The organism is Ureibacillus endophyticus (assembly GCF_003628435.1).
GTDB lineage: Bacteria > Bacillota > Bacilli > Bacillales_A > Planococcaceae > Ureibacillus > Ureibacillus endophyticus.
Genome location: NZ_RBZN01000023.1, coordinates 1 through 51,553, shown reverse-complemented (window position 1 = coordinate 51,553; position 51,553 = coordinate 1). Strand labels below are relative to the sequence as shown.

At 35.4% G+C, this 51,553-nt stretch carries 54 protein-coding genes and 1 other annotated feature; of the genes, 13 read left to right on the top strand and 41 right to left on the bottom strand.

The genetic code is table 11. The annotated features are described in order from the left end of the window. Positions 1-172: 172 nt before the first annotated feature. From D8M03_RS10375 to D8M03_RS10250, 26 genes are all read right to left on the bottom strand, one after another. Positions 173-1,144 (bottom strand): gluconeogenesis factor YvcK family protein, encoded by a 972-nt coding sequence (locus tag D8M03_RS10375; RefSeq protein ID WP_121214705.1) that lies wholly within the window; start codon positions 1,142-1,144, stop codon positions 173-175. Positions 1,145-1,148: 4 nt separating this feature from the next. After that, complete coding sequence (gene rapZ, locus D8M03_RS10370; protein WP_121214704.1) at positions 1,149-2,033, bottom strand: RNase adapter RapZ; 885 nt, start codon at positions 2,031-2,033, stop codon at positions 1,149-1,151. Positions 2,034-2,047: 14 nt separating this feature from the next. Beyond that, entirely contained in the window at positions 2,048-2,518 is a 471-nt protein-coding gene (locus D8M03_RS10365) for an 8-oxo-dGTP diphosphatase (RefSeq protein WP_121214703.1), read from the bottom strand. A 782-nt stretch (positions 2,519-3,300) separates the two neighbouring features. Then, on the bottom strand, positions 3,301-4,245 hold the full coding sequence (gene trxB / locus D8M03_RS10360; protein WP_121214702.1) for a thioredoxin-disulfide reductase: 945 nt from the start codon (positions 4,243-4,245) through the stop codon (positions 3,301-3,303). 100 nt (positions 4,246-4,345) lie between these two features. Beyond that, positions 4,346-5,875: a tetratricopeptide repeat protein gene (locus tag D8M03_RS10355; RefSeq protein ID WP_121214701.1), complete on the bottom strand. Its 1,530-nt coding sequence runs from the start codon at positions 5,873-5,875 to the stop codon at positions 4,346-4,348. Positions 5,876-5,999: 124 nt separating this feature from the next. Then, positions 6,000-6,635: a bifunctional phosphoribosyl-AMP cyclohydrolase/phosphoribosyl-ATP diphosphatase HisIE gene (gene hisIE, locus D8M03_RS10350; protein ID WP_211330903.1), complete on the bottom strand. Its 636-nt coding sequence runs from the start codon at positions 6,633-6,635 to the stop codon at positions 6,000-6,002. Beyond that, positions 6,632-7,390, bottom strand: a complete 759-nt coding sequence (gene hisF, locus D8M03_RS10345; RefSeq protein ID WP_121214699.1) for an imidazole glycerol phosphate synthase subunit HisF — start codon at positions 7,388-7,390, stop codon at positions 6,632-6,634. Before hisF ends, hisIE begins: the two co-directional genes overlap by 4 nt. After that, the gene (hisH, locus tag D8M03_RS10340; protein WP_121214698.1) at positions 7,384-8,028 is read right to left on the bottom strand and encodes an imidazole glycerol phosphate synthase subunit HisH; all 645 of its coding nucleotides are present in this window, start codon (positions 8,026-8,028) and stop codon (positions 7,384-7,386) included. Before hisH ends, hisF begins: the two co-directional genes overlap by 7 nt. Next, the gene (hisB, locus tag D8M03_RS10335; RefSeq protein ID WP_121214697.1) at positions 8,025-8,630 is read right to left on the bottom strand and encodes an imidazoleglycerol-phosphate dehydratase HisB; all 606 of its coding nucleotides are present in this window, start codon (positions 8,628-8,630) and stop codon (positions 8,025-8,027) included. The genes hisH and hisB overlap by 4 nt, the downstream gene beginning before the upstream one ends. Position 8,631: 1 nt before the next feature. Continuing rightward, complete coding sequence (gene hisD, locus D8M03_RS10330) at positions 8,632-9,912, bottom strand: histidinol dehydrogenase (RefSeq protein ID WP_121214696.1); 1,281 nt, start codon at positions 9,910-9,912, stop codon at positions 8,632-8,634. Positions 9,913-9,927: 15 nt separating this feature from the next. Continuing rightward, entirely contained in the window at positions 9,928-10,551 is a 624-nt protein-coding gene (hisG, locus tag D8M03_RS10325) for an ATP phosphoribosyltransferase (RefSeq protein WP_121214695.1), read from the bottom strand. After that, a complete protein-coding gene (locus tag D8M03_RS10320) occupies positions 10,551-11,714 on the bottom strand; it encodes an ATP phosphoribosyltransferase regulatory subunit (RefSeq protein ID WP_121214694.1) in 1,164 nt (387 codons plus the stop codon). Before D8M03_RS10320 ends, hisG begins: the two co-directional genes overlap by 1 nt. A gap of 301 nt (positions 11,715-12,015) precedes the next feature. Then, positions 12,016-12,531 carry an acyltransferase gene (locus D8M03_RS10315; protein ID WP_121214693.1) on the bottom strand — a complete coding sequence of 172 codons (516 nt, stop codon included), beginning with the start codon at positions 12,529-12,531 and terminating at the stop codon, positions 12,016-12,018. Between the two features lie 4 nt (positions 12,532-12,535). Further along, positions 12,536-13,171, bottom strand: coding sequence for a pyrophosphatase PpaX (gene ppaX, locus D8M03_RS10310; protein ID WP_121214692.1), 636 nt, complete (start codon positions 13,169-13,171; stop codon positions 12,536-12,538). Positions 13,172-13,185: 14 nt separating this feature from the next. Continuing rightward, a complete protein-coding gene (gene lgt, locus D8M03_RS10305; protein WP_121214691.1) occupies positions 13,186-14,040 on the bottom strand; it encodes a prolipoprotein diacylglyceryl transferase in 855 nt (284 codons plus the stop codon). A gap of 23 nt (positions 14,041-14,063) precedes the next feature. Next, entirely contained in the window at positions 14,064-14,996 is a 933-nt protein-coding gene (hprK, locus tag D8M03_RS10300; protein WP_121214690.1) for an HPr(Ser) kinase/phosphatase, read from the bottom strand. Between the two features lie 140 nt (positions 14,997-15,136). Then, positions 15,137-15,520, bottom strand: a complete 384-nt coding sequence (cccB, locus tag D8M03_RS10295; protein WP_121214689.1) for a cytochrome c551 — start codon at positions 15,518-15,520, stop codon at positions 15,137-15,139. A 54-nt stretch (positions 15,521-15,574) separates the two neighbouring features. Then, the gene (locus D8M03_RS10290; protein ID WP_121214688.1) at positions 15,575-16,441 is read right to left on the bottom strand and encodes a YitT family protein; all 867 of its coding nucleotides are present in this window, start codon (positions 16,439-16,441) and stop codon (positions 15,575-15,577) included. A 97-nt stretch (positions 16,442-16,538) separates the two neighbouring features. After that, on the bottom strand, positions 16,539-17,768 hold the full coding sequence (locus D8M03_RS10285) for an EAL and HDOD domain-containing protein (RefSeq protein ID WP_121214707.1): 1,230 nt from the start codon (positions 17,766-17,768) through the stop codon (positions 16,539-16,541). Between the two features lie 194 nt (positions 17,769-17,962). Beyond that, positions 17,963-18,424: an S-ribosylhomocysteine lyase gene (locus tag D8M03_RS10280; RefSeq protein ID WP_121214687.1), complete on the bottom strand. Its 462-nt coding sequence runs from the start codon at positions 18,422-18,424 to the stop codon at positions 17,963-17,965. A 227-nt stretch (positions 18,425-18,651) separates the two neighbouring features. Then, a complete protein-coding gene (locus tag D8M03_RS10275; protein ID WP_121214686.1) occupies positions 18,652-20,202 on the bottom strand; it encodes a fatty acid--CoA ligase family protein in 1,551 nt (516 codons plus the stop codon). Between the two features lie 188 nt (positions 20,203-20,390). After that, positions 20,391-22,322 carry an ABC transporter permease gene (locus tag D8M03_RS10270; RefSeq protein ID WP_121214685.1) on the bottom strand — a complete coding sequence of 644 codons (1,932 nt, stop codon included), beginning with the start codon at positions 22,320-22,322 and terminating at the stop codon, positions 20,391-20,393. Beyond that, positions 22,294-23,070: an ABC transporter ATP-binding protein gene (locus tag D8M03_RS10265; protein ID WP_121214684.1), complete on the bottom strand. Its 777-nt coding sequence runs from the start codon at positions 23,068-23,070 to the stop codon at positions 22,294-22,296. Before D8M03_RS10265 ends, D8M03_RS10270 begins: the two co-directional genes overlap by 29 nt. 14 nt (positions 23,071-23,084) lie before the next feature. Continuing rightward, the gene (locus D8M03_RS10260) at positions 23,085-24,062 is read right to left on the bottom strand and encodes a sensor histidine kinase (protein WP_121214683.1); all 978 of its coding nucleotides are present in this window, start codon (positions 24,060-24,062) and stop codon (positions 23,085-23,087) included. Continuing rightward, a complete protein-coding gene (locus D8M03_RS10255; protein WP_121214682.1) occupies positions 24,063-24,767 on the bottom strand; it encodes a response regulator transcription factor in 705 nt (234 codons plus the stop codon). A gap of 293 nt (positions 24,768-25,060) precedes the next feature. Next, the gene (locus D8M03_RS10250; protein ID WP_121214681.1) at positions 25,061-26,053 is read right to left on the bottom strand and encodes a lipoate--protein ligase; all 993 of its coding nucleotides are present in this window, start codon (positions 26,051-26,053) and stop codon (positions 25,061-25,063) included. Between the two features lie 139 nt (positions 26,054-26,192). Between D8M03_RS10250 and yhfH the strand changes: the two genes are divergently transcribed. Then, positions 26,193-26,318: a protein YhfH gene (gene yhfH / locus D8M03_RS10245; protein ID WP_097074188.1), complete on the top strand. Its 126-nt coding sequence runs from the start codon at positions 26,193-26,195 to the stop codon at positions 26,316-26,318. A gap of 104 nt (positions 26,319-26,422) precedes the next feature. On the opposite strand, the gene D8M03_RS10240 is transcribed toward yhfH, so the two are convergent. The 7 genes from D8M03_RS10240 to hemE form a co-directional block, all read right to left on the bottom strand. Further along, positions 26,423-26,953: a FixH family protein gene (locus D8M03_RS10240; RefSeq protein ID WP_121214680.1), complete on the bottom strand. Its 531-nt coding sequence runs from the start codon at positions 26,951-26,953 to the stop codon at positions 26,423-26,425. A gap of 3 nt (positions 26,954-26,956) precedes the next feature. Continuing rightward, entirely contained in the window at positions 26,957-28,342 is a 1,386-nt protein-coding gene (locus D8M03_RS10235; protein ID WP_121214679.1) for a sensor histidine kinase, read from the bottom strand. Then, positions 28,339-29,031: a response regulator transcription factor gene (locus D8M03_RS10230; protein WP_121214678.1), complete on the bottom strand. Its 693-nt coding sequence runs from the start codon at positions 29,029-29,031 to the stop codon at positions 28,339-28,341. The genes D8M03_RS10235 and D8M03_RS10230 overlap by 4 nt, the downstream gene beginning before the upstream one ends. Beyond that, positions 29,028-29,987, bottom strand: coding sequence for a YncE family protein (locus tag D8M03_RS10225; RefSeq protein WP_121214677.1), 960 nt, complete (start codon positions 29,985-29,987; stop codon positions 29,028-29,030). Before D8M03_RS10225 ends, D8M03_RS10230 begins: the two co-directional genes overlap by 4 nt. Positions 29,988-30,191: 204 nt before the next feature. Continuing rightward, the gene (gene hemY / locus D8M03_RS10220; RefSeq protein ID WP_211330900.1) at positions 30,192-31,607 is read right to left on the bottom strand and encodes a protoporphyrinogen oxidase; all 1,416 of its coding nucleotides are present in this window, start codon (positions 31,605-31,607) and stop codon (positions 30,192-30,194) included. 13 nt (positions 31,608-31,620) lie between these two features. Continuing rightward, entirely contained in the window at positions 31,621-32,553 is a 933-nt protein-coding gene (gene hemH, locus D8M03_RS10215) for a ferrochelatase (RefSeq protein ID WP_121214675.1), read from the bottom strand. Positions 32,554-32,594: 41 nt separating this feature from the next. Next, on the bottom strand, positions 32,595-33,641 hold the full coding sequence (gene hemE, locus D8M03_RS10210; RefSeq protein ID WP_121214674.1) for a uroporphyrinogen decarboxylase: 1,047 nt from the start codon (positions 33,639-33,641) through the stop codon (positions 32,595-32,597). A 288-nt stretch (positions 33,642-33,929) separates the two neighbouring features. Here hemE and D8M03_RS10205 point away from each other — a divergent pair, with 288 nt between their 5' ends. Continuing rightward, positions 33,930-34,442 carry an antibiotic biosynthesis monooxygenase family protein gene (locus D8M03_RS10205; RefSeq protein WP_121214673.1) on the top strand — a complete coding sequence of 171 codons (513 nt, stop codon included), beginning with the start codon at positions 33,930-33,932 and terminating at the stop codon, positions 34,440-34,442. A 958-nt stretch (positions 34,443-35,400) separates the two neighbouring features. Here the strand turns inward: D8M03_RS10205 and D8M03_RS10200 are convergent. Continuing rightward, positions 35,401-36,609 carry an ABC transporter permease gene (locus tag D8M03_RS10200; protein WP_121214672.1) on the bottom strand — a complete coding sequence of 403 codons (1,209 nt, stop codon included), beginning with the start codon at positions 36,607-36,609 and terminating at the stop codon, positions 35,401-35,403. Next, on the bottom strand, positions 36,602-37,342 hold the full coding sequence (locus D8M03_RS10195; protein ID WP_121214671.1) for an ABC transporter ATP-binding protein: 741 nt from the start codon (positions 37,340-37,342) through the stop codon (positions 36,602-36,604). Before D8M03_RS10195 ends, D8M03_RS10200 begins: the two co-directional genes overlap by 8 nt. A 108-nt stretch (positions 37,343-37,450) precedes the next feature. On the opposite strand from D8M03_RS10195, the gene D8M03_RS10190 reads away from it, so the two are divergent. The 6 genes from D8M03_RS10190 to D8M03_RS10165 all read left to right on the top strand — a co-directional run bounded on the left by D8M03_RS10190 (position 37,451) and on the right by D8M03_RS10165 (position 40,890). Then, positions 37,451-37,876, top strand: a complete 426-nt coding sequence (locus D8M03_RS10190; protein ID WP_121214670.1) for an HIT family protein — start codon at positions 37,451-37,453, stop codon at positions 37,874-37,876. Positions 37,877-38,093: 217 nt separating this feature from the next. After that, positions 38,094-38,627, top strand: coding sequence for a tryptophan transporter (locus D8M03_RS10185; RefSeq protein WP_121214669.1), 534 nt, complete (start codon positions 38,094-38,096; stop codon positions 38,625-38,627). A 164-nt stretch (positions 38,628-38,791) separates the two neighbouring features. Further along, positions 38,792-39,172, top strand: a complete 381-nt coding sequence (locus tag D8M03_RS10180; protein ID WP_121214668.1) for a YtxH domain-containing protein — start codon at positions 38,792-38,794, stop codon at positions 39,170-39,172. Between the two features lie 184 nt (positions 39,173-39,356). Beyond that, the gene (locus D8M03_RS10175; RefSeq protein ID WP_121214667.1) at positions 39,357-39,917 is read left to right on the top strand and encodes an HTH-type transcriptional regulator Hpr; all 561 of its coding nucleotides are present in this window, start codon (positions 39,357-39,359) and stop codon (positions 39,915-39,917) included. A gap of 172 nt (positions 39,918-40,089) precedes the next feature. Then, the gene (locus D8M03_RS10170; protein ID WP_121214666.1) at positions 40,090-40,632 is read left to right on the top strand and encodes a DUF3267 domain-containing protein; all 543 of its coding nucleotides are present in this window, start codon (positions 40,090-40,092) and stop codon (positions 40,630-40,632) included. 72 nt (positions 40,633-40,704) lie between these two features. Then, on the top strand, positions 40,705-40,890 hold the full coding sequence (locus D8M03_RS10165; RefSeq protein WP_121214665.1) for a hypothetical protein: 186 nt from the start codon (positions 40,705-40,707) through the stop codon (positions 40,888-40,890). A gap of 108 nt (positions 40,891-40,998) precedes the next feature. On the opposite strand, the gene D8M03_RS10160 is transcribed toward D8M03_RS10165, so the two are convergent. Next, entirely contained in the window at positions 40,999-41,097 is a 99-nt protein-coding gene (locus tag D8M03_RS10160; RefSeq protein WP_036200292.1) for a YjcZ family sporulation protein, read from the bottom strand. Between the two features lie 140 nt (positions 41,098-41,237). Between D8M03_RS10160 and D8M03_RS10155 the strand changes: the two genes are divergently transcribed. Then, on the top strand, positions 41,238-42,128 hold the full coding sequence (locus D8M03_RS10155) for a peptidylprolyl isomerase (RefSeq protein WP_121214664.1): 891 nt from the start codon (positions 41,238-41,240) through the stop codon (positions 42,126-42,128). 58 nt (positions 42,129-42,186) lie between these two features. On the opposite strand, the gene D8M03_RS10150 is transcribed toward D8M03_RS10155, so the two are convergent. The 3 genes from D8M03_RS10150 to yhaM all read right to left on the bottom strand — a co-directional run bounded on the left by D8M03_RS10150 (position 42,187) and on the right by yhaM (position 44,482). Next, the gene (locus D8M03_RS10150; protein ID WP_121214663.1) at positions 42,187-42,519 is read right to left on the bottom strand and encodes a zinc ribbon domain-containing protein YjdM; all 333 of its coding nucleotides are present in this window, start codon (positions 42,517-42,519) and stop codon (positions 42,187-42,189) included. A 130-nt stretch (positions 42,520-42,649) separates the two neighbouring features. Beyond that, positions 42,650-43,426: a formate/nitrite transporter family protein gene (locus D8M03_RS10145; protein WP_121214662.1), complete on the bottom strand. Its 777-nt coding sequence runs from the start codon at positions 43,424-43,426 to the stop codon at positions 42,650-42,652. Positions 43,427-43,543: 117 nt separating this feature from the next. Continuing rightward, positions 43,544-44,482, bottom strand: a complete 939-nt coding sequence (gene yhaM / locus D8M03_RS10140) for a 3'-5' exoribonuclease YhaM (protein WP_121214661.1) — start codon at positions 44,480-44,482, stop codon at positions 43,544-43,546. 167 nt (positions 44,483-44,649) lie between these two features. Here yhaM and D8M03_RS10135 point away from each other — a divergent pair, with 167 nt between their 5' ends. After that, positions 44,650-44,835 carry a YhzD family protein gene (locus D8M03_RS10135; protein WP_121214660.1) on the top strand — a complete coding sequence of 62 codons (186 nt, stop codon included), beginning with the start codon at positions 44,650-44,652 and terminating at the stop codon, positions 44,833-44,835. 626 nt (positions 44,836-45,461) lie between these two features. Here D8M03_RS10135 and D8M03_RS10130 read toward each other — a convergent pair. Then, positions 45,462-46,244 carry an enoyl-CoA hydratase gene (locus tag D8M03_RS10130; protein ID WP_121214659.1) on the bottom strand — a complete coding sequence of 261 codons (783 nt, stop codon included), beginning with the start codon at positions 46,242-46,244 and terminating at the stop codon, positions 45,462-45,464. Between the two features lie 423 nt (positions 46,245-46,667). After that, positions 46,668-46,905, top strand: a binding site (T-box leader). A gap of 148 nt (positions 46,906-47,053) precedes the next feature. Here D8M03_RS10130 and serA point away from each other — a divergent pair. Both serA and D8M03_RS10120 read left to right on the top strand, forming a co-directional pair. Then, complete coding sequence (serA, locus tag D8M03_RS10125; protein ID WP_121214658.1) at positions 47,054-48,673, top strand: phosphoglycerate dehydrogenase; 1,620 nt, start codon at positions 47,054-47,056, stop codon at positions 48,671-48,673. A 180-nt stretch (positions 48,674-48,853) separates the two neighbouring features. Further along, positions 48,854-49,543 carry a TraR/DksA C4-type zinc finger protein gene (locus D8M03_RS10120; protein ID WP_341944034.1) on the top strand — a complete coding sequence of 230 codons (690 nt, stop codon included), beginning with the start codon at positions 48,854-48,856 and terminating at the stop codon, positions 49,541-49,543. A gap of 290 nt (positions 49,544-49,833) precedes the next feature. On the opposite strand, the gene D8M03_RS10115 is transcribed toward D8M03_RS10120, so the two are convergent. Then, a complete protein-coding gene (locus D8M03_RS10115; RefSeq protein WP_121214657.1) occupies positions 49,834-50,622 on the bottom strand; it encodes an HAD family hydrolase in 789 nt (262 codons plus the stop codon). Positions 50,623-50,813: 191 nt separating this feature from the next. Between D8M03_RS10115 and D8M03_RS10110 the strand changes: the two genes are divergently transcribed. Continuing rightward, complete coding sequence (locus D8M03_RS10110) at positions 50,814-51,428, top strand: PH domain-containing protein (protein WP_121214656.1); 615 nt, start codon at positions 50,814-50,816, stop codon at positions 51,426-51,428. Positions 51,429-51,553 lie beyond the last annotated feature (125 nt).

Here is a 51,553-nt window from a genome sequence, read left to right as displayed (position 1 = left end):
CAAAAATATGGGCGCAACCTTTTCGGAATGTTTGTCAAGAGCGATTGTCCCCTCGTTCGGAGAGTACTTATCGCCCAATACCTTGTGTTTTTCAATTTTTCATAGAAGTTTTGACACTACCCAATATGTATGCCGAATAATATCATATCAAAAATTAGTTCAAAGATGTTTGTTAACTTTTAACATTATTGTTCGATGCATAATCGTATAACCATTGTGCAATTTTTCCTGCTTCATGTCTTACTGCACCTGTTTGGATTATTGCAATTTCCTTCTGAATGACTTCAAGCCCCATATTTTTTAATTTATCTATATCAAATTTAACCGGTTCTGCATTCTCTTCTTTATAGTTTTCTTTTATCGGAAGTGGTAGTTCTATATTATTCACTAAAATCGCATCTAAACATGGCATTCCAACATGATCATAGATTGCTTGCACATGATCCGTTGCACGGTAATGAATGGTTTCACCCTTTTGCGTCATTAAGTTACAAATATAGATTCTTCTTCCTTTAGCTTTTACCAATGCCTGACCAATTTCCTGTACTAATAAGTTTGGAATAATACTAGTATATAAACTACCAGGACCTACTAGAATAAAATCTGCATTTGCTATAGCACGAATTGCTTCAGGAAGCGGCTTTACATTGTTTGGTGTTAAATATACTCGCTTTATTGGTAAATGGGAATTCGGGATTTTCGATTCCCCTTCAATAATCGTTCCATCGATTAATTCTGCATGCAATGTCACTTTTTTATTGGCAGCTGGGATTACTTTTCCGTGAACTTTAAGTACTTTACTCATCTCTGCAATCGCATGACTAAAATCTCCAGTAATGTCTGTTAAAGCAGTAAGCATTAAATTGCCTAAGGAATGTCCACCTAAATCAACTGATTGGGAAAAACGATACTGAAACATTTGTTCAACAAGTGGTTCTGTATCGGATAGTGCTGCAATCACATTTCGTATGTCCCCAGGTGGAGGAATATCGTAGTCATCCCGAAGACGTCCAGATGAACCGCCATCATCCGCAACGGTTACAATTGCTGTGATATTAAACGGATATGTTTTTAATCCGCGTAACATCGTTGATAGTCCTGTACCTCCCCCAATGACCACGACATTCGGTTTTCTTTTTTTCATTACTTCAATCCTTTCTACGATTGATGTCACGATGAGTAATAGCAGTTTGATAGTTACTACTTAATAGTTCACCAAAATATTCTGCTAATGTGACAGATCTATGCTGTCCTCCCGTGCAGCCAAAAGCAATTACCAATTGTGATTTCCCTTCATTAATATATTGAGGAATCATAAATTTAAATAAGTCTGTTAGTTTAACAATGAGTTCTTGTGTTTCTTCAGATGCTAACACATATGAAGAGACCTCCATTTGCAAACCTGTTTTAGGACGCAATTCCTCCACATAGTAAGGGTTTGTTAAAAAACGCACATCAAAAACTAAGTCAGCATCAATCGGAATTCCGTTTTTATACCCGAAAGACATAACATTAATTGAAAATTTCGGACTACCGGAATTCGAGAACTCTTTTCCAATTCGTTCTCGTAATTCCCGCGGTTTCATGTTCGAAGTGTTGTACACAAATTTTGCTCGGCCTTTTAATTCCGCAAGCAGTTCTCGTTCTTTTTTAATCCCTTCCAGTGGTAATCCTGTTGGGGCTAGAGGATGTGATCTTCGAGTTTCTTTATATCTTCTTACTAATGTTTCATTGTCAGAATCTAAAAATAGAACACGAGTATGAACATAGGTTTCTTTCTCAAGTAAATCGAGTGCATCGATTAATGAATCAAAAAATTCACCACCACGCATATCCATCACTGCTGCGATACGAGTAATGTGTCTTTCCGATTCTTTCATTAAGGCTAAAAATGTTGTTAATAACGCAGGGGGTAAATTATCGATACAGTAATACCCTAAATCTTCAAAGCTTTGAACAGCAACTGTTTTCCCCGCCCCTGACATTCCTGTTATAATGACTACCTCATGTGTATAGTTTTTACTATTACCCATGATGATCATCTCCTCTATTTTAGTTCGTTTGAATTTTGTATTTTCTGTGCTAATAGTTCAAAATCCTTTGTATAAACAAATGTGCCGTATTGTGTGCCTTCATTTAGTGCTGCAAAAAGCAAGTTTACACGGTCACCTTCAGCCATTGGTAGTTTATGAATACTTTCGATAGGATGCCACTCGAGTACACCTTCTCTTGTTTGCTTAAAAGGTTCTCCTTCTATTCCTTGGGCTACAAAGGTAAACAGCATCCACTCATCCACTTGCTCTTCGCCATCCTTAATGACCATTGTATAGATACCCTTTAAATGAACATTTTTTGGCGTTACATTTGTTTCCTCAAAAAACTCTCGTGTCGCAGCTTCATAAATCGATTCACCGCTCTCCATCTTTCCACCCGGAGCAACATACCAACCTCTTCTTGGTTTCTTTAATAGTAATACTTTTCCGTCTTGAATTGCTAATAAATTTGCGATCCTTTGCATAATAACACCTCAAATCATTGGTTACTCCTATTATTACATTATACCTGTTCAAATAACTCCGTTACAAAATAATACGTTTTTAAATTATTAGACATGCCTAGAAAAGCGGGGATGGAGTTTAGCAACGTTTTGCGTTTTGCTTTTCTTATTGACAAAAGGACGCTTTTTGCCCTTGAAGGCGATTCTTCCAGTTGCTTTCGGAGCTAAACTAACGCGCTTCGCTTTTCTTTTGTCCAGCTGCGGCGGCTAGGCTCTCGCGTCGCTTCAACTCCTCCTACGAAGGCAAAGAGCGCCTTCTTGTCGAAGTCTCCAGCGCGTGTCGAGCCTGGACGAGCCGCCTCCGCTTTTCTTATTGTCTAGCTGCGAACGCTAGCTCTTTCGGACACTTCAACTTCCTCCGACGCGTGTAAACACGCTAGTCGGAAGTCTCCGCAGTACACGGATGTACAAGTGCCGACAATGCCACGTGATGTGGCGTTTTTGTCGGCCAGTGCCGTCAAGAGCTGGACGAGCGTTCTCCGCTTTTCTATTGTCTAGCTACGCGCGTTAGCCGTTCGGAAACTTCGACTTCTTCCTGCGTGTGCGAGCACACTTGTCAGAAGTCTCCAGTTTCTGTCACGGCTAAACGAACGCGCTTCGCTTTTCTAAACAAAAAAAGGGTTGCTTCCAAAGAATGGAGGCAACCAAAATTCTATGTTAATAAAAGGGGGTTATGGTTTCATTTCCCTTATTATACTTGCATATTGTTGCAACGAAGTTACAGAATAATTAAAAGCATATTACTATTGACTAATTTTCTCTTTTAACTCTTCTACATATACTTGTGCTGATTGAGCAGCGATACTTCCATCGCCTGTTGCAGTCACGATTTGACGAAGCATTTTATCACGTACGTCCCCTGCTGCAAAGATACCCTTCACAGAAGTTTGCATCTTCTCATCAGTCACAACATAACCTTGTTCATTTAATATGCCTAAGTTTTTAAATGGTGCAGTTAATGGGTCCATTCCGATATATACGAAAACTCCGTCTGTTTGGAATTCTTGCTCACTGCCATCAACAGTGGATACAAGCGTTACACTTCCTACCTTGCCATCTTTTTCGTTAATTTCTTTTATCGTATGATTCCAAATAAAATCAACTTTTTCATTTGCAAAGGCACGGTCTTGTAAAATTTTCTGTGCACGTAGTTTATCACGACGGTGAACAATTGTTACTTTGTTTGCGAAACGTGTTAAATAAACACCTTCCTCAACAGCAGAGTCTCCGCCACCAATTACGACAAGATTTTTGTTTTTAAAGAATGCACCATCACATACTGCACAATAACTTACACCGCGTCCACCAAGTTCTTTTTCACCCGGTACACCGATTTTTTTGTATTCCGCACCAGTTGAGATAATGATAGAACGTGTTTTATATTCTTTTGAACCAGCTTTAATCACTTTATAGTCTTCGCCGTCAATGATTTCTGCAACATCACCATAAGCGTATTCTGCTCCGAATTTTTTCGCATGTTCAAACATTTTAGTTGATAATTCAGGGCCTAAGATTGTTTCAAAGCCTGGATAGTTTTCAACTTCTTCTGTATTTGCCATTTGTCCACCAGGGATACCGCGCTCGATCATTAATGTAGAAAGATTTGCGCGTGATGTATAAACCGCTGCTGTCATCCCTGCAGGACCTGCTCCGATAATAATTACGTCATAAATTTTTTCTTCTGCCATGAAAAAAGCCTCCCAATTTGAAGATATCCTACGTATTTAACTACATTTACCACTTTAATCCTATGCCAATTAGTTTGTAACTTCAAATAGTTTGCCTAGCCTACTTAGAATCAAAAGGTAAAAATTGAACGAGTTCTTCAATATATTTCGATAAAGTTGAAACGGAAATACTATATTTTTCTGCATAATGTTTTTTAGTAATTTTTTCGCTATTTATCGTAGAGTAAAACATATACTCGACAGATGCAGCCAAAGCTTTAATATTTTTAAATTCATAGCCTTCTTTTAATGCTCTTTCACATAGCACAAACCACATTTGGAATAAATACTGTGATTCGATGGTAATCGATCCACTTTTGTTGTACAGTTCTTCAGCAACTTCCATTGAACGAACAAAGTATTTTTCCAGCTCATTTTTTTTGTTAAATGAATGTTGTAGTGCATAGGCAAGACATAGTTTTTCGATGCCGCTGTATTTTGAAAGATCGATTAATTTAGGATGTGCAATGATTTCCTGTTTATGAGCTGATTTACTTAATAAAAAGAAGCCAAACATTCGATGAGCACTGTATTTACTATTAATTTTTTCAATGATGAATTCACGATTTTGCTCTAAAGAATCGATATTTACTTCTTCTGAAAGATTGCCCCATGGTTCTAACCCTTCCTTAGTAGGATCCATTTCCACGAGAATTCTCCATGCTGCTTTCCCTTCTTCTTCACGACCGCTGAAATAAGCAGATTGTGCTAACCAGAAATAGAAACCTGCATCTCCAGTAAAGCCACGTTTTTTCATACTTTGTAGCCATTTGTATGCCAACTCATATTGACCAACAAGCGCAAGTGTAGCCCCTAATTTATAACGATTTTCCCAATCGTATGGATTGATTTTCTTTAAAATCTCTAGCAATGCTTGTAGTTCTTCTTCATTTTTTTCATAATACGCAACGACTGTTAAATTACAAAGAGCATGCAAATTGCCGTGATTTTCTCTCAAAACGTTATGTAATAGTGCTCTAGATTGCTCTGTTTCGCCAACATAAAAATAAGCCAAAGCTAAATTATTATAGGCTGGCCATAAATCGGGATACGTTTCTATTATTTGTTCTAACACTTCAATCGCTTCAGGAAAATTTCCATCTTCCATTAATCGTCGTGCTTTTTCTTGTGCAATCAATTTTTGCGATTCATCATCGTCTAAAAATTCTACTTCATTTTCTTCAAATTGAACGAATTCTAAAATATCTTCTGCTTCCTGCACATACATTCCATCTGGTTCCATTTGTAAGTACATTTCTGCATATTTTTGAGCGTCTCGCATTAATCCGATGCAACCTGAGATTTCAGCTAAAAAGAAAACATGTTCCGCTTCACTAGGTTCAAGGCTATAAGCAGTATATATAAGTTCATATGCTTTTTCGAAATTTTGCGCTTCCATCTCTAATATGCCGAATTGCATTAACACATGGGCGTCATCTGGACTGAGCTCTGCAGCACGCTTCATATATTTATAAGCTTTATCCATTTGATCTTTATCAATGGCCTTTAATGCTTTATTAAAGTAATATTCGCCATTTGGAATAAATGTAACAACATTATTCGTTTTTTCTTTTTGACGCTTTTTCTCCAAGTTAAATCCTCCGAACATGAAAATAGGAACGTATCTTAGTACGTTCCTTTGACAATTGATTTTATTATAACACAATTATGTTAATAGTCATTATAATCATGTTCGGAATCATCTATTTTCAAACCTATTTTTTCGTACTTGCTCTTTTTTCTTCGTGACGAGTTTTAAGTACGCCAAGAACGTCATAAACATTGATTTTTTGTTCTTGTAATAATACTAATAAGTGGTAGATTAAATCTGCAGCTTCCCATTTCACTTCTTCTGCATCACGATTTTTCGCACCAATGACAACCTCAGTTGCTTCTTCTCCAACTTTTTTACAAATCTTATCGATTCCTTTGTCAAATAAGTATGTAGTGTAAGCTCCTTCTGGCATATCAATTTCACGTTGACGAATAACGTTAACTAGTTCATCAATAATATCAAGTGATCCAACGCGTTCGTTTTCTACAACCGTTTCTGTGAAGCAAGAAGTTGTACCATTGTGACATGCTGGTCCTGCAGGTAAAACTTCTACAACTAATGCATCTTTGTCACAGTCTGTTTTAATTGAAACAACCTTTTGCGTATTGCCACTTGTTTCTCCTTTGTGCCATAGCTCGTTACGAGAACGAGAGTAGAACCAAGTTTCACCTGTTTCAATTGTTTTTTGTAAAGACTCTTCATTCATATAAGCTACAGTTAATACTTCTTTGCTTTGTGCATCTTGTACAACTGCAGTGATTAATCCTTTATCGTCAAACTTTAATCCTTCTATCATCTTACACATACTCCTTTTTCTCTAAGGTGCGCTTTCACTTCTGCAACACTTGTCTCTTTATAATGGAAGATTGAAGCTGCTAATGCTGCATCCGCATCCACGTCTTTTAAAACTTCTACAAAGTGTTCTGCATTCCCTGCACCACCACTTGCGATGACTGGTACAGTTACAGCGTCACGTACTGCTTTTGTTAAAGCTAAATCAAAACCAGACTTTTCACCATCTTGGTTCATACTTGTTAATAAAATTTCACCCGCACCTAAACGAACTGCCTCTTTCGCCCATTCAACTGCTTGCCAATTCGTTTTGTTACGTCCACCATGTGTATAGACCATCCAAGTTCCATCTTCTTCACTGTAACGCGCATCGATAGCAACAACAATACATTGTGCACCAAAGAAGTCAGAACCTTCTTTAATGAGCTCTGGTCTTTCTAAAGCAGAAGTATTAACAGAAACTTTGTCTGCTCCAGCTCTTAGGATTCGTTTCATATCATCTAATGTACGAATACCTCCACCTACTGTAAAAGGAATGGCAAGGGTTGCAGCCGTTTGTCTTACAACATCGACCATCGTTTCACGACCTTCATGGGAAGCGGAAATATCTAAAAATACTAATTCATCTGCACCTTGTTCATCGTAGAATTTTGCTAGTTCAACAGGGTCCCCCGCATCTCGTAGTTCTACAAATTGAATACCTTTTACAACTCGGCCTTCCTTTACATCAAGGCAAGGAATAATACGTTTTGTTAACATGCCAGCACCTCCACACCATTTAGCCATTGTTCAAGTAAAAACACGCCAAATTCTCCTGACTTTTCAGGGTGGAACTGCATGCCACAAACAGAACCTGCTTGTACAACACCTGGAACTTCAACACCGAAGTAATCCGCACTCGCTACTAATTGTTCTCGATCGATATTTGCACCGTAGAAGGAATGTACAAAATAAACATATTTACTTTCAGGTAACGTTTTGTTTTCTAACCAAGTTGGTAATGATTGAAACTCTAACGTATTCCACCCCATATGTGGTACACGATATTTTCCAAACTCGCTTTCACCAGAAAATCTTGTAATTTTCCCTTTAAAGTAGCCAAAGCCTTTTGTAGGCGCCACTTCTTCACTTTCTTCAAACAGTAATTGCATCCCTAAACAAATGCCAAGGAGTGGTTTTTTCGCATCTACTTGCTGGCGAATAAACTGATCTAAACCTGTTTCAGATAAACGTTTCATTGCATCTGGGAAAGCTCCAACGCCTGGTAAAATTAAAGCATCTGTAGCAGCTAATGTACTAGGATCCGCTGAAACAACCACTTCACAATTCAAACGTTTTAATGCTTGTTCAACACTGAATAAATTACCCATTCCATAATCAATTACACCAATTATCATGTTAAAAGTCCTTTCGTTGACGGTACACCTTTCACACGAGGGTCAATTTGCACCGCATCATCTATTGCACGAGCTAACGCTTTAAAAATCGCTTCTATAATATGATGTGTATTATGACCATAAGGGACAATCACGTGAACATTCATACGCGCTTCAAGGGCAAATTTCCATAAAAATTCATGTACTAACTCTGTATCGAATGTGCCAACTTTTTGCGTTAATGCTGGCTCTACGCGATATTCAAGATGTGGACGGTTTGAACAATCAATTACCACTTGAGCTAATGCGTCATCCATTGGCACAAAAGCATTACCATAACGTTTAATGCCTTTTTTATCACCTAACGCTTCACGAATCGCTTGTCCTAATACAATCCCAATATCTTCTGTTGTATGGTGAGCATCGATGTGTGTATCGCCATCTGCAATAATTTTACCGTTAAATAAACCGTGCTTTAAAAACAAATCAAGCATATGGTCCATAAAAGGTACACCTGTATTTACTTCTGCTTGTCCATCACCATCTAAATCGATTTCGACAGCAATTTTTGTTTCGTTTGTTTTACGTTCAATAGTTGCAAATCTACGTTTAAATTCTGTCATTTTACTTATCTCCTTTAGTCCAGCCACGGGATTCTACCGCACGGGCATGTCCTTCTAATCCTTCCATTCGTGCAAGTCGTGCGATTTTCGGTGCACTTTCTTGCCATGTTTGTTCACTATAATAAACGACATTGGAACGTTTAATAAAGTCATCTACATTTAACCCACTTGCAAAACGCGCTGTGCTATTTGTCGGTAAAACGTGATTCGTTCCTGCAAAATAGTCTCCAACTGGTTCAGAGCTATAACGACCCACAAAGATCGCTCCAGCATGGCGGATTTTTTCTGCATCGCTTTCTGCATTTTCAGTAACGACTTCTAAATGTTCAGGTGCTAACGAATTTACTGCTTCAATCGCTTGTTCCATTGACTCTGCAATATAAATATGACCAAAGTTTTCAATCGATTTTCGTGCAATTGCTTCACGTGGTAGTTCGCGTAATTGCTTTTCCACTTCTTCAGCAACTTCATTCGCTAGTTTTTCACTTGTTGTAATTAATACCGCACATGCTAATGCATCGTGCTCTGCTTGTGATAATAGGTCAGCTGCCACTTCATCTGCATATGCTGAATCATCTGCAAGAACGGCAATTTCACTTGGACCTGCAATCATATCAATGGCTACTTCCCCAAATACTTCACGTTTTGCTAATGCAACGTAAATATTTCCTGGGCCTGTAATTTTATCAACCGGTGCAATTGTCTCTGTTCCGTAAGCAAGTGCAGCAATTGCTTGTGCACCACCCACTTTATAAATTTCATTTACACCTAAAATGGATGCAGCCACTAATACTGCAGCTGGTAATTTGCCGTCTTTTCCTGCTGGTGAAGTAATAACGATACGCTCTACTCCTGCCACTTGAGCTGGGATTACATTCATTAATACAGAGGATGGATATGCAGCAGAGCCACCTGGTACATATAATCCAACTGCATCTAATGGAATAATACGTTGCGCTAACCAAGATCCATTCGCTAAAGGTAATTTATAGCCATCTCTTTTTTGTGCTTCATGGTAATATCGGATGTTTGCTGCTGCTTCTTCTAAATCTTGTTTTAATTGTTCGTCGAAGTTTGCTACAGCTTCCTCAATTTCTTCTTGAGAAACGCGGAAGTCGTCAAGTTTAATGCCGTCCCACATTTCACTATATTTTCGAAGAGCTTCATCGCCATTTTCACGTACATCTTGAAGAACGTTGCGAACTGTTTTTAATTGTTCTTCATTTCCACCTTCAAGTTGTCTTTTTAAAGAAATGTTGTTTGTTAATTTTGTTATTTTCACAAGTCGTCCTTCTCTCTAATTAACAAATTTTTTTAAACGAGTTACTAATTCTTGAATCCGCGCACTTTTCATACGGTAGCTTACAGGATTAGCAATTAATCGAGATGAAACATCTGTAATATGTTCATATTCAACAAGGCCATTTTCTTTTAGAGTGCGTCCAGTTGAAACAATATCGACAATGCGATCTGCTAAACCAATCATTGGTGCTAATTCAATCGAACCGTTTAATTCAATGATTTCCACTTGTTCTCCAATTTCTTTATAATAGTTCATCGCAATATTTGGATATTTTGTCGCGATACGTGGAGCAATCTCGTTCATTTTTGTATTTGGTAATCCAGCCGATGCGATATAACATTGGCTAATTTTTAAATCTAGTAATTCATGAACATTTCTTTTTTGTTCTAATAGAGTGTCTTTCCCAGCAATTCCGATGTCTGCTACACCATGTTCTACGTATACTGGTACGTCTGTTGGTTTTGCCAAAATGAATCGAATTTTCTCTTCAGGGATTTCAATCATTAATTTACGAGACATTTCTACTTCTTCTGGTAAATTAAACCCTACATCGATTAACATTTGATATGCTTCTTCAAAAATTCGCCCTTTTGGCATTGCAATAGTTAATTCATCCATTATGCTAAATCCTCCTGGCTAACATAAACAACCTGATCGAATTGTTTCGTAAATGCTTCTTCATTAATTAATCCTTTTTTCGATTGCAACGTAACGCGTTTTCCTTCTTCACGTAAACGATTTGCAACTTGTAGAGCCTTCATATACTCTAAGTCATTGAAAATTACCGCAACTGTTACATCTTCAGCTTCTTGTGAAGGAAGAACCTCTAATAAACGATCAACACGAATACCGAATCCAGTTGCCCCTACTTCACTTCCAAAATGGTGAAGTAAACCGTCATAACGTCCACCGTTTCCTAATTCAAAACCGCTTCCGTCAGCAAACACTTCAAACAACATTCCAGTGTAATAGTTCATATGGCTTGAAAGGGTAAAATCAAGTGCTACATATTCAGATAAATCTGCTGCATTAATTAACTCCACTAATTGTTGCATATATTCTAACGCATCATTTTTACGTACATATTTTTCAATTTCTTCAATCGATGCAAAAGTTGTTGCTTCATTAATAAATTGTAGCAATGCATCTGATTTTGTTTTCGGTAAATGGAATGTCTCTACCGCTTCTTCAAATCCTACGTAATTTCGATCCACTAGTAGTTTTCGTAATGTACTAGCTTGTTCATCGCTTTCTGTATAATCTTTTAAAATGCAGTTTAGTACACCTGCATGTCCAATCGTAATTTTAAATGATTCAATTCCGAATGCTTGAATTAAACGAATTGCAGTGATAATGACTTCTGCATCAGCAAAGACCGTACTATCACCAATAATTTCAATGCCCATTTGTCCAAACTCAGCTGGTCGGCCACCCTCAGTTTGTTGTGCACGGAACACGTTAGCAAAGTATGCAAGACGTAAAGGAATTTTTTCCTTTAATAATTTAGATGTTGCAACACGCGCAATTGGTGTTGTCATATCTGGTCGAAGTACAAGGGTGTTTCCTTGACTATCTACTAATTTAAAAAGAGATGCATCACTAATTGCAGATGCTTTACCAACTGTATCAAAATATTCTAAGCTTGGCGTTTCAATAAAGTCATATCCACGCGCACGCAAAAATTCACGTCCAGTTTGTCGAACCGTTTCGATTTTTTCATATATTACTGGGAATGTATCACGCATCCCAAGTGGTTTTTCAAACATTTTTAACGAAGACATCAAAATCCACATCCTACCATTTTTACTTTAACGTACTAGAGTACTAGAGAATTAGTATATGAAAGTAATTTTAACCAATCCTCATCTATTCGTCAATGATTATGTACTTATTTACAATTGACGGTCTTACTTTATTCAAACTCAATTATACCTTTTATTGAAAGAAAAGATTCAAAATTCAAACAATCTACAAAAAATATTCCTAATAGACTGATATTTTTAATAGAACAATGAACACAATGAAGTCTCTTTAAAATAAAAAAAGACTTAAGAACAATTGCTTTGTCCTTAAGTCGATTCGTTATTTTTTATTTCTTTTTCGTTCTGCCATTTGTTCCGCAGTATAGATAATTTTCATCGGATTGCCTCCTACCATACTACCTGCAGGAACATCACGATGAACGAGGGTTGCAGCAGAAACGATTGCCCCGTCCCCAATTTCTACACCTGGAAGAATGGTTGAATTTGCGCCAATCATTACTTCACTGCCAATTTTCACATCGCCCAAACGATATTCATCTATTAAATATTCGTGGGCAAGGATTGTGGTGTTATAGCCAATAATTGAATTGTTCCCTATCGAAATTCTTTCAGGAAACATAGAATCCGGCATCACCATTAACGCTAAAGAAGTTTTTTCACCAATTTTCATATGTAAAAACGTTCGATAAATCCAATTTTTTAAAGCCATAGATGGAGTAACTCGCCCTATTTGAATAAAAATGAAACATTTAACTACTTTCCAAAAAGAAACAGTTTTATATACTTTCCATAATGAGTTTGCACCTTGTACTGGATATCGCTCCGTTTTCCTCATATATTTATAACTCCTTCACAACCGTTAATAAATCGGACATATTATTCAGCATATAATCAGGGTTAAACTGTCTTAAGAATTCTTCACCTTTTAACGCCCATGCAACACCGGCTGTTTTCACACCCGCATTTTTTCCTGCTTCGATATCATGATAATTGTCACCAATCATAATGACATGTTCTTTATCTACCCCTAATTTTTCAATGGCTAATAAAACTGGTTCAGGGTGTGGTTTAACATGCGGTACATGGTCAATACCAATCCAAAATTCAAAGAAGTGTTTAGCACCCATAAGGTCTAATCCTTTTTCAATCGTATCGCTTCTTTTCGTTGAGACAATCGCCATCTTTATTCCAAGCTCTTTTAACTTTTCTAACGTTGGAAGTACACCATCAAATTCTTTTACAAGTTCATCATGGTGAGCTGCGTTCCATTGTCGATATTTCTCAATCATTTCAGTTACTTCGTTTGGTGTTATTTGTTCAAAAGTTTCTTTTAATGACGGTCCAATAAATTTCATGCAATCTTTTGGCGAATATTGCCCAGGAAATCTTTCCTCTAAAACATGCATAAAAGTTTGAATAATTAACTCATTTGTATCTAGTAATGTCCCATCGAAATCAAAGAGTAATGCCTTCATTGATGATCACTTCCCTATTTTTGTTTCTTTACCTTGTTCTTTTTTGTTTGCTCCTGATCAAGGTATCGAACAATCGGTCTTACTTTCCATCTTCTGTAAATAATTGCTGCTAAACCAATGATGATTGATAGTATTGATACGACTTGTGCCGAACGTAATTCACCAATTAAATATAAGCTATCTGTACGCATTCCTTCGATGAAAAAGCGTCCAATTGAATACCAAATCATGTACGTAAAGAATATTTCCCCTCGATGTAAGTTCACTTTTCGTAGGGAAATTAAAATAATTAATCCAATTACGTTCCATAATGATTCGTATAAAAAAGTTGGATGAACATATGTACCTAATTCTTCAATATACATTTGTTCAATAATCCAGTTTGGTAACATTAAGTTTTCTAAAAACTCTCGCGTAACAGAGCCACCAAAAGCTTCCTGATTCATAAAGTTGCCCCAGCGACCAATAATTTGACCAATTAAAATACTTGGTGCAGCAATATCAGCTACTTTTAGGAAACTAACTCCTCGACTACGAGCAAAGAAGTAAGCTGTAATTACAGCCCCGATTAAAGCTCCATGAATGGCAATTCCACCATTCCAAATTTGAATGATTTTCCCCGGGTTCGCTGAATAATAATCCCATTTCATAATCACATAATAAGCGCGAGCAGATAGTATCGAAATAGGAATTGCCCAAATTAACATGTCGGCTAAAAAGTTTTCAGGTAGACCGCGTTTCACTGCCTCCCTTTGACCAACGAAATAGGCTAACACAATACCTGTCGCAATCAAAATTCCGTACCAACGTACTTGGATTGGTCCTAAAGAAAATGCAACGGGATCAATTGCAAGTAAAATATTCTCCATAATAACTCCTTCCAAAACCTATATTAGTAATCCTCTAACTCGTGAATGGAAATTACCTCATCCAATCTTCGTGAAAATTCTTGAGCTGCATTCACACCCATTTTTTTGAGTCGATAGTTCATTGCCGCAACCTCAATAATTACTGATACATTTCGACCTGGTTGCACCGGAATCGTTAATTTCGTGATTTCCGTATCAATAATTTTCATTTTCTCTTCATCGAGTCCAAGTCGATCATATGTTTTATCTGGATTCCAGTTTTCAAGTTCAATAATAAGGGTTACACGTTTATAAGGTCTTATTGCACTTGCTCCGAAAAGAGTCATAATATCAATAATGCCTATTCCTCGAATTTCTAGTAAATGCTCTAATAAAGGTGGTGGACTTCCAATTAATAAATTTTCCGCTTCTTGGCGAATTTCAACACAATCATCAGCGACTAATCGATGTCCTTTTTTGACTAATTCAAGAGCAGTCTCACTTTTACCTACTCCACTTTTTCCGATGATTAAAACACCAATACCATATACGTCCACTAGTACACCATGAACAGCAGTAACGGGTGCAAGCTTACTTTCAAGGAAATTTGTCAATCTACTTGAAAATCTTGTTGTTTGCATTGTCGTTGTTAACACGGGTACATTATTTTCGTTTGAAGCAACAATTAATTCTTCTGGAACATCTAAATTTCGAGATACGACAATGGCAGGAGTATCTTGAGAACAAAGCTTAAACATACGCTCTTTTTTTAATTCCGTTGGGAGCATTTCAAAAAACGAAAGTTCAGTTTTGCCAATTAATTGAACGCGATTGGCTGGATAATGGGTAAAGTAGCCCGCCATTTCTAATCCCGGTCTTGATATATCACTTGTTGTAATATAACGGCCAACACCATCATGTCCACTAACTAACGTTAAATTAAATTTTTCGATTACGTCTTTTGTTGTGACTTGCATATATTTATACTCCCCTACCTTATTTTACATTTAGTAACTATTTTAACATGTTACCGTTCGAATGTATTAAAATGAGGTACTGTTTGTTTAAAAAATAAAACGAAGCCAGTAGTGTTTCTGGCTTCGTTACATTTACATTATTATTTTTGTTGTGCTAACCAAGCAGCTGCTGCTTCAGCATCTTCACCTTGAATTAAATTAGCTGGCATACCACCACGACCGTTTAAGATAACGTTTAAAATTTCTTCTTCAGATAAACGGCTTCCAACATCAGCTAATGAAGGAGTACTACCCATACCTTCTAAGTTTCCACCATGGCAAGTTGTACAATTGCTTTTTACAATATCTTCGCCTTTAGCAGAAGCTGTATCTGTTCCAGTGTCATTTCCTGTATCGGTAGTTTGTTCAGTTTCAGTATCATTTGTACCTGTGTTTGTGTCGTTTGTTGCTTCATCGTCACCGCCACCACACGCAGCTAAAAAGATTGCAGAGCCGAATACTAGTGCTAATAATGATTTTTTCAATGAGAACCCCTCCAGATTTCATTTGTGTGGATTACATTACCTATTATAACAAAATTATACTCGCTTGAAACCTTCACCAATGACTTCATAAGCGTCTGAAACGATAACAAACGCTGATGTATCAACGGATTTGATGATTTGTTTCAGCTTTGTGAATTCGGTTTGATAGACAACAACCATTAACATTGTACGTTCTTTTCCAGTATAACCTCCAAAGACCGGGAGCTTTGTAACTCCACGATCGATTTCCTTATAAATGGCATCTCGTAATTCAGTTTCTTTACTAGAGATGATATATACCATTTTGGATTGACTGAAACCTAATTGAACGATATCAATGGTTTTCGTTGTTACAAATAAACCAACTAAGGCATATAATCCTTTTTCTAAGTCAAATACTAAGGCAGCACTTATTGCAATGATTCCGTCTATTAAGAGTACACTTGTTCCTAATGTAAGACCGGTATATTTTGTAATGATTTGAGCTAGCAAATCGGTTCCGCCAGTAGAAGCGTTCCCTTTAAATACTAACCCAATACCTAATCCAACAATTATTCCTCCAAATAGTGCAGCCAATAACGGAGTATCTGTCCATGGATCTATATTTTCTGTTAACAGAACAAAAAACGGTAAAGCTAATGTACCGATAAAAGATTTAAGACCAAATTTTTTTCCTAATATTAGAACACCTGCAATAAATAACGGTATATTAAATGCGTATTGAACAATCCCTGCATTCCATCCAAAAAGACCATTTAGAATAGTACTTATTCCACTAACGCCTCCGGAAGCTACTTGGTTAGGAAAAAGGAATGCATTAAATCCAAACGCAATGACCGCTGCTCCAAGAAGTACATAAAAGTATTCCTGTATTGTATTCTTTGTAAAATCTAATACTTTATTCTCGTTTTTTTTACTCATATTTTTCCCCACATACCTATTTTTGTATAATATCTGTCGAAGATTATAACAAAGCCCTATAAAAAAAGAAAAGACAAAAGGTTTTAACCCTTTGCCTTTACATTGATTTTTCTGTCCAAATAGCTGCTTCATTATAGATTGCTTCGGTTTTTTCATTGTCTACACCGAGTTGAGGTTTTAATCGTTCGATATTATCCCAATCCATTTTACTTAAAGCGATGCTAAGCTCCAAATAAGGTGTCATTTCTGTTTCAACACCACTAATGGTATCTGCTACTTCATCTGAAAATGGTAGCTTTTCTAAAATAACATCCATTGGTCTTTTCAATAGACTATCAATAAGTGAAAACAAGCCTACTAAAAAATATTCGGAATAATTTTCTTGTCTATTATTTTTCGCCAGTAGCTCACAAATTTTCGCTCTTAATAAAGAAGTCCTCACAAGCTCATTAAATACATCCGTATGATTTTTCAATTCCCCTTCACGCATTGCTAGTAGGTAGATTAATTTTCGTAATTCTGTTAAACCTAATAATAAAATTGCCTGCTTAATTGATCGAACTTTGGATTTTTGTCGCTTGTTTGTTTCATTAATTATTTGTAAAAGTTTATAAGATAAAGAAATATCTCTCTCAATATTTTCTGCAATTAAGTTTATATCAGGTTCTTCATCCTTCAATAAAGAAATCACTTGGAAATATTGTAGTGTATTTAATGGAATATCTGTTGATTTAATAATTTGTGGTTGTTCAAAAAAGTAGCCCTGGAATAATGAATACCCTGAATGTTTGGCAACATCAAATTGATTTCTTGTTTCAACTTTTTCTGCTAATAATTGAATATGTGGATAAGATTGTTTAATTCGATTTTCAATTTCCATTCGTTCTAATAATGGAGTTGATAAAAAGTCAACTTTAATATAGTCAGTATGTTCAAATATTTCATCGTAATGTACTACATCTTTATTAAGAACAAAATCATCTAAAGCTATTTTAAAGCCTATTTCTTTTAATTCGATTACCCGATCTACCAGTTCTTTTGTAATTGGAACATTTTCTAAAATCTCAATAACAATTTTTGAAGGATTGATAAATTCTATTACATTACTCATTAATAGATTTTCTGTAAAGTTAATAAATCCAGGCTTCCCCTTTGTCACTTCTTTAATGCCCATGGATAAAAAGTAATTAACTAATACATCCACTGTTGCTGCATCAGGTGCTGTATTTGGAAAGGCGTTTATATTCTGGTTACGATATAAAAGCTCATATGCCACAACTTCTTCATCTATATTAAATATCGGTTGTCTTCCAATAAAAACATCCACTCGACATTCCCCGTTCATAGTTTATCTATAGTAATTATACTATGATTATATATCTCCTTCCAAAAAAACCAATAGTTTACTAGAAATTCCTTAATATTTTGTGAAGGCGTTTTCAACAATTTATTATTCTCTTTGATTTTCATAAATTATTTCAATGAAAAAGAGACTGCCCATTCGACAGTCTCTGTGTACGATTACGCGAAAATTGTTGACCATTCATTGCGTTTTTCTAACATTTCTTTTGCTAACTCTTTTGCACCTTCTAAGCTATGGTTAGCAGCCCAACCGCATTGTACTTCATTACATGCAGGAACTTCTGTTGCTTCAAGCACATCTTGTAACGTTTTTTCTAAAATTGTTAGCACTTCTTCATAGTTGTCATGGTTTATCATTGTTAGATAAAAACCTGTTTGACACCCCATAGGACTCATATCAACAACATGGTCAGTATGGTTACGGATATTTTCTGCCATTAGATGTTCAATTGAATGTAGAGCATCCATTTTCATATGTTCTTTGTTCGGCTGTTTAAAACGAACATCGTATTTATGAACGACATCTCCATTTTTACCTTCTTTAATTCCTGCAAGTCTTACATATGGTGCTGCAACTTTTGTATGGTCTAAGTTGAAACTTTCAACATTCATTTTTGTCATTGTTATACCCTCACTCTCTAGGTGTTCACTATTTCATCCTTACCTATTTTACAGCTTACTTTCGTTTCTGTCACTTTGGAAAGGGGATGTCTGAAAAGTCATTTGAGACATCCCCTTTGTGACGAGGATGGTGACAACCACCGCAGGAACAATATTTCGTAAGTAATAATTATCAAGTAAGAAAGGGGTGTCCAAAAAATTTTTACTTTTTGGACACCCCTAAAACATTAATTAGTAATCGGCATTTCTTTTAAAGATCTGCGAAGTATTTTTCCTGTAGAGTTTTTCGGTAACTCGTCCAAGATTTCAATGACTTTTGGAACTTTATATTTTACGATATGTTGTGCACAATACTCTCGCAGGTCATCTGCTGAAATTGTATTATCCTTTAACACAACAAACGCACAAACCGCTTCTCCAAGGTTCGGATCTGGGAATCCAACAACCGCTGCTTCAATCACTTTTGGATGAGAGAATAATACTTCCTCTACTTCCCTTGGATAAACGTTAAATCCACCAACAATGATCATATCTTTTTTACGATCTACTATATAGAAATAGCCATCTTCATCTTGTTTCGCTAAATCCCCAGTATAAAGCCAGCCATCTCGAATAGCATTTTCTGTTTCTTCTGGCATTTTGTAATAGCCCTTCATCACGTTAGGCCCACGTACAATGAGTTCCCCTACTTCTCCGATAGGTACTTCATTTCCGTTTACATCCACTACTTTGTTTTCTACATTAACAATGGATGTGCCAATAGAGCCCGCTTTTCGTTCACGGTCTAATGGGTTAAAACAAGTAACCGGTGAAGCTTCCGATAAACCATACCCTTCTGAAACTCTAACATTAAATTTCTTCTCAAAATCATAAAGGACTTGTACAGGTAAAGGAGCCCCACCTGAAATGGCTAATCTTAAGCTCGAGAAGTTACTGATATCTCCTTCGTGTTGATAAAGGAAATTATACATTGTTGGAACCCCTGCAAAAACAGTAGCTTTTTGACTACCAGCAAGTTCATATATTTCTTGTGGGCTAAATCTTGGTGCAAGTAAAACGGTTGCTCCTTTTAATAAAGGCGCATTTACTACAACGGTTAATGCAAAAACATGGAATACAGGTAATGTCGCAATTACACGGTCGTCTGTATTTATTGTTAAATACTCACTAACATCCCGCGCATTTGAATATAAATTTCGATGAGTTAACATAGCGCCTTTTGGGTAACCAGTTGTCCCAGAAGTATATAAAATAATTGCTACATCCTCATCATTTAAAGGCATTGGATCCACTATTGTTGTTGTTGACGAAAGAAGTTTTGAAAATAGTTGTACTTTATCTTTTGCTGCATCGCTCAATGATGCTAATTTCTCTTTAATATCTGGCATTGTTTCACAAATAATATACTTATCTACCTGTGGGAAAGCCTTTACCCCTAATTCCACTAATGGTAGTAACATATCTAAAGCAATTACTAGTTTTACATCACCATTTTGGATGATGTATGAAATCTCATCCGGTGTATACATTGGATTCACAGGTATCGCCGTTGCGCCAATTCTCATTGTTGCATAAAGCGAAATAAGAAAGTGCGGTGAATTACCAAGTAAAAACGCTACATGATCCCCTTTTTCTACCCCTAGATCTTGTAATGCAGATGCAAATAGACTGACTTGCTGTTCGAACTCACCATATGAAGTATCACGACCTAAAAAGTGATATGCAACTTTTCCTGGTTGTTCAATCGCTGTTTGACGAACTCTTTCAACTAAATTCAAAACACCCATCCCCTTTGCATGTTTTCAACATAACTAGCCCCAATAAGCTACTATGTAGTATGAAATGAATAAGTATTCATTTTCTAATCATTATAAATTAGATATATTAATAAAACAATGAATTTTTGTATTTTATTACACATTTTCCTAAGAAAATGAAATATTATTCTATTTCACATGCATTTTTCTTAATCTCGGACGTGGGCAATATATCGCCATCTTATCAAATAAAAATAGATAACTTGTATCAGTACTAGGAATAAAAGAGCAAAGATTAATTCTTTTACTATGGATATATTTGCCACATTCTTTAATACTTTTTGAATAGCGATAAATGCAAACAAACTGTGACTTAGCGCCACACCCCACGGTAAGAAAAACTGTGGGAATAGATGTTTTGTTACAAGACTTTTCAATTCATTGTCAGAGATACCCATTCGTTTTAACGCATCAAATTTACGTTTTTCATTTTCTAAGTTCGTATGTAGTTTAAAATAAATAAAACTACCTGCTGCAAGTAAAAAGACAGCCGCAACTAAAAGACCTACTAAAGTGAATAATGAGTATGTCGATAATATATAAGAATAATTTAGACCAGCATTTTCAAAATAATATGGTAATAAATACTCGTCTTTTAAATATTCAGCCGAAACGTTTTGTTGGATAGACAAACCAATATCCGTCGTTTCAATCCATTGAGGAATATCAAACGTAAATAGGTGATACCCCGGTTCTACATTTGGATAACCTTTATATGGATTTACCAACTTAGCAAAATCTTCATCACTTATAATGATTGAATTCAAACTAACAATTGAGCCAGGGAAAATAAGTTTCGGGTAAACTTGATCAATTTTTATTGGAATATTATTTTCCACTAATACTGTTTCAATCGTTCTCTTACTTAACTTCTTAATAGACTCCTCTGTATAAGGAATAAACATCCCTTCTCCTTCAGATAAACGTACCATCGGATAGCCATAAGAAAACAGCAAACTATTAATGTCCGACTCCCTAAACACTTCCACTTCATATTGCGTATAAGAGGATGTTTGTTTTTTTACCGTAAATCTAGTGAGATGATACGATAAACCTCTCTCTTCCAATTGTGAAACAAGTGTGGAAACATGAGTTCCTTCATAGGGATTATCTATATGCCCTTTATAAATTAACCCCAAAGGATTCAATTTATCGTATTGAGATGTATAAGAAGAAAGAGTAGATAGTAAACCGACTGATAAAAACGCAAGAGTCGAAACCATTGTTACAACAAAGAACATCTTCCCGTTATTTTTTAAAATAAAGGTTTGCTCTGCTAAAGGTAGCATTCTAGAATTTTTCCAATAGACGATTTTTTTCTTCTTTAAACTTTCAACAATATATTGCGTTGAATCCGAGAAGAAATAAAACGTTCCAAAGGTAATTAATATCGGTATCAGTATTGAGAAGGAGTAAAGACTTGTTCTCGTCATCACTATCGATAGCCAATAGCCTAACAAGATAAGGACAATTCCAAGTAGAGTCCTTGTTTTCGTATAAGTTACAGTATAGTTACCACCTTTTGGCCCTTGCATCAAATCAATAATTTTTCTCTGCGGAGAGAAGTGGACACTAACCATTGAAATGACGATAAATGCGCTTAAATAAACAGCGAAAGTTAAAACAAATGGTTCCCATGAAAGGTAGAGAGGCAATTCATCTAGCATTAAAATTTCTCGAACAATCATAAAGAAAAATTTTGAAAATGAGTAACCAAATATGATTCCTAACACAATGGACATGACACCGATAATGATTGTTTCTAAAAAGACAAGCTTACTAAGCTGTCTTCGTTCCATTCCTAAATGTAACAATATACCGAACTCTTTTGACCTTGCTTCCAAAAAAGCTTTCATGGAGTAAAAGATGAAAAACCATGTAAATAAAACTAATATGATTTCTGCAACAACCATCCAAAGTATTGGTACATTGCCTAAAAAGCCACGGTCAATTTTTGGGTGAAACATGAGCATTGAATAAATAAAGAAAACAAAAACAGAAAAAAAGCTAGCCATAAAGAACGCCGCATAGATGCGAAGATTGCGAATGACGTTACGGTAAGCGAATTGATGAAAGGTCACCTACTTGTCCCCCTCCTAAAAGACTAAGTACATTTAGAATGCGTTGGAAGAATGTTTGGCGTCTGTCATCCCGATAAATTTCGTTAAAAAACTCACCGTCTTTAATAAATAACACACGGTCACAAAAACTGGCTGCTATCGGATCATGGGTTACCATTACAATTGTTGTTTTTCTTTCTTTATTAATTTTGCTTAACAATTCAAGTACTTCACGGGAATTATTTGAATCTAAATTTCCTGTTGGCTCATCGGCTAATATAATTGTTGGTCGATGTATTAGTGCACGAGCAATAGCTACTCTTTGTGCTTGTCCCCCTGAAATTTCATTCGGTCTTTTATATAAAAATGATTTCAAATCTAAACTTTCTACTAATGTATTTAATCGCTCTTCCATTACTTCAACGGGTTGATTGTCCAACGTTAATGGTAAAACGATATTTTCCTCAACTGTTAACATCGGGAGTAAGTTGAAATCTTGAAAAATAAAACCTAATTCTCTTCTTCTAAAAAAGGCAAGTTCTGTTTTATTTAAATTCTGTGGTTTTATGTAGTTAAATATGATTTCACCAGATGTTGGTTTATCAATTGTAGAAATTAAATTTAATAGCGTTGTTTTACCACTACCAGAAGGACCCATTACCGCAAGGAACTCACCCTTTGCAACCTCAAAACTAAGTTGATTGATTGCACGATTCGTTACTTTTCCTTCATATACTTTGGTTACATCTTTTACTTGTAGTATTGGCATATGTACTCCCTCTTCTAAAATGTAAGTGTAATCGTTGTCCCTACCCCAACTTCTGATTCAATCGTTAATTCATGTCCAAGCTTTTCACAAATTTCCTTCGCTAGGTACAACCCCATACCTGTTGATTCCCCAGTTTTCCGTCCATTTTCACCAGTAAAAAATGCTTTTGTTACTCTTGTTAAATCGGATTTTGGGATTCCAATTCCTTCATCTTGAACAATTAATTGGATATGGGAATCTGTGTGTTTTGCTTCAACATAGATTTTTTTATTCGGTTCAAACGTATACTTTACTGCGTTTGTAATAAATTGGCCTAATACAAATTTCAACCATTTTGAATCACTAGCGACAACAATACTTTGGTCAATATCAATTTGTGGAAACACACGATTTGTAATAAATAAACGTTTATTTTCATTTATTGTTGCGGTCACAATATCCTTTAATGATACCTGTTCCACTTGCATATCTTCTTCAAATTTTTCAAGACGCGCATTCATTAATACAATTTCTAGACCTCTTTTAATTCGATCCACTTCTTCTTGTACACTTGTCGGATCAAGTGGTCCTTCTTCTTGTAATAATAATTCCAGTACGGCAACAGGTGTCTTCATTTGATGGATCCATTGATTTAAAAACTTATCTTGGCGATTTTGCGTTGCATACAAAGCTTGTACTTCTTGTTGATATACTCGGTACAACTCATGTAAATAACGTTCTGTTTCAATATATTCAACGGTCTTGGCATTTTTTTGCAAAGCATCTTCCATTGATGTTGGCAATTGCGTAATCTTATTCAAATAACTTTGTCTTAAAAAATAGCGCACTCCTAAAAACGAAATGATCAGTATAAGACTAATCGATATAGTATAAATAGCTGTATCAATGTTTCTAAATCCATCTAAATAAAATAAGAGGAGAATAAATAGCACGAGGATAATTTCAAAAATTATAAATGATAGATGTTCCTTTATAAATATTTTCAATCCCATCTACATTTCCTCCGCGCTTAAAACAAATCGATATCCTGCACCGCGCACTGTCTCAATAACTGACTGCACGCCATAATCTACTAATTTTTTTCGTACCCTCGTCATATTTACATTCAATGTATTTTCATCAACGAATGCTTGATCGTCCCAAAGCTCTTCCAACAGTTTTTCACGTGTTACAACTTTAGGTGCTTGTCCCATTAATAAATCCAAAATAATACACTCTTTCTTTTGGAGAGGAATTACCTCATCTTTTATGACCAATTCCATTCGTTCCAAATAAAGAGTAAGTTGCCCAAGCTTCACTGTTCGTTCTTCCTGCCTCGCTGAATATTCACCATAAGTACGTCTTAGATGGCTTTTAATTTTGGCTAGAACAATCTCATAGTTAAACGGCTTAGTAATAAAATCATCACCACCGTTTTCCAGCGCAAAAATCTGGTCCATTTCCCCGGAACGAGCAGAAATAAAAATAATCGGACATTTAGTATGCTGTCTTAACTGACGACACCAATAGTATCCGTCATAGGATGGTAAATTTATATCAAGCAACACAATATGAGGATTAAACGCTAAACACTCTTCAACAATCTCCTCAAAGTTTTGTACAATTTCCACATCATACTGGTACTTCCTCAACGTATCCGCTAAAAGTGAAGCTATCTTCACATCATCCTCAACAATAAAAATTCGATGCTTCTCCACAATACATCCCTCCTCCAACTTCCTAATCTTTAAGGGTTATGTTTTATTTAATTTAATATAATTTAATTGTACCAAAAAAGGCATCGTCTCACATGATTGAGGCGATGCCTTTTTCTGCGCAGTTAGCGTAAGCGGCAGGTGTAAAAAAACTTTATTAGTCCGATAGCGATTTCGAAAAACACAAAATAGCTATCACATTTGAGAGGGTTGTTTTTTCTCCACGAAAGCAAAGCAACAATTACAAAAATCTTTATGTACTTAAGTAGCTGCGCCGTGCTCTAAACCAATAAATATTAATATATCAACTGTAAGAAATCCTCTTTCGTAATTCCACCAAAGTAATGTGGAATGTCTACTTCCTCAATGGCTTTTGCAATTTCGCTTCGATCATATCTTACACCGATTAGAAGTTTTTCAATTTCTTCTACATCTCCAACACCAAAGAAATCTCCGAAAATCTTTGCTTCTTCAATAATGCCTTTATTTACTTCTAAGCGAATATCAATTCCACCAGATGGGAAGCGGTGTGTTTTTTGAATATTGAAGCGTGGTGATTTTCCGTAGTTCCATTCCCAAGTTTGGTAACGTTCCTTAGAAAGTGTATAGATTTTCTCCCAATCTTCTTCGGTTAATTCATAATATTGAATATTTTCCTCGCCACCGAAAATCGATTTTAAAATTTCCATACGAAACTCTTCTACAGTCATTGGTTCCTTTAAGAAATCTGAGATATTTCCAACACGAGAACGTACAGACTTAATTCCCTTTGATTCTATTTTATCCTTTTTCACTTTTAATGCAGAGGCAACCGCATCAATGTCTGTCTTGAACAATAATGTTCCGTGACTGAACATACGTCCTCTTGTTGCATATTGTGCATTTCCAGAAACTTTGCGTCCTTCTGCTAAAATATCATTTCTTCCTGACAATTCCGCATCCACACCAAGTTTTTTCAATGCATCTACTACAGGCTGTGTGAATTTTTTATAGTTATGAAAACTGTCCCCATCATCCTTTGTTAAAAAGCTGAAGTTTAAATTGTTCAAGTCATGATATACTGCTCCGCCACCAGATAAACGGCGCACGACAATGATTCCCTTATCTTCAACATAATCTGTGTTAATTTCTTCAATTGTATTTTGATTCTTTCCAATAATGATGGATGGCTGGTTGATATAGAACAGAAGGTAATCATCTTTTTCAATATCCATGTGTTTTAATACGTATTCTTCAATCGCTAAGTTAATGCGTGGGTCTGTAATTCCTTTATTATCAATAAAATACATGTTTTTCACTCCCTTAATTTTTCATTTTTTATTTTACATTATTTTTTGAAATTGGTGTTGACTAACGCAAACTGTTATAGTACAATTCTAAATAAGAAAACAGTGATATAACAGATTGTCCAAAAAGGAGGAGAATATTATGTTAGAAAACGTTGTTGAATTTTTCAAAAACTTACCAGATAAAGTTTGCGTACAGTGTGGTGAAAAAATCGAAGAACAAAGCGAATGCTACAGCAGCACTTGCGACAAATGTAATACTCTTTAATAAATCGCTTATATTAATGTAAATCCCTATTTGTTTTTGAACCTAAAAGTAAATCGCTTAAATAATTAACCCCCACAAGAATCGCTCACTTGTGGGGGTATTTTTTAATGATTGTGTTGTTCTTCTGTACTACTATGTTCTGTTTCACCATGTTCCTCTGTTGTATCATGGTCCATTTCCATTTCCATTGAGTCACTGCTATTATCTTCTTTTACTTTACTCATATCAGGGTTTCCAACAATCAGTTGCTGTTTTGGCATCACGTGTAAACCTCTTGCTGTTGTATGTGCAAACATATAGTACACACCATCATGGTCAAAGGTAATTTCTGCTTTATAAACACCATCACCATCTAGTTTACCATCTATCATTTGACCATTATCTCGATATCCTGATTCCCATACTTCAAACTTAACAGATTCTGCATCATCCACATTTTCATTATTTTGTGTAACATGTGCAGCAAGTTCTACTGGTTCATTTACCGCTACTTCTTCAGGTGTTAAAATATGCACTTTTACCTCGAGCGCTTCTACGTCTACCGGTTCATCATTTGTATCGACTTCTTTGTCGTTTGATGAGCATCCCATTAATAATACAGGTACTGCAACCATACTAAATAACCATTTTTTCATGTTCTATTCCTCCATCAGTGGGATTGAAATTGATACAGTTGTACCTTTCCCTAATTCACTTTTTATTTTGATACTTCCTTGATGTTGCTTAACGAGCTGATCAACAATTGATAAACCTAAACCACTTCCCCCATCAGAACGACTTCTCGCTTTATTTACTCGATAAAAACGTTCTGTTATATGAGGTAAATCTTTTTCAGGAATTCCAATGCCTCTATCAATAATTTCAATGATGGCATTGCCCTTCACTATTTTAGTCAAAATGGAAATCGTTGAATCATTATTAGAATAACGAATTGCATTTTCAATTGTATTAATAAAAATCTGTTTCAACTTTTCTTCATGACCTTCAACAATGATTTCTTCATCAAAGGAAGTAGTGATTTCAATATTTTTTTCTACTGATTTTTGCTCTAACAAGCTAATCGCATCACGTATTGTTTCAGCTAACACAATCGGGTACAATTCAAATTTTTGTTCGTTAGACGTTCTTGCTAATTCCAGTAATTCATTCGTTAGCCTTTCCATTCGATTAGCTTCCCGAGCTATTAGTGAAATGGCTTCTTCTTTCTCTTTTCCATCAATGAAATTTTGGAGAATCGCTTCACTATATCCTTTCATATAGCTAATGGGCGTTCGCAATTCATGGGATACCGTTGCTAAAAAGTTTTTTTGTGCTTCATCTTCCCGTTCAATGCTTGCCGCCATTTCATTAAATGCTTCAGAAAGTTTCCCAATTTCATCCTTTGAAGTAACAGTAACACGGGTTTCGTAATGACCATCAGACATTTTTTCTACAGCCTGTTGCAAATCATTCAAAGGTCGCATGATATGACGAATTCCTTCATAAACAAAAAATCCTAACAGTGCTGAAAAAATGATGGCACATCCAATAATCATAAACACATCTTTATTTGCGAGTTCACTAATCTTAGCTAATGGATAATACAGATAAATGATACCTTCTAATCGATTTTGATCGGTTAAAGGCATAATTACCGAAATGATTTGACGTTCAAATCGTTCTTCATATCCTATTTTGGTAACAGCATTACCAAGTAACAATTCTTTACGTTCATTCGGACCAATTAAGGCATCATAGTCGATTTCAAACGGAACACATGCACTTAATTCTCTCGGATTACGAACTGCAAACACATCAAAATTGGAATATGTATTAAACTCTTCAACCTCTTCAATGAATTGATCTGTTACTTTACCACCTTTATATTTTGTAAGCAGCTTTTCACCAACTTCAATCATCGTTGTTTCAGTATCTTCAACATATAGTTGTTCGTATAAATATTCCGTTAATACATACATGAATGTAATGGTAACGAGCAGAAATAAAACGATTAAACCCCAAATTTTAGTAGAGAGCTTTTTCATTTGTTTTTCTCAAAGCGATATCCAATACCCCAAACCGTTTGGACATATTCGCTTGCTTCCTTCGAATGTTTCGCTAACTTTAGCCTTAATGTTTTAATATGTGTATCTACAGTTCTTGTCCCACCTGCATAATCGATATCCCAAATACGCTCTAACAATTGTTCCCGGGAGTAAACGGTTTTGGGATTTAACATAAATAAATGGAGCAATTCGTATTCTTTTAAAGTTAATGGCACGTTCTCGCTGCCAACATATACTTTTCTAGCAATTTCGTCTAATTTAATGAGTCCATATTGGATGTATTTATAATTAGTAGGTTCAATATGATTTCCTGTTCTTCGTAAAACTGCATGGATGCGCGCAACTAACTCACTGGCTGTAAAAGGTTTAACCATATAGTCATCACCGCCAATTGTTAATCCTTTTACTTTATCTTCATTGGCATCTCGAGCTGTTAAAAAGATAATTGGGATAGAAGAAATTTCCCTAATTCTTTTGCATACTGTAAAACCATCTTCTCCTGGCATCATTACATCTAACAAAATGAGATCAATATCATATTGATTAATATATTGATAAGCCTCTTCACCATTAGAAACCGCGAATGTGTTAATGTTTGAATTTGATAACATGACTTCTATTAAATTGCGCATTTCTAATTCATCATCTACGATTAACACTGTAGTCACTTCACGACCTCCCTCACTAATAACTGAAATGGCCCTTGATTTGTCTCAATCGCCTTTTGAATTTTTTGATCTTCAATAAAATAAAGTTTGTGATCATCGTATCCCGCAACAACTTGGTAATTTTTATAAGTCGTCACAACAAAGGGATTTGCGCCTACTTCAATATTCCAAAGCCTGTCACCTTGGAGATTAAATGCAAATAATTCATTCGATCCGTGATTTACAACAAAAATTGTATCATCATTTCGAGAAAAACCAACTGGCATTAAGGAAACGTTAATTTCACTTTGTAGTTCACCTGATTGTAAATTGTAAACATCTATTGCTTGATTTGATTTACTTCCTTCTCCATGTCCACCAACCCAAGCTACTCCCTCTTCTGGGATAATAATAATGCCATTAGAAGACTTTTCAATTTCCCACTCCGCTTCTACTACAAAGGTATCCATATCAATAACAGATAGGATAGTATCTTTGTAATTGACAACATATAATTTTCCATCATAAGAAGTCATGGACATCGGATAATTTCTTAATTTTAGCTCTTTCAACATTTTCCCTTGATCGTCGTAGCTATATATGGAATTTGTTTTGCTATTTGTTAAATAGATTTTTTCCTGTTCTTCATCATAATAAGCGTTCGTGGTGCCAATACCAGTCTTTATGGTTTGAATTTTTCTTCCGGAAGACAATTCGTAAAGATCTGCCTCATCTAATTGATGACCATATAGTAAGATTCGGTCCTTTTTTATGAGGGATGCACCAGTATATGCTTTATCAAATTCCCATTTAGCGATTTCCTCTGTTCCATCATAGAAGAGGATTGATGGTTCTAAAATATTGACTGACGCTACGAAAGATTGATGTGGATTAATCTTCGTAAATGCTTGCTCATTACAACCTGCTAAAAAGAAAAGAAATAAAAGCATGAACGAGAGCCTTGCATCTTTCATCATGTCCATCACCTCTAGAAATATATTACTTTACATTTGTGAAGTTTGAATGAAATAAATTCGACAAGGGGGTGTCTGAAAAGTCATTTTGAGACACCTCCTTGCGACCACCGCAGGAGCACTAATTCAAAAGAGTTATTTATCAAGAAAGAAAAGAGGTATCCTAAAAGTAAAAACTTTTTGGATACCTCCCTTGAAGCAGCTATATTATGTTAACTGAAGTTGAAACATTTCCTTTAGCATTTCAAGTGCAGCTTCTTTCCCTTGAGAAACACAATCGGGAACACTAATTCCTTCATATGAGCTACCTACTAACTTTACATTTGGAAATTCCATATGCAATTGCTCTTTTATCATTTCTATTCGCTTTTCATGCCCAACCGTATATTGTGGCATCGATTGTTTCCAACGTGTAACAACAGTAAATAATGGTTGTTCCGTTATACCTATTGCCGTTTTCAAATCCTGCAATACGGTTTTTTCAATATCACTATCAGACAACTCTACAATGGCCTCATCACCTACGCGACCGATATAAACACGTAACAAATCATAGCCTTCCGGTGCGACATTATTCCATTTGTGGTTAGTCCATGTGCAAGTAGTAATGGATAAATTGCTATTTCTCGAGACAAAGAAGTTCATTGAATCTTTATATTTCTTTAATTCATCCTGTTTAAATGCCATGTTAACTGTTGCAATTGTGGCATAGTCCATATTTGGTAAATCTTCTAGTAAACCATAAGTATTAAATATACTTTTCGTAACGTTAAAAGGTGTTGTCATTATAACAGCATCACATTTTAACGGTGGAATGTTATTGAAATAAATTTGAACCGTACCATCTTTTGATTTATCAATCGACTCCACTTTCACACCCTTTAAAATGGATGTTGGTGATAAGCTAGACTCGATAGATTCTATTAGCGTTTCTAGACCATTTTTAAAGGTTTGATAGGATTCATTTTGTGAATTTGGCTGATGTGATGATTTCTTCATGCCAAGTATTAGGCTTCGATGCTCTTTCTCCAATTGATAAAATTGAGGGAACATCGATTGAATACTTAAGTGGTCAATATCACCAGCAAAAGTACCTGCCAATAATGGTTCGACTAGGTTTTCTACAACTTCTTTACCAAACCTACGTCTAAAGAAATCCCCAATTGGTTCATCTTCATCATCCCGTGTTTTAGGCAATAATAAATCTCCTACTGCCCGCAATTTACCACTAAGAGAGAATAATCCAGAAGTGATAAATGAGGAGACTTTAAGTGATCCTTGGTATGTTAATAAGCTGGGAATAGGATTTAGTTCACTTCCTACTACAACATAAGTTCGCCCTTGATTGTTCGTAACCATCTCGTGCTCGATGCCTAGTTCTGCCGCTAATTCTCGCACGCTGTTGTTGTAATCTAAAAAAGATTCAGGGCCACGTTCGATAATAAATCCATCTTTTCTTAACGTATGGATTTTACCCCCTAAACGTAAAGATGATTCTATTAATACAACATCTATAGGCAAATTATTCTGTTGTGCTTCCTTTTGTAAATAGAATGCTGCAGTTAATCCAGTGATTCCACCACCAATAATTGCAACCTTTCGTCTACCTAAAGTCACCCTCATCACACTTCCTATATTATTTCGCTAATTTATTATAAATTGCATCAATCATTGCATCAATGAACAAAGGATGCGTATTAGGCATTGGAGGACGTCTATAAGTCGCACCAAGCTCTTCACATACTATCTTACATTCATAATCATTGTCATAAAGTACTTCTAAATGCTCTGTTACAAATCCAACAGGTGCATATACAAAAGAGCGGAAACCTTTCTTTTCGTAAAGTTCACGCGTTAAATCTTGTACATCTGGCCCAAGCCAAGGTTCAGGTGTTTGTCCAGCAGATTGCCAACCCACCTCGACATTTTCAATACCCGTTGCTTCTTGAATTAAACGCGCAGTTTCAATTAATTGATCTTCGTACGGATCTCCTGCTTGTTTAATCTTCTCTGGTAATGAGTGATTCGAAACGATTAAACATGCCTTTTCACGTTCTTCTTCGCTCATTTTATCGAATTCGGCATTAATTGCTAGCTTCCAGTACTCAATAAATTTCGGTTCATTATACCATGACTCAACCGAAGTAATTTTCATATTGCTTCCTAGTTTTTCTGCAGCCTCTTTTACGCGACCATTGTATGATTTAATGGAAAATGTTGAGAAGTGAGGAGCAAGTACAATCGTAACCGCTTCTTCAATTCCATCTTTCACCATTGCTTCAACTGCATCTTCAATAAATGGTTCAATATGTTTTAAACCAACGTAAAGTTTGTATTCCACTTCACTTTGAACTTCATTTAAACGCTTTTCAAGGGTTTCAGCTTGCTTTTGTGTCATTTTTGCTAAAGGGGAAATACCACCAATTGCTTTATATCGGCTTTTCAAATCTTCTAAATGTTCCTCAGAAGGTTTACGCCCATGACGAATATGTGTGTAATATCTTTCAATATCTTCTTCTTTGTATGGCGTTCCATATGCCATTACAAGTAGCCCACGTACAGGTTTCATTTTTTCACCTCAAAAGTTTTTCTACTGGATGATTCTACTTACTATAGTTTAGTTACTTGTTCACGACTATACTCATGAATTAAAGTTGTTAATCGTTTTAATACATCTGGGTTTACTTCTGGGAAAACACCATGGCCCAAGTTAAAGATGTGACCTGGAACTTCTAATCCTTGATCGATAATATCTTTTGTACGTTGCTCAATAACAGACCAATCTGCAAGTAACAACGATGGATCTAGATTTCCTTGCACAGCTTTATTTACACCTAATTCGCGCGCTTTGCGAATCGGCATACGCCAATCAAGTCCAACAACATCAATCGGAAGGTCATTCCATTCGTTTACTAAATGACTTGCACCAACACCAAATTGAATAAGGGGAACATTTTCTTTACGAAGTTCTGCAAAAATTCTTGTCATTACCGGTTTAATGAAGATGCGGTAATCTTCTACGTTTAGAGCACCTACCCAAGAATCAAATACTTGAATTGCTTTCGCACCAGCTTCAATTTGTGCAGTAACGTCTGCAATAATCATATCCGCTAATTTGTCCATTAATGCAAACCAAGCTTTTGGCTCTGATACCATAAATGATTTGGTTTTGTTGTAATTGCGTGATGGTCCACCTTCAATCATATAGCTAGCTAATGTGAAAGGTGCGCCCGCAAAACCGATTAGCGGAACATTTAATTGTTCTTCAGTTAAAATTTTGATTGTCTCTAAGACGAATGGTGTATGTTCTTTTGCGTTAAATTCACCTAATTTTTCTACATCTTCAACAGTTCGAATTGGGTTAGAAATAACAGGACCTACACCCGCTTTAATTTTTACATCAACGCCGATTCCAGGTAGAGGAGTGACAATATCTTTATATAAAATTGCAGCATCTACATCGTAGTTTTCGACAGGTAATCTTGTTACATATGCACATAATTCAGGTTGATGTGTAATTTCTTCTAATGAATATGTTTCTTTAATTTTACGATATTCCGGTTGAGATCGACCTGCTTGACGCATATACCATACAGGAGTATATTCTGTACGCTCCCCCCTCGCCGCGCGTAATAATGTATCATTAAAAGCTTTCATTATTATACCTTCCCCTCAATTTAGTAACTTGGTAAAATTGATAAAATATTACACCCAAGTTTGTTTAATTCAGTAAAAGAGTTTTATACTGAAATAAGTAAAATGATAATTTTCTCATTGATATCCGTTTTCCAATATATACTGTTACTATGACATTGTATAGTTTTCTACACCAAATGTCATAAAATTGTTCGTTAACTACCTTTTTTTATGATTATTTTTTGTATTTAAATAGCATTTTAATCTGTTTTAAATTAAAATCATTCTCATTTTGAAAGGGGATTTAAAATGTTCCTCTATTTGACATCTGGAACCCCAGATTTTATGGAAAAAGTTCGTAAAAAACATAAAAAAGAAGACATGGTTGTGTTACATGGTTCTGGCAATTCCCTTCTCCTACATGAAACAGAAGGAAAAACAAAATTTGCAACACCACGTAAGTTCGAAGTGATTGATGGAATTAATTCAATAGAACAAAGAGGGTATTTTGTATTAAACAACATACCTGTTACAGACGAAGGTAGACCAATTTTTGAAAAACGCTTTTTGAACCGCTCCTCTGCTTTTACGGATGAACCAGGTTTTATTGCCTATCGTTTACTACGTCCAATAAAATCAGATATTTATATCGTGTTAACACAATGGACAGGGCCAAACTCCTTTGAAGCATGGAAAAATTCAAAAAAATTTATTGAAGCTTACAGCAAACAGGAAGCAATACCTGGGGTGGATAAACAAAATATATTTAATGCCGCGAGTTACATTACGACTTACTCAGGCAAATTGTTAGAGGAGAATTAAGTTGGTTTAGCTTCGGAGCGGGTCGGGTTATTTGCTTTTCGTCTCGAGTTATTTGCTTTTGATTAGGAGTTATTTGCTCTTTGACTAGATTTATTTGCTTTTCATCCAAACTTATTTGCTCTTACCGCGCACATAAACAAAAAAAGTGTTTTAAAAGCTCTATGTGGCTTTTAAAACACTTTTTTGATTGCGAGCGTTATCCGCTTTTCTATTGTCTAGATACGGCGGCTAGGCTCTCGTGTCACTTCGACTGCTCCGACGAAGGCAAAAAGCGCCTTCTTGTCGCAGTCTCCAGTGCGTTTCGAGCCTGAACGAGCCGCCTTCGCTTTTCTAATATCTAGCTGCGAAACGTTCTCCGCTTTTAATTTGTCTAGCTATGCGCGTTAGCCGTTCGGAAACTTCGACTTCCTCCAGCGTGTGCGAGCACACTTGTCAGAAGTCTCCAGTTTCTATCACGGCTGAACGAACGCGCTCCGCTTTTCTATTTGTCTAGCTATGCGCGTTAGCCGTTCGGAAACTTCGACTTCCTCCAGCGTGTGCGAGCACACTTGTCAGAAGTCTCCAGTTTCTATCACGGCTGAACGAACGCGCTCCGCTTTTCTATTGTCTAGCTGCGAACGCTAGCTCCTCAACAACTTCAGAATCGTCTGCAAGGACAAAAAGCGTCCTTTTGTCGATTCTTCCAGTTGTTGTCGGAGCTGGGCGAGCGTTCTCCGCTTTTAATTTGTCTAGCTATGCGCGTTAGCCGTTCGGAAACTTCAACTTCCTCCAGCGTGTGCGAGCACACTTGTCAGAAGTCTCCAGTTTCTATCACGGCTGAACGAACGCGCTCCGCTTTTCTATTGTCTAGCTGCGAACGCTAGCTCCTCAACAACTTCAGAATCGTCTGCAAGGACAAAAAGCGTCCTTTTGTCGATTCTTCCAGTTGTTGTCGGAGCTGGGCGAGCGTTCTCCGCTTTTAATAAGAATAATCATGTTTTGAAGGATCTTTCGAGACTCTGAATGTAATTTCATTTAGGACTATTACAATAATCGCTGGTACGAAGAATAGTGGTTGTCCCACTGAACATAGTAATACGATGATTGCTTGAACGACCATAAATAGACGTAATACTTTTTGTACCGCTTCTTTTCTTTGTGATTCTTTAACAGGATACAGTCTGTCCATTCGGAAATCCTTTGATGATAGCAAGGCATATTTTAATTGTAATGTTGTTGCAAATGCCAATGCCCCAGCTACAATCCACGTTACAACAGGAATATTCACTACGAATGCAATAATTCCTGAAATCAAAGTTAAACGAACCCATAAGTAAAAATGGTCATCGGTACGGATAAACGTTCTATATACTAAGTAGTTTTGTGTACTCTTTTTACCATATGGGACAATGTTATAGACAAAGTTTAACCAGCTACGTTGTTTGATAGATCCCTTTAAATGCGGGACATCTGTAAAATAATTCGCAAAGCGATAAAAACCCATCATTCGATTTTGTTCTAACTTTACAAAATGCTCATAAGGAACCGGTTGTCTCAAAACTTTTTTCTTAAGAGCCATGTTATATACAATTAGTAAAACAACGAAGATGATTGCCATCGTATAATTCATTATCAGCGCAGTTTGAATTGTTATTATAGAAAGTAAAGCTCTTGTAATGCGGTCGATCACTATATTTTCTCCGCGATTTCCATAGCGGTAATTAAATTCAATTTGCACATTTAAAAACTTCAAAACAGCAATAAACAATACCCCAAGCCAAATTTGATTAGTTGATAATTCAGTAACAGCTTTCAATAAAGGGATTGCCACGATATAAATGACTACAGCTAATCCTACTTGAGACCAAAACGTGTAATTTAATGCCTTCTTAAAATATAAAGTCATTTTAGATTCTAAAGATAATAAATAAACTTGATCTGGTTCACGGAATAAAGTTACCGGACGGCTTAATGCTAAAATAACTCCTACTATAATGGATACAATCCATTCTGCCGGAAACGTATCCGGAGCTACTTTTAACCACTCACTATATTGGTACCCCACTGCCCCAACAATGAATACTAAGACGATCGCCAAATGCCCAGTAAAAACAAAGCGCATATATTTTTGCACTTCATTTATATAATGGTTAAATCGCGTTGACCAAACTTCATTCAAACTATTCATGGTCTTGCTCCTTCGTCATTGCGATATATAGATCATCTAATGTTGCAGTTGGCATATTAAAGCTTTTTCGTAAATCATCCATTGTTCCTTGCGCACGAACTCGTCCTTCATGCAACAGAATAATGCGATCACAATGTTTTTCAGCTGTGGATAAAATGTGCGTAGACATTAAGATGGAAGCACCATCTTTTTTCTTTTCATCCATCTGATCAAGTAAAGACTGAATACCAAGTGGGTCAAGTCCCACAAACGGCTCGTCAATAATATATAATTTTGGATTCACTAAAAACGCACACATAATCATTACTTTTTGACGCATCCCTTTTGAGAAGTGGGATGGGAACCAATTAAGGCGTTTTTCCATTCGAAATTCTTTTAATAATGCCTCAGAACGTGACTTTAATGTATGTTCATCTATCCCATACGCCATAGCCGTTAACTCTAAATGTTCCTTTAAAGTTAATTCGTCATAGAGTACTGGTGTTTCTGGAATATAGGAAAAGGATGTACGGTACTGATCAATATCTTCACTTAGAGTGACACCATTTAAACGGATTTCTCCCTTTTGAGGTAAAAGAGTACCAATAATATGTTTAATGGTTGTACTTTTCCCCGCACCATTAAGACCAATTAAACCGACTAGCTCACCTTCACCAATTGAAAAATTCAGGTCTTTAATTACGGGTTTTCTTGTATAACCACCTGTAACATCGCTTAGCTGTAACAATGTCATTTTTTAACTTCACTCCTATTCTTTCTACATTTTAGCAAAAATCGCGATTGGAATCAGTTGTCATATGTTAAAATAAATAGAAAACATATATTTGAAAGGATGCTAACAATGAACGATTGCATTTTTTGTAAAATTATTGATGGTACTATTCCAAGTGTAAAAATCTATGAAGATGAAAACGTCTATGCCTTTATGGATGTTGCACCATTAACAAAAGGACATACATTACTTGTACCAAAACAACACGTGAAAGACCTTTTTGAAATGCCTGAAGAAGTTGCAAAAAATTTATATGCAGTTGCTCCAAAAATTGCAAATGCAATCAAATCAGCATTTAATCCAGCTGGTATGAATACAATCAATAATAATGGTTCATTTGCAGGGCAAACTGTTTTCCATTATCACTTACACTTCATTCCACGTTACGATGAAACAGATGGATTAAAATTCAAATGGGAAACAAAACAAAACGAATTCACACCAGAAGTGTTACAACAAGTTGCTTCACAAATTACAGATAGTTTGAATGCCTAACTGATTACATAACGCGGCCAAATTTTTGGTTGCGTTTTTGTTATGAGGTGGAGAAATTTTTCTATTAGTTTATTAATAATCTCATATCCCTTTTATTCTATTGCACTATATTGCAAATTATTAGTTTTGCCATTAAAATTAAATGTAAGTTTCGCTAACGGCAATAAGCTGCACGTTAGGAGGCGACTAGCATAGAAATGTAGAGGAGAGTTAGCAAATGAATACGAAGAATCTTGTTTTAATGGCGCTTTTAGTCGGTGTAGGGGCAGCACTTTATTTAATTATCCCTGGTTATGGTGAAGGGATGAAACCAGATTTCATGTTAACAATGATGTTTATTGGGATATTACTGTTCCCAACTTTTAAAGAAACATTCTTATTAGCAATCACTACAGGTGTACTTTCTGGTTTATTCTCAACATTCCCTGGTGGATTTGTGCCAAACATTATTGATAAACTTGTAACAGGCATAGTATTTTTTGTAATTGTTTTAGCCTTACGTCAATTAGGACAAAAGGTTGCTGTAGGTGCAGTGCTAGTAGGTTTAGGAACTATTCTTTCAGGAACTACTTTCTTATCAATGGCATTATTACTAGTAGGGTTACCAGGTGGTGCAGCATTTAGCTTCTTATTTATGGCCGTTGTATTACCAGCAGTTGGTCTTAATGCTGTAACATTTATTATCATCTACCCGATTATTACGAATCTATTAAAACGCTCTAAATTTAACACATCAGTATCACAAGCTTAAAATAAGGATAGACAAAGTCTCTATGGCTTTGTCTATCCTTATTTTTTTGCTTATATTTCTGTCATTACATTATATTTAATTTTGTCGATTCATGGTTTAATATGAATAACAATAGGAGAATCATAATAATAGTAACCATTTTTATTCAAAAGGAGATGAACAGAATGCGAGCAAAAACATTTTTAATTGGCTTATCAACTGGCATTGTCGGAGGGATTGCGGCCGTTTTATTTACTACACCTCAAACAGGTGAGCAACTTCGTTCAAATATATTAGAAAATTCTAAAAAGGCGAAAGAAAATTTATTAGAGTTAAAAAAGCAAACAATTAATTTAAAAAACGCAACTTTCTCATTAAAAAATGAAGTCGAAAATAATATACCAAAAATAATTACTGACTTAAGGGATAGTATCTCAAGTTTTAAGCAAGAAATTGAACCGGACGCAATGAAGTTAAAAGAAGAAATAGAAGGTTTACAGAAATCTATCACCGAAATCGAGAATAATTTATCAGAACTAAATAATAAGAAGTCTAATGAACAATAATTTCACTAGTCTTTTTTACCTAAAAAACCGCAATTTTTATAGCGCTTTACCATTATTTTTTTCACATTTATAATATTTTTTAAGCACTTTTCAATTATTTAATTTTTCTAACTTTAAACTTTTTTCTTTTATTGCTATAATATTTTCATATTGTTAATGTTAAGGAAAGAAGAAGGTGATGGTGATGGCTTTGTCGGAAGAAAGTTACACGATGAAAGAAGCTATGCTCTATAGTCAAAGAATTGCACAATTATCCAAAGCACTTTGGAAAGCCGTAGAAAAAGATTGGCAACAGTGGATCAAACCTTATGACTTGAACATCAATGAGCATCATATTTTATGGATTGCCTACCATTTAAAAGGCGCATCAATCTCAGACGTAGCTAGATTCGGTGTTATGCATGTCTCTACAGCATTTAATTTCTCCAAAAAACTTGAGGAACGAGGATTTTTAAAGTTTTCTAAACGTGATGACGACAAACGAAACACGTATGTCGAACTTACGAAAGAAGGGGAAGAATTAATTTTGCTCATGTACGATCATTACTATGATACTGAGCATTCGATTCTTAATGGATCACTTGCATTAAAAGAACTTTATGGACGATTCCCTGAATTTCTAGACGTAATGGCAGTTATTCGAAATATTTACGGGGAAGATTTTATCCAAATTTTCGAGAAATCTTTTAATAACTTTAAAGAGACCCTTGTAGAACAAGATGATAAGCTCATTGTAAAAAGATAGTTTAATAGAATTGATTGAAAACTAATTTGAATGTTAACAATGGATTATGAGTGTAGAGATACACTCTTTTTCTTTTTTATTTTGAAAATTGCCCATTCTTCAAAACAAATGTAGCATTTTTATAATTTATCATTTAAACTATCTTCACTAAAGTTTTAAAGGGGTCTTAGTTGTGCATTGTTGGAAAACGATTAATTTGAAAAATGAATATGGCTCTACTTGGCTTACGATTGTATCCATCACAATATTCATCATTATCTTCTCCTTCACCTTTGTATTATTCGGCCAATTACACCCTTCATTTTACAAAGATGATTGGTTATGGATTTTCTTAATATGGGGTATTTTCCTTTACCCATTGCATAAGCTAACTCATTATTTTTCTTTATTTGGCTATCGAAAATCCGTTAAATTGCGAATTCGCAGGGATTTTTTAATTATTCCAGTACTTATTATGCGAATAAAAAAAGAGATCCCAAAAAATCGTTATATTTTTACTTTATTAGCACCTTTTATCTTTATTAACGGATTCGTTATTTCTCTTATTTTGTTATTCCCGCAATTCACTCATTTTTTATGTATCATACTATCGTATCATTGTAGTATTTGCTTAATAGACATATTATATGTAAAAGATTTAATTTCTGCTCCGAGGGACTCCGTAATAGAGGAAACACCTAAGGGCTATGAAATATTAGTACCTACTAAGTTTTGAGGTACTATTTACTTGTATTTGATTAACATTTTTTGTTATTCTTATTGTTGTAAAGAGAGGGGAGGAATAGACTTGCTACTGTTAGTTGTAGTGCTATTCTCTGTATTTTATTTATTCCAAATAAATCGAATGACCTATGCACTTGTTACTCAAAAAGAAATTCCAGAAGAAAAACATGCAAAAATATTCCGCACAATAAATGTTTTAATCACAATTCTTTTAGTATCTTTCTATGTAGAAGTATCAGTTGCAATGTAGCTTAGAATCTGGGGGTATTCCAGATAGAGTAAAACTCAACGGTATAATATAGAAGAGCTAAAGGCATTACCTTTAGCTCTTCTTAGTCTTTTCATCTGTTTGTTTATATTAGTAGATATATGCTGCACCAACAATAATTAATAAGATGAACAGAACAACTAATAGCGCAAATCCATTTCCATATCCGCCACCGTAGCTATTACCCATCACGACACCCCCTTTCAAAATCTATATTATGCAGGTGCTACCCCTACATCTAGGCTGTTCAACCGAAACCATTTTGTTTTTCAAGCGTTTATGTTATAGTAACTATGGATTTTAATTGAAGTTAGGAGCGTAAATACCCAATGAAAAAAACTTTATTAGCAATAGCACTTTCTTCGTCAGTATTGCTAGCTGCATGTAACTCAGGAGATGAAGTTGTAGTGTCATCAACTTATGGTGATATTACAAAGGATCAATTCTATGATGAAATAAAAAATCTTGCAGGTAATGCACTATTAGAACAAGTAGTTATTGAGCAAATTTTAGAAAATAACTATGAAGTATCAGAAGATGAAGTAAAAGAGCAATTCGAATCTGTAAAATCACAATATGGTGATCAATTCGAAACTGTGCTAGCAGCAAACGGTTTATCAGAAGAAGCGTTTAAACAAAATATCCGTTTCTCTCTTCTACAAGAAAAAGCAACTAAAGATGTAGAAGTAACTGATGAAGAAATTAAAGCATATTATGATCAAGCGAAATACGAATTAAATGCGCGCCATATTTTAGTTGCAGATGAAGAAACAGCTCGTTCTGTTTATGAAAAACTAAAAGCTGGTGGCGACTTCGCAAAATTAGCTAAAGAATATTCAACTGATGGAACTGCTGAAAAAGGTGGAGACCTTGGTTGGTTTACTGTAGGTGCTATGGTACAAGAATTCAATGATGCAGCATACGCTCTTGAATTAAATGAAATCAGCGAACCAGTACAAACTGAGTTCGGTTACCATATCATCCAAGTAACGGACAAACGTGAAGTGAAAGATTACGGTACTTTAGAAGAGAAAAAAGACGAAATCAAAGAAACAATTGCTTCTACTAAAGGTGATTGGAATGCAAAAGTTGCTGAATTAATTAAAGATGCAAAAATCAAAATTAAAGATGAAGACTTAAAAGATGCATTAAAAAACTACCTTGATTCTGAAGAAGACTCAAAAGAAGCAAAAACTGACGATAAAAAAGAAGACAAATAATTTCACAATAAAAGTGCTGTCTAGAAAGAAATCCTTTCTAAACAGCACTTTTTTCATATTAAATCTTTTTAACAAACTCAGATTTTAATTTCATTGCCCCAAAACCATCAATTTTACAATCTATATTGTGGTCACCTTCAACTAATCGGATATTTTTCACTTTTGTTCCGATTTTTAATGTAGATGAGCTGCCTTTTACTTTTAGGTCTTTAATGACAGACACAGTATCTCCATCTGCTAATAGGTTGCCATTTGCATCCTTTACTACTAATCCCTCTTCTTCATGTTGATCATTTTCTGACCACTCATGGGCACATTCAGGACAAATTAAAAGCTCTCCATCCTGGTACGTATATTCTGAATTACATTTTGGACAATTTGGTAAATTCACTCGTAATCTCCTCCATTTTCCATCATTAGGGCATGTCCTAGTATAGTAAACCTTATATTACTTTTCAATCATTTTCACCGATTCCACCATTTAAGTCAATTAAACACAGGAAACATGGCATTATGAATCATTACGAGTTAACTCTTCTATCCTCTTGACCATACCAAAAAGCTGCTCCTATCACTAACGCACCACCAATAATATTCCCTATGGATACTGGTATAAGATTTGCAAAAAATCCACCTATTGTTACAAGCTCACCATGTGGAATCATTAATGCTATGGATAACAAAGTCATATTCGCTACACTATGTTCAAAGCCTGATGTAATAAATGGAAAAATACAACAGAATATCATTCCAAGTTTTGCCGACTCATTTTTTAAGCGAAAAGAACACCAAACCGCTAAACAAACTAAAGTATTACAAAGAATCCCTCTAAACAGAAGTTCCATAAATGGAGCGTTCATTTTGGCGGCTGCTAATTTATCTACGTATGTTGCGATATTTCCTTCATGTAGACCTGTCATATAATACATAAATGCACATAGCACGGATCCAATTAGGTTCCCAATAAAACTAGCAATCCAAATTGTCCATGTATTTGTCCAAGTCGTTCGCTTTTCTAACGTACTGATGGTCATGATAAGATGATTTCCTGTAAATAAATCCGCTCCACCCATTACGACAAAACTTAAGGCAACTCCAAAGGAAATCCCTTGAATAATCCGCATGTAAGGACTTCCTGCTGGATCTAATAAACCGCCAATCGTAATGAGTAATAAAATTCCAAAACCTACAAAAATGCCACCTAACATCGTTAGCATTAAATAGCTTATTTTACTTTTATTTAACGTATTAACCTTTGCTAATCCGGCATTTACAAGCGAATCAATCGTATCTCGCAAACTCGATCACTTCTTTTCTTTACTAGTCTTTTATAATTTCGATTATACCTACTAGACTTGGTAAATAATAGATTTTATATAAAATAAAGACACCCATAAATTGGGTGCCCTTTACAATTATTCAAAAGTTGGTTTATAGAACGAACGGTTATCAAGTGCAAAGATTCTCTCTGTATATTCTCCAGGTTTTGTTTTAGACAATGCTCTCGTTAGCATATTCATTTTCGCGTCAATATTGTCAATGTAATGAAGGATTTCAGCTTCTTGAATCATCGGTTTTTTCGGGCTACCCCATTCTTCTTTCCCGTGATGAGAAAGTACGATATGTTTTAAAACCATAACTTCTTCCCCATCGATCCCTAATTCCTTCGCTGCTTGGGCAATTTCATCTACCATAATTGTAATATGACCTAACAGATTTCCTTCAACAGTATAAGACGTTGCGATTGGTCCTGTTAATTCCTTTACTTTCCCGATATCATGTAAAATAACGCCTGCATAAACTAAGTCACGGTTTAGTGTTGGATAAAGGTCACAGATGGATTTGCCTAATCGAAGCATCGATACAACATGATCTAATAATCCTGAAGCATAATCATGATGATTTTTTGACGCTGCTGGGAAAACAGTTAATTCAGCTTGATACTTCTTCATTAAAAATCTAGTAATTCGAGAGATATTTGGATTTTTAATTTCAAAGAAAAACTGAGTTAACTCCTCATATAGTTGTTCTTTCGGTGTTGTTGAAGATGGTAGTAAATCATTTATTTGAATTCCCTCATCTGGGCGAGCAATGCGAATTTGCTTAATTCGAAGTTGATTCTTTCCACGATAATCATGAATCTCACCGCCAATATGAACAATCACTTCTGGGCGATACATATTTTCATGCTCTTCGTTTGTATCCCAAAGTTTCGCTTCAATATCCCCACTCTTATCTTGTAAGATGAGTGTCATGAAAGGTTTTCCTACTGTTGTAACTCCTTTTATAGCTTGTTTGATTAATAAATATTGACTAACTGGTTCCCCCGCTTGGAGTTGTGTGATTCCTTTCAAATTGAAAACACTCCTTTGTATCATATTGCATTATCTTTATATAAACGATAATTTCATTGTACCACGGGAGTTACTATTTAACGATAAATCACGATGCACTTTTTATGATAATTTGCTATGAATCTCTTATAATTGTATTATCTTTCTACATCAAGGGGGTTGTTGAAATGGGGAATTATCGTTTTACAGCTTTTGAAAAGACAGGGGAAGTTTTATTCGATGAAGTATGGAGTTTTAATGACGATGAAACAGCTAAAGTAGAGGGACAAAAGCAAATTGAAGAAAAAGGTGTTGCGGATAAAACACATCGACTTGTTAATTCTTCTGGCAAATTAATCTTATTCCATGTTTAAATTTGGGAGACTGGGCATATTTGTCTGGTCTTTTTTGTGTTGAGATGAGTATTTTTTTGTGAATACGCTTTTGCAGTGATTTCTTTTGGATTTTGTACTCATCGGCATTATGAATACCGTTTTGTTCGAATTCCTTACCTATTTCCGTCTTCATTAGCTTCATGAATACCGTTTTGTATTAAATTCTCATCAATTTTCGTCTTCATCGGCTTCATGAATACTGTTTTGTTCGAATTTCTCACCGATTTTCGTATTCATTGGCTTCATGAATACCGTTTTGTTCGAATTCCTTACCTATTTCCGTCTTCATCGTCTCTATGAATACCGTTTCGTTCGTATTTCTCACTGATTTTCGTATTCATCGTCTTCATGAATACCGTTTTGTTCGAATTCCTTACCGATCTTCGTATTCATTAGCTTCATGAATACCGTTTTGTATTAATTTCTCATCAATTTTCGTCTTCATCGGCTTCATGAATACCGTTTTGTTCGATTTTCTCATCAATTTTTGTCTTCATCGTCTTTATAAAAACTATTTTCTTCAAATGACACTCTATATCTGTCTTCATCATCATCTCAAAATCCATAAAAAAAAGGTGGCATGCACCCACCACCTTCGACTACCACTATTTGCCTTTAAATTGTTGAGTACGTTTTTCAATAAATGCTTTAATTCCCTCTAGATGGTCTTCTGTTTTTCTCATTCGTTTTTGAGCCTCAGCTTCTAACTTCAACACATTTTGAAGTTCTGAGATCTTTTGCGAATGTAAAATCGCTTTTGTTTCTAATACAGCTAAAATTGGGGATGATAAAAACTTCCCAACTAGTTGATCAACCATGGCTTCCACTTCATTTTCTTCCGCAATATAATCGATTAATCCCGCTTCAAGAGCTTCTGATGGTTCCATAATGGAGCCTTGCCAAATCATTTGCTTAGCCTTTGGAACACCGACTCTTTCTTTCATAAAGAAATGTCCCCCACCATCTGGAACCAATCCGACACCGATAAAATTCATCGCCAATTTACTTTTTTCTTCTGCCACAATGACATCACAACCAAGAGCGATACTAAAGCCTAGTCCCGCAGCTGCTCCATGAATCTGGGCAATCGTAACCATTGGAAGTTGATAAAATGCCAACATCATACGACTTAAATAGCCCATGACAATTTCAAAATCTACTGGATCCGCTGATGTTAACATCATTTTTATATCGCCACCAGCTGAGAAAACTTTTCCTTCCCCTTTGATAACTAAAATTTGAACTTCAGGATTGTCCTTTAAAAACTCAAAACAATCCGCCAATTCTTGCATCATCAGTAAATTTAAAGTATTTGCTGATTCTGGTCTGTTTAAAGTTAAAGTTGCACGACGATCTGCAATTTCTACTTTAATTGTCTCATATGCCATCTATTCCACCCCTATCAATGAATGAGTATTCATTTATACTATTCAATAATTCCCATCATTTCACCTTTATTTTCTTATATCTTTCCCTACTATAAATGACACTATCAAAAGCAATTTCAAAATTTCTAATAATTCGCTTTATTCAAGTAAATCGTCAAATGATAAAAATATTATTTCTCATACATAATTAGTTTAAAATCGCAATAATATTCTGATTTTATAAGCTTTTTTCTTACTTTAAGAACCGTTTTTATCAAAAGAATCCACAATGAAAAAACCGAACATTAACTAAAATATATAAATAAAACGTTCGGTATTTCATGTCGAATTTAAGCGTTTTCATAGCTATAATTAATTTTTTTCTTAAATTCTGTTGACAAAACTGAACGATAAGGATTATGATGTTATCAATTAAATCAACGAAAAAATATTATGACGGAGACATGCTTTATCTCTAGAATCTTAAGAGAGCTGATGGTTGGTGAAAATCAGCGTTTCTACGATAATAGTTCCACTCCTGAATAGATTGGCTGAAATATTAGTATGCCAATCCGTGTTATGCACGTTACGCATACTTTCGAGGTTGTACGAAAAAGACGTTTTCTACAACGAAAAAGGGTGGTACCGCGTAAGATTGATAATAATGCCTTTCGCCCCTTACACAATGTAGGGAGGTGGAAGGCTTTTATATTCTATTTGCAAAAGGAGATTCTATTCACAGTCTCTTAAACAAATAAAAATCACTTATCAATTGGTCCACAAAAATAAATGAAATCAAAATATTCATAAAATAAGGAGAGTTTTTTATCATGGTAACAAAATTAGAAACTGCTACAAATGTAATTAACGTATTTATTGCTGACCCACTAAGCGAAGATGGTATTTTCCCATTACGTCAAGAAACAGAATTAAATTTAAACGTTATTGTTGATACTGGTTTAACTCCTGAACAATTAATCGCAAAAATTGAAGATGTAGATGTATTACTAGTTCGTAGCCAAACTAAAGTAACTCGTGAAATCATCCAAGCTGCAAAAAATTTAAAATTAATCGGACGCGCTGGTGTTGGTGTTGATAACATCGACTTAAATGCTGCAACTGAACACGGTATTATTGTAGTAAATGCTCCAGACGGTAACACAAACTCTGCTGCAGAACATACAATTGCCATGATGACTTCTCTTGCTCGTCATATTCCACAAGCTTATAACGCTTTAAAAAATGGTGTATGGGATCGTAAAACTTATGTAGGTGTTGAACTTAAAAATAAAACTTTAGGTGTTGTTGGTTTCGGTCGTATCGGTGCTGAAGTGGCTTACCGCGCGAAAGGTCAACGTATGGAAGTAATGGCATATGACCCATTCTTAACTGAAGAACGTGCAAAAGAACTTGGCGTAACAAAAGCAACTGTTGAAGAAATTTGTGAAGCTGCTGACTTTATCACAGTTCATACTCCACTTTTACCAGAAACACGTAACCTATTTAACAAAGAAAAATTCGCTATGATGAAACCAGGCGTACGTATTATCAACTGTGCTCGTGGTGGAATCATTAACGAAGATGATTTATATGATGCAATCGTTGAAGGTAAAGTTGCAGGTGCAGCACTTGACGTATTCGTGGAAGAGCCAGCTACTGATAACAAATTATTAACATTACCACAAGTAATTGCAACTCCACACTTAGGTGCATCTACTATTGAAGCACAAGAATCTGTTGCAGTTGACGTTTCAAACGATATTATTAAATTCTATAAAACAGGTACTGTTACAAACCCAGTTAACATGCCATCTATTCCAAAAGAATTACTTGCACAAGTTGAGCCATTCTTTGATTTAGCTGAAAAACTAGGTGCATTCTTATCACAAGTTACAACTGAACCAGTTAAAGAAATCAACCTTTCTTATGCAGGTGAAGTTGCAAACTATGATGTTCGTCCATTAACTTCTAATGCTTTAAAAGGTTTATTAAAGAAAAACCATGGTGAACATGTAAATGACGTTAACGCTCGTTACTTATCTGAACGTATTGGTGTTAAAATCAATGAACATAAAACAACTACTGCAAAAGGCTTCACTAACTTAATTACTGTTGAAATTAAAACAGAAAATGAAGTACACACAGTTGCAGGTACTTTACTAAACGGTTTAGGTGCTCGTATCGTAAAAGTTGAAGGTTATGTAGTTGACGTTGTTCCACAAGGTCACTTATTATACATCAAAAATACTGACAAACCTGGTGCAATCGGCCGTGTAGCAACAAAACTTGCTGAAAAAGAAATCAACATCGCAACAATGCAAGTTGGTCGTGACCAAGTTGGTGGTACTGCAGTAATGATGCTTACAGTTGATAACGAAGTAACAGCTGAAGATTTAGCTTACGTTTCACAACTTGAAAACATCGATGAAGTAAAAGCTATTAACCTATAATTAAACAATTGGGCTGTGCTAATTTGCACAGCCTTTTTCTATACTTTGCTCATGTGGTGATCACATCAATATGTCATCATCTTCCTCACAATTAATGCGCCTCAAAATTACTTTCAGATGCCACATTTTTAATTTATAATAACTTCCTTCAATTCGTTCATACTACTTTTAAGAAAGGGTGTGATCAACATTTTAACTGAACAACAAAAATCAAATTTAAAGAAGATGCTCCTGGAACAAAAAGAGTCATTAGTTCGAGATTCTGATTATGACGATGAATATTTAGAGCGCGGCAGTTTGCGTGATTCTGTCGATGAATTATCCACAGTTGATAATCATCCAGGCGATTTAGGAACAGAACTTTATGAACGTGAAAAAGATATGGCATTGAAAGTACATGATGAAGATGAACTAGCAAAAGTAAATGCCGCATTAGAAAAAATAGAAAACGGTACATATGGAGTTTGTGAAGTATGTCATGAAGATATTCCATATGAACGATTAGAAGCAATTCCTTATACATCTTTTTGTATTGAACATACCGATGCAAAAGATATTCCAAAAGGTCGTCCTGTTGAGGAACAAGTTATACTCCCGGCAGTAGATAATTCATTCTCAGGTCGTGACGATAAAGACGACATCCACGATTATGAAGATACATTCCAACTCGTAGCAAGATACGGTACGTCCGAAACGCCTTCTGACTTCGAAGGGGATTTTGATGACTTCGGGGATTTATACGATGATAATGAAGAAGTTGCAACAAATGATGAATTTGAATCTTTCCATGTTTCTGAGAAAGATATGTTAACGCAACAAGTATCGCGAAGACAAGTTGAACATGCTCGGAAATTTGATTATTTAGAGTAAAGAAAAAGTGTTTGAGACAAAAGTGGTTTTTCAAATTTATTTAGAAATATTAGTGATAAAAATTTGCTGTTTAGAAAAGTTGATTGGAATAGAGTGTGGTAGACTCCTGCGGGATTAGCATGAGCCGAAAATCCATTTTTGCCGGCCATAGTCGGCAAAAATTAGTTGAGGCCATGCCCGCGGAAAGCGTCCACACGGAATGGAAATCAACGTCCTTCATATCAAAAGACCACCATTTTTCTAAAGTGAAAAATGGTGGTTTTTTAGTTTTGTCTCATGCTCTTTTTTAATTATAACTGTTTCAGTAACTCTTTAAATTCCGTTAATGATTTTACTTCATATGTTGGTGTTACTTGTGATTCATTTTTGTTACCTTCTCGGTTAATCCACACGTTTTTCATGCCGATACGAGATGAACCTAAAATATCTGTATTTAAGTTGTCCCCTACCATAATTCCTTCTTCTGCAGTAATGCCTGCTTTTTCCATCATAAATTCAAATAGACTAGCATCTGGCTTCCCTTTACCAAAGTCCCCAGAGATAATAATATGATCAAAATATGGTGGGATTTCAGGTGTAATTTCTAATTTTAGATTTTGTAAACTTGGTGCACCATTTGTAAGTAATACTAATTTATATTGACCTTTTAATTCATCAAGCACTTTATATGTGTCTTCATAAACGAATGGTGATTTTTTACGTTCTTCAACAAAGCGCTCGCCTAATTCCGCACCAAATTGCGCATCTTCAATACCAAGAGCTTTTAAACCATTTGTCCAAGCATCTTTACGATATGTCGGTACAATTTCCTTCATTTTTTGGAAGGAATCAGTTGGATCATCAAATGTTCCCCAAAGTCCTTCAAATGGGTTAATCCCAATTAATACAGTATAATCGTATGTTTCATATCCTTCATAAAGTTTACGAGCTTCAACGCGTACTGCTTCTTCTAACTTTTCAGGGTCCACGTCATACTTTGTTGCTGCATATTCACATGTTTTTTCAAAAGCTGTTTTAATACTTTTTTTGTCCCATAATAATGTATCATCTAAATCGAAAATAATAGTATTAATTGACATATTTAATCTCCTATGTATTAGAATTAAAGCTATCTTTATTTTAACATATTTTCGAAAACTTAAGGGTGCCACTCTGAAAGTTTTAAAACTATTCTGGCATATTGTTGTATTCACATGAATTAAGGTTTATTGTTAAGCATATGTTACACTTATGAGGGACGACCATACATTCGAAGGAGAGGAACTTGCAAATGTTAAAGAAGTTTGCTTCAGATGCACTTGGCCTATCAGATATTGGAAAAGTTATAGACCCGCTTGATTATGATAAAACAGAGGCAGATGATTATGTTTTACATGAAAAAGGAGAGAGAATTTACTTTCTAATCAAAACAAAAGCGGATGAATATTGCTTTACAAATTTAGCACTCATCCATGTTGACGGAGATTCTGCTGTTAGTAAAAAGCGTACTTTGAAACGTTATGATTATAAATATAACCGTATTCGCCATGTATCCCTTGAAACAGCTGGGACAATTGATCTTGACGTGGAAATTAAATTTACAATTGGCGAAACTGCATTAAGCATCGATATCAATAAAAATTATGAGGACAAAATTCGCGATTTATATAAAAGCTTAATTACAATTGAGAAAACAATGAGGGAAAATGATAAGTATCGAAACTACATGTTAGAGAGTCTTGATTATGCTACAAGAACTTTATCTTCCTCAGGACATGGTCATACTTCACCTGCCGATTCGTTTAGAGCCATTACAGAATTTACAAACCAATGGCTAAAAGAGCATTCAAATGCCTATACAAAAGAAGACTTTAGTGATGTCTTTGAACTATTTTTAAAAAATTAATTTTAAGGAGGTGTCCAAAAAGTAATAATTTTTTGGACACCTCTTTTCTTTCTTGATAAATATCTCTTATGAATTATTGTTCCTGCGGTGGTTGTCACCATCCTCGTCGCAATTTATCTGTGACG

Excerpts from the sequence above, each read along its gene's own strand:
- hemE (WP_121214674.1), bottom strand. The coding sequence starts at position 33,641 with ATGAAAGCTTTTAATGATACATTATTACGCGCGGCGAGGGGGGAGCGT.
- D8M03_RS10260 (WP_121214683.1), bottom strand. The coding sequence starts at position 24,062 with ATGGGATTGAAAATATTTATAAAGGAACATCTATCATTTATAATTTTT.
- hemH (WP_121214675.1), bottom strand. The coding sequence starts at position 32,553 with ATGAAACCTGTACGTGGGCTACTTGTAATGGCATATGGAACGCCATAC.
- D8M03_RS10130 (WP_121214659.1), bottom strand. The coding sequence starts at position 46,244 with ATGGCATATGAGACAATTAAAGTAGAAATTGCAGATCGTCGTGCAACT.
- D8M03_RS10115 (WP_121214657.1), bottom strand. The coding sequence starts at position 50,622 with ATGTCAATTAATACTATTATTTTCGATTTAGATGATACATTATTATGG.
- hisF (WP_121214699.1), bottom strand. The coding sequence starts at position 7,390 with ATGTTAACAAAACGTATTATTCCTTGCCTTGATGTAAAGGAAGGCCGA.
- D8M03_RS10250 (WP_121214681.1), bottom strand. The coding sequence starts at position 26,053 with ATGTATTTTATTGATAATAAAGGAATTACAGACCCACGCATTAACTTA.
- D8M03_RS10240 (WP_121214680.1), bottom strand. The coding sequence starts at position 26,953 with ATGAAAAAATGGTTATTTAGTATGGTTGCAGTACCTGTATTATTAATG.
- D8M03_RS10235 (WP_121214679.1), bottom strand. The coding sequence starts at position 28,342 with ATGAAAAAGCTCTCTACTAAAATTTGGGGTTTAATCGTTTTATTTCTG.
- D8M03_RS10375 (WP_121214705.1), bottom strand. The coding sequence starts at position 1,144 with ATGAAAAAAAGAAAACCGAATGTCGTGGTCATTGGGGGAGGTACAGGA.
- D8M03_RS10180 (WP_121214668.1), top strand. The coding sequence starts at position 38,792 with ATGCGAGCAAAAACATTTTTAATTGGCTTATCAACTGGCATTGTCGGA.
- D8M03_RS10280 (WP_121214687.1), bottom strand. The coding sequence starts at position 18,424 with ATGACAAAAATGAATGTTGAAAGTTTCAACTTAGACCATACAAAAGTT.
- D8M03_RS10200 (WP_121214672.1), bottom strand. The coding sequence starts at position 36,609 with ATGAATAGTTTGAATGAAGTTTGGTCAACGCGATTTAACCATTATATA.
- D8M03_RS10110 (WP_121214656.1), top strand. The coding sequence starts at position 50,814 with ATGTTAAAGAAGTTTGCTTCAGATGCACTTGGCCTATCAGATATTGGA.
- D8M03_RS10155 (WP_121214664.1), top strand. The coding sequence starts at position 41,238 with ATGAAAAAAACTTTATTAGCAATAGCACTTTCTTCGTCAGTATTGCTA.
- hisG (WP_121214695.1), bottom strand. The coding sequence starts at position 10,551 with ATGGATGAATTAACTATTGCAATGCCAAAAGGGCGAATTTTTGAAGAA.
- yhfH (WP_097074188.1), top strand. The coding sequence starts at position 26,193 with ATGTTAGAAAACGTTGTTGAATTTTTCAAAAACTTACCAGATAAAGTT.
- hprK (WP_121214690.1), bottom strand. The coding sequence starts at position 14,996 with ATGCAAGTCACAACAAAAGACGTAATCGAAAAATTTAATTTAACGTTA.
- D8M03_RS10185 (WP_121214669.1), top strand. The coding sequence starts at position 38,094 with ATGAATACGAAGAATCTTGTTTTAATGGCGCTTTTAGTCGGTGTAGGG.
- ppaX (WP_121214692.1), bottom strand. The coding sequence starts at position 13,171 with ATGAAGGCATTACTCTTTGATTTCGATGGGACATTACTAGATACAAAT.
- trxB (WP_121214702.1), bottom strand. The coding sequence starts at position 4,245 with ATGGCAGAAGAAAAAATTTATGACGTAATTATTATCGGAGCAGGTCCT.
- D8M03_RS10315 (WP_121214693.1), bottom strand. The coding sequence starts at position 12,531 with ATGAGGAAAACGGAGCGATATCCAGTACAAGGTGCAAACTCATTATGG.
- D8M03_RS10175 (WP_121214667.1), top strand. The coding sequence starts at position 39,357 with ATGGCTTTGTCGGAAGAAAGTTACACGATGAAAGAAGCTATGCTCTAT.
- D8M03_RS10265 (WP_121214684.1), bottom strand. The coding sequence starts at position 23,070 with ATGCCAATACTACAAGTAAAAGATGTAACCAAAGTATATGAAGGAAAA.
- D8M03_RS10135 (WP_121214660.1), top strand. The coding sequence starts at position 44,650 with ATGGGGAATTATCGTTTTACAGCTTTTGAAAAGACAGGGGAAGTTTTA.
- D8M03_RS10160 (WP_036200292.1), bottom strand. The coding sequence starts at position 41,097 with ATGGGTAATAGCTACGGTGGCGGATATGGAAATGGATTTGCGCTATTA.
- D8M03_RS10365 (WP_121214703.1), bottom strand. The coding sequence starts at position 2,518 with ATGCAAAGGATCGCAAATTTATTAGCAATTCAAGACGGAAAAGTATTA.
- D8M03_RS10290 (WP_121214688.1), bottom strand. The coding sequence starts at position 16,441 with ATGAGTAAAAAAAACGAGAATAAAGTATTAGATTTTACAAAGAATACA.
- hisH (WP_121214698.1), bottom strand. The coding sequence starts at position 8,028 with ATGATAATTGGTGTAATTGATTATGGAATGGGTAATTTATTCAGTGTT.
- rapZ (WP_121214704.1), bottom strand. The coding sequence starts at position 2,033 with ATGGGTAATAGTAAAAACTATACACATGAGGTAGTCATTATAACAGGA.
- hisB (WP_121214697.1), bottom strand. The coding sequence starts at position 8,630 with ATGACAGAATTTAAACGTAGATTTGCAACTATTGAACGTAAAACAAAC.
- D8M03_RS10205 (WP_121214673.1), top strand. The coding sequence starts at position 33,930 with ATGTTCCTCTATTTGACATCTGGAACCCCAGATTTTATGGAAAAAGTT.
- D8M03_RS10320 (WP_121214694.1), bottom strand. The coding sequence starts at position 11,714 with ATGTCTTCGTTAAAAATGTTTGAAAAACCACTTGGGATGCGTGATACA.
- serA (WP_121214658.1), top strand. The coding sequence starts at position 47,054 with ATGGTAACAAAATTAGAAACTGCTACAAATGTAATTAACGTATTTATT.
- D8M03_RS10225 (WP_121214677.1), bottom strand. The coding sequence starts at position 29,987 with ATGATGAAAGATGCAAGGCTCTCGTTCATGCTTTTATTTCTTTTCTTT.
- D8M03_RS10190 (WP_121214670.1), top strand. The coding sequence starts at position 37,451 with ATGAACGATTGCATTTTTTGTAAAATTATTGATGGTACTATTCCAAGT.
- hemY (WP_211330900.1), bottom strand. The coding sequence starts at position 31,607 with ATGAGGGTGACTTTAGGTAGACGAAAGGTTGCAATTATTGGTGGTGGA.
- hisIE (WP_211330903.1), bottom strand. The coding sequence starts at position 6,635 with ATGATAGAAGGATTAAAGTTTGACGATAAAGGATTAATCACTGCAGTT.
- D8M03_RS10195 (WP_121214671.1), bottom strand. The coding sequence starts at position 37,342 with ATGACATTGTTACAGCTAAGCGATGTTACAGGTGGTTATACAAGAAAA.
- lgt (WP_121214691.1), bottom strand. The coding sequence starts at position 14,040 with ATGGAGAATATTTTACTTGCAATTGATCCCGTTGCATTTTCTTTAGGA.